Below are 57671 nucleotides of genomic sequence, written 5' to 3'. Positions count from 1 at the left end.
GGACAAACTCACTTCCGGGCTGCTGGTGGCGGCGAAGACACGCGAATCATACGTGGGGCTCGCCGCGGCGATCCGGGACCGAGAGGTGGAGCGTCGTTATCAGGCGGTGGTTTGGGGGGGGACGCCGGAGGAGGGGACCATCGAGGCTTCCCTCGGTCGGTCGAAAAAGGACCGGCGGAAGATCGCCGTGCTCGCCGAGGGGAAGAGGGCACTCTCTCGGTTTACAACGAGGGAGCGGTTCCGGTATGCCTCTTGGATCGAGGTGAGGCTGGAGACGGGCCGTACCCACCAGATCCGGGTGCACTTCGCCCACACCGGGCATCCGGTGTTCGGCGACCCGGTCTACGGAGGGAGGCGGAAGGCGCTCCGGGGAATCGCGTCGGATAGGCGGCGCTCGGCGGCGCGGGCGCTCGCCCGCATCGATCGGCAGGCGCTGCACGCCTGGCGCCTGCGTTTTCGACATCCGCGGACGGGCGAGGCGCTCTCTTTCACGGCCGAGCCGCCGGAGGACATGCGCGGGCTGTTGGCTTTTTTACGGGAGGACGACCGGGCTCCGGGGGGCGCCGGTGACCGGACCGGAAATGATTTCCTTACGAGCAGGAGGGAGAGCAAGTGAATCTGAAGCGACGCGAAGTGGGAGACGTGATCATACTCGAGCTGTCCGGCAAGCTGATGGGCGGGCCCGACGCGGCGCTCTTCCACGACACGATCAAGGATCTGTTGACGAGCGATAGGAAAAAGATCGTCGTGAACCTCAGTTCGCTGAACTGGATCAACTCCACCGGCCTCGGGATTCTGATCTCCGGCTATACGTCGGTGAAGAACGCCGGCGGGCAGCTGAAGCTGACCAGCGTGGCGGAGCGGGTGCAGTCGATTTTCATGATCACCAAGCTCGCGACGGTGTTCGAGAGCTATCCCAACGAGGACGAGGCGGTGGCCAGCTTCGGCGGCGAGTGATTCCATGGAGCAAACCGAATCTTCGGGGCGGGTGGACCTTTCCGTTCCGAGCCTGATGGACTATCTGTCCGTGATCGACGCGGTGTCCGAGGAGATCACGGGACGCCTGGGCTTGGACGAGGATGTTCGAAACGCCGTCAACAACTCGGTGATCGAGGCGGCCACCAACGCGATCGAGCATGGGAACCATCAGGACGTGCGGAAAAGGGTCCGGGTTCGGTTCCTCGCCTCATCGGAGAGGATCGAAGTCGACGTGAGCGACGAGGGCACCGGTTTCGATCCGGGCCTGCTCGAGGACCCGGTTCTACAGGAAAACCTGATGCGGGTTCGCGGGCGGGGCATCTTCATCATGAGGAGCTACATGGACGACGTGGCCTTCCGGTTCGAACCGGCCCGGGGCACGACCGTGCACATGATGAAGAAGCTGAGATAATCCCGCCCGGGAACCGAACGGTCCCGGGGCGCGTATTCCGCTCGGAAGGAGGCCCGGCCCCGATCGAGCCGCTCGGGCGGCACCCGATCGCCGCCGGCGCATGGACATGGACTGGACCCTTTTCGGCGCGACACTTTACCTCGCCTGCGGCGGCGCCGTCTTCCTGATCGGCGTCCTGATCCTTCATGAGAACGCCGGGAGCCGTCTCCACCGGATCTCGGCGGCGATGCTCTTCTTCGGCGGATTCGGCCCGGTCCTGCTGGGGCTCGGCCGGCTCCTCTCCCTCGGCGGCGCCTCCTCCATCGCCGCGCCGGACCTGATCGTCGCCTTCTCTTATATCTGGGAGCTCTTCTTCCCTTCCCTCCTCCTCTTCGCCCTCGTCTTTCCCAAGGAACGGGCGGTGCTCCGCCGGGTGAGAGGGCTCTGGTGGATGCTCTACATCCCCTATCTCTTTCACGTCGCCTTCGTGCTCCTCCTCGGCGGGACGGGCGCGGCGATCGCCGATTTCGATGTCAGAGCGCCGATGGGTTCCACCGGAGGGATCGGTTCACTCGTAAACCTCATCGCCGGTCTCTTCGGCGTCGCCGTGCGCCAACTGGCGCGCGTCCACATCCGCTTCTTCTCCTTCGTCGACCTGGTCACCATCTTCCTCGCCATCGCGCTACTCGCCGGCAGCGCCCGGCGCACGCGGGCGCCCAAGATCCGGCGCCAGCTCCGGGCGATCCTCTTCGGCCTCGGCTCCTGCGTCGGCATTTACGCCGTCGCCGTCCCGTTGCCGACGCTCTTCCGCGTCGACACTCCGGAGGCGCTCCGCGGGATCCTCCTCACCGCTTCTCTCGTTCTGGGCACCGGATCGATCGCCTGGGCGGTCGTCCGCACCAGCTTCCTCGACCTGGGCGCCGTCATCCGCCGGGCGATTCTCTTCTCCGGCACTTCGGGCGTGATGGTGCTCGTGTTCTTTCTCACCGCGCGCCAGATCGACGACAGCCTGATCCGGCAGACCGGCCGGGACGTGCCGATCTTCCAGACTCTCTTTCTTGTGCTGGCGGTCGTCTTTTTTCAACCGATCATGGGGAGGATCGAGCAGAGCGTGGACCACATCGTGTCGGGAGACCGGGCGGCGCACCGGGTGGTGCTCCGGCGGCTGGGGCGGGAACTGACCGCCATCCTCGATCTCGATCGCCTCGCCGAGACGGTCGGCCGGAGCATCCGCGACGCGCTCGCTTTGGAGAGCGTGCGGCTCCTCCTCCGGCAGCGGGGCGGGGGCTACACCGTCGCCGGCGGCGACGGAAACGGCGGCGGGGCGCTCGCCGACGATCATCCCCTCATGGATCGCATTTCCCGGCTTCACGAGCCGTCGCGCGCCGCCGACCTTCTCGGAGAGATCGGCGACGAGGACGCGCGGAGCGAGGCGGAGGAGGCGGTCCGTCGTCTCGGCGCTCGGCTGATCGTGCCGATCCAGCTTCCCGACGACGGCGGCTGTATCGGTTTTCTCGCGCTGGGGCCGAAGGTGACCGGCGGGCGTTTCAACGCCGAGGACGCGATGCTTCTCTCGATCCTCTCCACCCAGGTGGGGATCGCGGTGCGAAACGCGGCGATGCACGAGGAGGCGGTGGCGCGGCGGATCGTCGACGAGGAACTGGCGCTCGCGCGCTCCATCCAGGAATCGATCGTGCCGCGCCGCAGCTTGGCCGTTCCGGGCGTCGACGTAGCCGCCCTCAACCTGCCGAGCCGCCAGGTCGGCGGCGACTATTACGACCTGATCCCCATCGACGGCGGCGGGCTCGGAATCGCCGTCGGCGACGTCTCCGGCAAGGGGGTCCCGGCCGCGCTGTTGATGTCCATGCTCCACGCGGCCCTGCACGTGCAGATCAACGGCTCCTTCGAGACGGGAAGGCTGATGGAGAGGCTGAACCGGATCCTCTTCCAGTCCACATCGACGGAGCAGTTCGCCACCTTTTTCTTCGGCGTGTATGAACCGGCGGGGGGCGCTTTCCGTTACACCAATGGCGGGCATAACTACCCGGTGCTGCTGAAGGAGGACGGGCGAATCGTCTCCCTCCGCGAAGGGGGCTTGGTGCTCGGTTTCAGCGACGGGATCCGTTACGACCAGGCGCGTGTCGTTCTCGAACCGGGAGACCTGGCCGTGTTCTACTCGGACGGAGTGACCGAGCAGGAGGGAGAGGGGGAGGAGCAGTTCGGCGAGGAGCGGCTCTTCGAAACGGTGCGGCGCCATCGCCGCGAGAAGGCGGGCAGGATCGTGCAGGAGGTGGTGGACGGCGTGGCGCGTTTCGCCGGCACCGACCGTTTCGCCGACGACTTCACGCTGATCGTGCTCCGCGCGAGCGGGGAGGGAGGAGCGTGACGGCGGCGCTGGAATGGCGGGATGTCTCCAAGAGGTACGGTGCCGTCCGGGCGTTGGACCGTCTTTCGTTGGAGGTCCGGCCGGGCGAGGTTTTCGGTTTCCTCGGTCCGAACGGCGCGGGGAAGACGACGGCGATCCGGATCGCGGCGGGGCTGCTCCGTACGGACGAGGGAGAGGTCTTTCTCGGCGGCGCGCCGGCGGGTCGGCCCGAGAGCCGCCGGCGGGTCGGCTACCTGCCCGAGGACATTCGACTCCCCGCGCGGCATCGCCTCGGCGAGTGGCTCGCCTGTCAGCTCCGTCTCCGCGGCGTAGACGGGGCGCGGATCCCCGCCGTCGCCGAGAGGGTCGGCCTCGCCGGGAGGCTCGACACCGAGACGGGCGCCCTCTCCAAGGGGATGCGCCGCCGCGCCGGCCTGATGCTGATGATCGCCGTCGACCCCGCGCTCTGGCTCCTCGACGAGCCGACCGCCGACCTGGACGTGCCGGGCCGCGAGCTGGTGGAGAACGTGATTCTCGAGGCGCGTTCCCGCGGCGCGTCCTTCTTCCTCTCCTCTCACATCCTTTCCGAGGTGGAGCGGGTGTGCGACCGGGTCGGCTTGATCGAGAGGGGGCGACTGGCGCGGACCGCGGCGCCGGCGGAGCTTCTCCCCGCCCCCTTTCTGGTGGACGCCACTTTCCATGAAACGCCGCCGGAGCCGGAACGGCTCCTCGAGGGACGAACGTTCGTGGAGGACCGGGAAGCGCGGCGGATTCGCGTCTTCGTGCGGGACCGGGAGGATGGGGACCGGGTGCTCCGCCTCTTCGAGGAGGCGGGCTCCGTGGTGCGGCAGAGCACGTTCCGGAGCGCTTCGCTCCGCGACTCGATCCGGGGGCTTCTGTCGTGAGGGCGATGATCCGCGACACCTGGCTCACCTTCCGGCGCGGCGGCGGCTTCATCTTCACGATGCTCTTTTTTCTTTTCCTTTTGATGCTGATCGCCGGGGCGCTCTATCTGGGAGGAGATTTCTACGTCAACGGCCGCGCGGTGGCGCTGGACGAACGCGCGCGGGCCGGCTTCGCCGCCGCCGCGACGATGCGCTCGGCGAACCTCTTCGCCATGCTCCTCATCCTCTTCCACGGCGGCGGCCTGGTTCTTCGGGGCGTCGAGCGGGGGAGCGCCGCCTTCGACCTGACCGCTCCCCTCTCCAGGGAACGCTATCTCCTCGGCCGGCTCCTCGGCCTTCTGACGATCCTCGCGGCGATCCAGGGGGTGGCGGTCCTCCTCGTCGAGGCGGTGTGGGCTGCGAAGCTGGGAGAGGCGCGTCCCGCCCTCTTCGCCGGGCTCTTCCCGCTCCTCCTCGCCCAGGCGCTCTTCGCCGTCATGGTCATCCTCTTCCGGCTCGCGGCGGCGGGTGGTTGGGCGGGGATGGCCGCCCTCCTCGTCTACGCGGCCGGATGGTTCTTCTCACTCGATATCCTCGAGACTTATCTCTGGGACACCGGCGAGCCGGGCGCGGGCGGCGGTTGGTTGATCGGCGCGCTCGGTCCCTATCTGGTCGGGGAACCGGCGGGGTTCCGCGCGGCGCTCGCGCGGGCGGTGGTTCGCTTCTTCCCGCCGGCGGCGAACGCGGCGAGCGTGGGGATCGACGCGGCGCTCGGCCGCCCCGTCTACCCGCGGGGCGATTGGTGGTCCCTGCCGATCACCGCCGCCTGGACCGGGATCATCGGGTACGCGGCGCTCCGCGTCTTCCGGCGAAAGGATCTTTGACGTGGCGGTCGTGATCGGCATCGACCTGGGCGACCGGCGCGTGGGGGTCTCCGTCAGCGACCCGACGGGGACGATCGCTTTTCCCCTTCCGGTGCTGGACGGCTCCGACCGCCCCGCCCTTCTTCGCGCGATCGAGGATCTGGTGAAGGAGAGGGGGGCGGAGCGCGTGGTGATCGGCCTTCCCCGGAACATGAACGGCTCCCTCGGCGAGAGGGCGGAGATCACCCTCGCCTTCCGCGAGGAACTGGCGGCGCGGATCGACGTGCCGGTGGACACCTGGGACGAGAGGCTCTCCTCCGCGCAGGCGGAGAGGGTGATCCGCGCCGGTGAGGGACGGGAGACGGAGAAGGGGGGGCGACCCCGGCGGCACGGAGGGCGGCCGCGCCGCGGACAGGAGAAGGGTCGGATCGATCGGATCGCGGCGGTGCTCATCCTGCAGTCCTGGCTCGACCGGAACGCCTCCGGACCTTCGGAGTGGGACGAGGGGGGGACGCGATGAGCGCGCGCGCGTTTCTCTCCCGCGCGGCGATCGCCGTCGCGCTGGCGGCACTGGCCGCTCTGGGAGTGCTCGACTATCGTTTTTATCAGGGACCCGTCCCGGAGGGGGAATCGGTGCCCGTGCTCATCCCCCGGGGGGCCGGTTTCCGCGAGACGGCGCGTCTTCTCGAGCGCGAGGGGATCCTCGAGGACGCGCGCTGGTTCTATTGGGTCGGGAGGATCCGCGGCGAGGACAGGCGGATCCGCGCGGGCCGCTACCTTCTCGTTCCCGGAACGCCGGGAGGGAGGGTGCTTCACGCGCTCCGGCGCGGGACGAACGAGGTGATCCGGGTGACCGTGCCGGAGGGGCTTTGGGTGGAGGAAACGGTGCGGATTCTCGCCGACCGGCTCGGGTTGGACGAGGAGGAGATCGCCCGGGCGGCGCGGGATACCTCGCTCGTGAGGCGCTTCGGTGTCCCCGGCCCTACGATGGAGGGATACCTCTTCCCCGAAACCTACCTGTTCTTCTGGGACGAGACCGCGGAGACCGTGCTCGGCCGGATGACCGCCCGTTTCCGGGAAGTCTTCGGTGAAGAGGAGGAGGCGAGGGCGGCGGAAATGGGGCTCACGCCGCGGGAGGCGATCACCCTCGCTTCGATCGTCGAAGCGGAGGCGGTGGTGGACGAGGAACGCCCTCGAATCGCGGCGGTCTACCACAACCGCCTGGAAATCGGCTGGAAACTGCAGGCGGACCCCACGGTGCAGTACGCGCGGAAGAGTCGCGAGAGGCTCCTCCTGCGTGATTTGGAGACCGATTCTCCATACAACACATACCTTCACACGGGACTTCCTCCCGGTCCGATCTGTTCTCCGGGCGAGGCGTCGATTCGGGCGGTGCTCCGGCCGACCGAGGGGTCGAGGGAGCTTTTCTTCGTCGCCAACGGCGAAAACGGGCGGCACACCTTCTCGCGCGATCAGAATGGGCATATACGGGCGAAGCGGGAGGCGAAACGGCGTAGACAATCCCCTTGACAGAACGGTGTTTCGAGGGTTCAATCATGCGGGAACATCGAGTTTCCCGTGCCCCGAGCGGTGGGAGATCCATGGCGAAGCAGATTCCGAAACAGAAGAAAAGGGTTCGTCCGGGCCGGTCCGGCTCGAAGAGCGAGAACTCCCTCCCCTTCACGCGCAGGAACTACACGCTGTTCGGTGTGGGGATCGCGGTGATCCTGCTCGGCTTCCTTATGCTGAGCCGTAATTCGATCACCCTTGCCCCCATTCTACTCGTGGCCGGCTACTGCGTGTTGATCCCTCTGGCCATCGCCCTGAAGTAACGTCTTCGCGGCAGTCGAACGCGCCGGCCCTGCGGGCGGATAGCTCAGCTGGTCAGAGCGCCTGCCTTACAAGCAGGAGGTCACAGGTTCGAACCCTGTTTCGCCCAAGGACTCTGTTTTCAATGTGTTGCGCCTCCTTTGCCGTCCCGTTTTCCCCCCGATTCGTGCGGTTCGCGCCTCAGAGAGCTGTGTGGTCGGGAAATGGGCGGTTTCTCTCGATACCCCTTTGATTCAAGCAGTTAAGTGGACAAAACCGTTGACTTTTCCGCGGTTTTTTGGTAAAGTTCGATCAGGTTTCGTGACAATCCTGTTCATACGCCGAACCTTAATAATCTGGTGTGGTTTTCGGTTGACAGGACGATACGTGGTTTGGTATAGTCGGGAGCGCTGCCACTCTCGCGATTGAGTTCTCCCTTGCCTATACCCATCCGACACCGAAAGGAGGTGTGGGGAAGCTTCTGACTTGGAGAACGTGGGCTAGTGTATCTGTTTTGGTACCTAGATAACGGGAGTTGCTCTTCGGGTTCACCGAAGAAAAATCGGTCGCTGAAGCGCTAATCTGCAGGAGGTTTCCATGAAAAAAGGGTTGATGATCGGCCTGGCTCTCTTCGCGTTCGCTGGCACGGCTCTCGCCGGGCTGCCTTGCGCGGCCTACTCGACTTGCACGGTGATTCTGAACACGCCGACGGCCTGCGCCACCACGGATCTGGTTTGGTCGCCGAACGGCTCGATGGACACCATCGTTCTCGCCGTTACCGTTCTCGACTGCCTCGAGAATCCGGTCAGCAGCTGCGACGTCCGTCTCGAGATGAGCGGGCAGTTCGATCCGGCCAATGAGCTGGGAGCCTCCGGTAACAACGGTGCGATCTGCGGGACGCAGACGGTTACCCAGGCCACCGACGCCAACGGCGTGACCAGCTTCACCCTCACCGGCGGCGGCGCCGGTGCCATGATCCTCGACTACACCGTGACGGCCGAGTGCGCCGATCCCGAGGTCGAGCTTTGCGCCGGTTCCGACACGCTCTGCGTGAAGTCGGTGGACTTCAACGGCACGGGCAACGTGAACTTCTTCGACACGTTCAAGTACCTGCCCCAGCTGAACTCGACCACCGGGTACACGGGCGATATGGCCGCGTGCGCCGCCACCAACGTCGTGAACTTCTTCGACACGTTCAAGTACCTGCCGGCTTTGAACTCTGTCGCGGCGTGCCCCAGCGGTTCCTGGACGCTGACGCTGAACGACGGCGGCATCTACGAGTGCGACGACATCTACTAGTCGTTCACCTCATCGTCTGATCGATCGGCCCCTCCGCCCGAAAGGGCGGAGGGGCTTTCGTTTGCTGTGGATTCTCGGAGTATCGATCCCCTCTCCCGCCGCGTGGGGGAAAGAATCAGGGTGAGGGTGCCTTTCCTTCCCCCCGCGGCTTTTCCTTCGGGGCGCGGCGAGGAATCGGAAGGGGACGGGTTCTTTATCGACGCTCTTGCGGTTTCTCTCTCCAGCTCGCTGAAAAAGGGTCGGGATGAGGGCTCTGGAGGGAGAAGAAGCCCCATTCGACCCCGAGTCCCCCTCGGAAGGCTCTCGGGGTGGGAAAAACTTGGAATGTATTGAAAAAACTGCAATTATCCTAGATGGAGTCGTGGTGCCCCTTCTTGACATGCCCCCGGCGGTGTGGTATCATTCTGATGGAAATTCGAATGGAAGGAGGTGATGCGGGAGAACTCAGACAGCTACTAAATGCGGTAAGGTGTCGGCCTTGCCGCCGGGGCGGGTTAGGCGCCCGCCCCGGATGAAGGATTGAGTTCGTTTCCGATGGACCGGAGAAGGCATCCTGCCGACAAGCGGAACGGAGGGGTGCGGAAACCGGTAACGGAAGCATCGAACGGACTTTTTAGCAACGGGTACGCCCGATGAGCCGGTGGGAGGGTCGAGTCCGAAGATCGGCGAAAGAGACAACTTTCTCGTTGACAAGCGGATGCCTCCACTGGTAGAATTGGGTTGCTTTCGGAAACCGTGTGCGCTCGGCCGTGATGAGAAGTTGGGAAGCTATTCAGGGCGGTCGAGAGAAGCGGCCATGTGGGTTGGGTCCCCTGGTGGTTGCGGCATGCGAAATGTGAAGGCAAACATCCGTTGAGACTTCCGCAAAGGAAGAAAGGAGCAACAGGTAATGAAGAAGGCTCTCGTTTTGGCTGCGGCTTTGTTCGCGACCGCTTCGCTCGCCTTTGGCGCGGGAACCTGCGAGCTGGATCTGGACGCCGTCGTGGGTAACGGTCCAGACTTCATCATCGCTGAAGTCAGCGACTACATCGTCGTCGACATCTACATGATGGTTCCGGGCGTTGAGTACGGCCAGTCCATCGGCTGCATCGTCGGCAACTTCGACGGCTCCCTCGAGTACCAGGGCTGCGTGTACCACACGCCGCCGTCCTGGGCCGCCGTTCCGCCGGCCGTTGGTGAGGAAATCACCGTGCAGGCCACCTCCTGGGGCGGCACGGACCTCCTCAACTTCAACACCCCGATCTTAGTCGCTACCCTGACCTTCCACGCCGCCGCGGATTGCTCGGTCGACGACTTGGTCGTCATCTCGGGCGGTGTGTTCGACATGATGCTCGGCCAGGTGGACTTCGACGTCCTCATCGGCGGCACCGTGCAGATCGGCACGAGCGCGACCGAAGAGGCCAGCTGGGGCGCCGTTAAGGGGCTGTTCCGGTAGTTCTGCTTCGGCTAGATGCTACGAGAGAGGCGGTCTTCGGACCGCCTCTCTTTTTTTTCCCTGTTGGGCCTGGGCTTTTTCCAAATTCCCATTGACATCGATTCGGACGCTTATCTATAGTAGCCACGTACTGTTCCGAGGGAACGGGTGGATTGCGAAACCGTCGAGATGGGCGTTTTACGTGTTTAAAAAGGAGTGATTGTCATGCGCGTTTGGAAGGGATTCGGACTGCGGACCGCGATGGCCCTGGGCATCCTCTGCCTGGTCTCCGGTCTCTGCGTGGGTGTCGCCTGGGCGGATCGATTCGTCGGATTCGACGCGGACGAGAGCGGGACCTGCATCACCAACACGATCGATATGGGGCGTTGGCACGGTGCATCGGATGTGGGAACGGATTTCACGTTCGATGTTTATTTTGACGAGCTGGGGTCTACCATTCAGTCCTATGGGTGCGTTTTCTGTATCAAAGACACGACCCACTTGGCGAGCTGGAGCTGGGAATACGAAGTCTACGCGTCTTGGTCCACCGTCAACATCGTGTCCGAACACACGCCTTATGTAGCCATTCCCGTCAGTGCGAGCATCAGCTCTACGTATCCCAAGGCTCGTTGCTTCATGTTGCAGGCGACGGACTGGAGCCTGGGCAATCTTCTGAGTTCTCCAGTGACCTGTGGAACGTTTACGTATCAGGTGGCCGACGAGGGCTCGATACAGTTCATTATCGATGGAGCCAACACGTCGGTCTTCTATTGGCCGGCGGGTGTGAACGTCGTCTTTGATGAAGCCGGGCAGGCCTGTCCCGAGAACACCGGGACCGAGGCTCAGTCCTGGGGTTCCATCAAAAAGCTTTTCCGGTAGAGAGCCACGAAACGCCGACGCGCATGATGGTTGGATCGAGCGGCCCGCGTACCCGCGCGGGCCGCTTCTTTTCGCCCTGACGGGGGCGCTTGCCCGGCTTCCCGGGGCCGGGTTATACTCTCCTCATGATGAATATCCACCGATTTCCTCGCCTCATTTCCCTATCCCTTTTCCTCTCGTTTCTCGCCGCCGCCGTTCCCGCTTCGGGGCGGACGCTCCGCGTACCCGGCGACGCGCCGGATGTCGCGGGGGGGGTGAGCCTCGCCGCGGAGGGGGACACCGTCGCCGTCGCCGAGGGAGTGTATCGGGAGAACCTGATCATCGAGAAGAGCCTCGTTCTGACGGGCGGATGGGATCGTGATTTCAGCGGCCGGGACCCGGTGCGTCGGCCGACCGTGCTGGACGGATTGGGCGTGGAAAAATCGGTGGTGGTCGCGCGCGGCGAAGGGGTCTCCTTCGTGTTGGACGGCTTCACCGTGCGGAACGGCTGGGTGGACGGCAACGGCGGGGGCGTCTCCATTCACAACGGCGTGGAAGCGGTTCTTCGCGGAAACCGGATCGTGGATAACTACGCCCGATACCACGGCGGGGGCGTATGCGCCGCTAACAAATGTTCCTTGACGGCCGAAGCGAATATTTTCGAGAACAACTCGGTGGTCTTCCACGGGGGCGGGCTCTGTCTTCTCGACCGAACCCGGGGGACGGTACGGGGGAACCTGTTCCGCGGGAACCGGGTCATCTCCGATTCCGGCGGCGGCCTGGCGGTGCTGAGAAAATGCGCCGCGGAAGTCATCGGTAACCGTTTCGAGGAGAACCGGGCGATGAAGCGGGGGGGCGCGGTCTCCTTCCTGCAATCGAACGAGGCCCGTGTCCGCGGCAACCTGGCGATCGGGAACGACTGCGGCGACATGGGCGGCGCTCTCTACTCCTGGAAAAATGACGTCCTCTTCGAAAGGAACACGCTGGTCCGGAACTACGGTCCCCTCACCGGGGGGATCCGAATCGACAACCGAGGGAGCGCACGGCTCGTCCGAAACCTGCTCGTCCGCTCCGCGGGCGCCTGGTTGTTCGTCGACGGCGGGTCGGAGCCCGTATCGGAAGGGAACGTGCTCCACGCCTGCGGGCCCGCCGAAGGGGTGGAACCATGGGCCGGCGCCCGCCGGGAAGATCCTCTCCTCTGCGACGAAGCGACCGATCCGCGGCTCCGGCCCGCGTCTCCCGTCCGGGGAGAGGGTGCGGCGGGATGCTACACCGCGTTGTGCGGCGAAGAGCCCGCCGCGGATGAACCGCCCCTGTTCGGGGAGCGTCGATGACTCGCGGCGCCCGCTCACTCACGATCGGCGGTCTCTTCCTTCTGCTCCTCTTCTGGAGAGTCGCCTACCTGCGGGAGGCGGCGGATCATCCCCTCTTCCACCATCCGGTGGCGGACTCCAAGGTCTACCACGAGATCGCCGAACGGATCGCCGCAGGAGACGGCTATCCCTTCCCCGTCTTCGCGACCAATCCCGCCTATCCTTATCTACTCGGTTTTTTCTATCGCGTGTTCGGTCCCCGCCCGATGCCGGTGGCGGTCTTCCAGATCCTCGTAGGACTGGCGGGGCTGTGGCTCCTCTATCGGATCGCCTCCCGCCTCGGCGGAAGAACGGCGGGCGTTCTCGCCCTCCTGATCGGCGGGCTCTACCGCCCCACCCTCTTCTACGAGACCTTTCGCCTGCCGACGGCGATCGGGCTCTTCGTCAATCTGCTCCTTCTCGACCGCCTTCTCGCTCGGCGGCCCGGAGGTTCAGCGCGATCCCTTTTCTTCTGCGGGCTGCTTCTCGGACTCGGCACGCTGATTCAGGGGAACCTCCTGCTTCTGCTCCCTCTCCTGATCGTTTGGGTGATCGCGATCGAGAGGGGGTGGCGGAGAGGGATCGCCGCCGGAGCGCTTCTGCTGGGCACGGCCCTGGCGATCTTCCCGGTCACCCTCCGGAACGCCGTGCTGGGCGGCGATTTCGTTCCCGTCTCTTCTCACGGCGGGGTCAATTTCTTCATGGGGAACAACGAGGCCGCCCGGGGCGTCTTCTCTTTCCCCGAGGCGAGCGTTCCCACGCCGGAGAACATCAATATCCACGAATCGAAGAGGATCGCCGAGAGGGAAGAGGGGCGGCCGCTCCCTCCCTCGGCGGTGTCCCGTTATTGGATGACGAGAGGCCTCCGATGGATCGTCGCCCACCCCGCGGGTTATCTCCGTCTCCTCGGGCGCAAGGCCTTTCTCTTCTGGAACGACCTGGAGATACCGGACAACGTGGACATGGGTTTCTTCCAGGAGCGAACGGACATCCTCCGGCGCACGCCCCTTCTCTTCGGCGTGATCGCCCCGCTCGGCTTGGTCGGCGTGATTCTCCTCCTGGTCCGGCGGAGAGGGGCGCCGCTCCTTCTCTTCCTGTTCGCCCAGTTCGCGTCCGCGCTCCTCTTTTATATCCACTCCCGTTATCGGATCCCCTTCGCCGGTGTTTTCGCCGTTCCGGCGGCGCTCGGGCTCGCCTGGATCGCGGCGGGGTGGCGGCGGTGGCGCTGGTTCCAAACCGTCTGGACGTTGGCGATTTTGGCGCTCCTCTTCGTCCTGATCAACCGCCCGGTGGCCGGCGAGGGGAGGACGATCGCGCGAGCCTTCTCGCTGACCCAAATGGGGCAGGCTTACGAGGAGATGGGGCGGGTCGACGAGGCTCGGAAGGCGTACGACGAAGCTCTCGAATTGTTCCCGGGACATAGGACCGCGCTTTACAGCGCGGCGCGGCTCGATCAATCGCAGGGGCGCTTGTGGGAGGCGGCCGAAGGCTACCGGGCCGCGCTCCGGGTGGCCCCCGACTTCGCCGAGGCGCACCTCAACCTCGGCGTGGTCGAGCACGCCATGAACCGGAACGAAAGAGCGGTGGAGTCGTATCGTGAGGCTCTCCGTCTTCGGGGCGATTGGGGGGCGGCCTATTACAATCTGGGGAACGCCCTCTTCGATCTGGAGCGGTACGAGAAGGCCTCGGACGCGTACCGCCGGGCGCTGGCGGTCGAGCCGGAGAACGAAGACGCGTTCCGGAATCTGGTGAACAGCCGGGAGAAAGCGGGCGATTTCGACGGGGCGGAGGCGCTCGTCCGCGAGCGGATCGGTGATGCCGGAGAGGACGCGGATCTTCGCAACCGCCTGGGCGACCTGTTGGAAAAACAGGGCCGTGAGGAGGAAGCGCTCCGGGAGTATCGGAAGGCGGTGGAGTTGAACCCCCGCCACTCCGCGGCGCACTGCAATATCGGCCTGGTGCTTTTCCACCGAGGGGACAACGAGGGGGCGATCCGCGCTTGGGAAAAGATACTGGCGTACGATCCGGAGAGCCCGATCCGAAGCAACATCCGACTGGCCGAGGAGGCGATCGGCTCGGTCGCCGGGAGGGAGAATCCCGAGTGAGGAAGAGCCGGAAAATGCTCCGCCTCGCGTTGGTCGGCCTCACGGTTCTGGCGGCCGGATGCGGCGACGGGAACCGGGACGAAGGGCGGGGAGCGGCCGGCCGGTCCGGCGATTCGACCGGAGGCGCGGCGTCACGAGGCGGCCTTTCCCTCCTGCTGATCTCGATCGACACCTGCCGTCCCGACCATCTCGGATGCTATGGCTATGAAGAGATCGAGACGCCGCGGATCGACGATCTGGCCGCGGCGGGGACGCGCTTCGCGCGGGCCCTGGCGACGGCGCCCATCACCCTGCCGTCCCACGCTTCGCTTTTGACCGCCGAGTACCCCTACCACCACCGCGTCCGCAACAACGCCACCTACCGCCTGCCCGAAGGGGCCCTCACCCTGGCGGAATGGGTGAAACGGGAAGGGTACGTTACCGCCGCCTTCGTCGGTTCCTATCCGATGGAGTCCCGGTTCGGACTGGATCAGGGTTTCGACCTGTACGACGACCGCCTTCCGTACCTGCAGGGGATCGATCCCCACCTCGCGGAGATCCGGGCCGAGGAGGTGGCCGACCGGGCGGTCGCCTGGTTGGAGGAGAACGGAACGGGAGCGCCGTTTTTCCTCTTCGTGCACTTCTTCGACCCTCATTGGCGTTACGATCCGCCCGAGCCTTTCGCCTCGCTCTACAAGGAACGCCCCTACGACGGGGAGATCGCCTACGTCGACGGCGAGGTGGGCCGTCTGACCGACGCCCTGGACCGCCTCGGCCTGGCGGAGCGGACCGTGGTGGTCCTCACCGGAGATCACGGCGAGGGGCTCGGCGCCCACGGCGAGGAAACCCACGCCATTTTTCTTTACGACACGACGATTCGGATCCCGCTCATCATCCGCCCACCCGCGCGCGGGCCCCTTTCAAGCGCCGGCTGGCGCCCCGGAGGCGTGGTGGAGTCCCTGGCGCGGGAGGTGGATATCGCCCCGACCGTCCTCGATCTTCTCGGCCTTCCTCCCCTTCCCGACGCCGAGGGGCGCAGTCTCGCCCCGCTCCTCGTCGACCCGGAGGTTTCCCTCGAACTGGTACACTACGCCGAAACCTTCGCGCCCCGTGAAGACTACGGCTGGAGCGAAGCCCGCTCCATCGTGACCGATCGCTGGAAATACATTCTCCTCCCCCGAGAAGAACTCTACGATCTCGTCGCCGATCCCGGGGAGGAGAGGAACCTGATCGACCGGGAAACAAAGACGGCGGACCGGCTGCGGGCGCTCCTGGAGGAGAGAATACGATGCGATCGGGAGTGGGCGGGCGGGGAAGCGAGGCTGGAGATCTCCGAAGAGGAGCGCGCCCGGCTCGAAGCGCCCGGTTACATGACGCGGACCGATGAGGAGCGGGCCGCGGACCGCGTCGAAGAGCGACCGGACCCGAAAGACCGGATCGACATTCTCCGGGAGTATTTCACGGCCGTGGATCTGCTCGAGGAGGGAAAACCGGAAGCGGCCCTCCGCAAGCTGGAGCAGTTGTCCGAGACGGATCCGGGCAATCCGGATGTGCGCAAGTCGATCGGCGACTCTTTCGCGCTGATGGGGCAATGGGAGAGGGCGGACAGCGTCTACCGGACGATCCTCCCCCTCCGGCCCCATGATCTTTTTCTCTTGGGAAGCCGCGGAAACGCGCTTCTGCGTCTCGGCCGGATCGACGAGGCGGTCGAGGTGTTCCGTGAACTGCTCTCCCGCGATTCGGAGTACCCCGAGGGGCACGTCCGCCTCGGCGAATGCCGGCTTCTTCAAGACGATCCGGACGCGGCGGAGAGGGAATTCCGAGAAGAACTGCGCGTCCATCCCGATTCCCCTTCCGCCTACAGCGCCCTCGGCACGGTGCAACGCCTGCGTGGGGAGAGGGAGGAGGCGATCCGCTCTTTCCGCCGCGCGATCGAACTCCGGCCCGATTTCGCCCCGGCCTACCAGAACCTGGGGAACCTGTACGAAGAGACGGAGGAGTGGGAGAAGGTGATCGCGTATTACAAAAAAGCGATCGAGGCGGACCCCGATCTGGTCGAAGCGTATTACAATCTCGCCCTAGCCGCCAAGCGTCACGGCCGGAGGGACGCGGCTTGGGAGCTGTTGCACGATTCGGTGACGCGGAATCCCCGCTTCGCCAAGGGTTATTTCGGGTTGGGCAATCTTCTCCGGGAGGACGGCCGGCCCGCTCAAGCGATCGTTCAGTACGAGATCGCCTTGCGGTATGATCCGAAGGATTCGGATGTCTATTTGAACCTGGGCGCGGCCCATGCCGATCTCGGTATGGTCGACGAAGCGGTTCGGGCTTGGGAGGCGGCCGTCGACGCCGCCCCCCGATCGCCGAGCGCGCAGACCGCGCGAAAAAATATCGAAAGCGCGCGAACGCAGATGGGAGGGATGCGATGAAGGCCGACCGGAAAGCGACCGTACCGGCGATCGTCGGTTTATTGGCGATTCTGTTGTTTTCGTCTCTGGCGGGGGCCGCGGACGATCCGGTTCGTGAGGCGGTGGATCTCTTCTATATGGGGGAACGGGAACGGGCGCTGGCTCTTCTCGAACAAAGGATCGCCGAGGTCCCGAGCGACGTGGACGCCCACCTCGCCTATTGTGAGATGCGGATCCGCAGCGGCGAGAGGGAGAAGGTTCGCAAGGAGTACAACGATTGGGCGGAGCGGGAACCGGACAACCGCGCCGTCCGGCTGGTCCACATGGTCCTCTCCCGTCAATCGATGGTCAAGTACAGCATCATGGAGGACTTTCTCCGGAAGAACCCCGATTACGCGCGCGGATATGAGGAACTGGGCAAGGCCTATCTGGAAGGAACGAGGGTTTCTCAAGCACGGGCGGCGCTGGCCGAGGCGGTGCGGCTCGATCCGAACCGCGCCCTGGCCCGCCTGCATCTCGCCCTCGCCCATCGCGCCGCCGGGGAGCACGAGGAAGAGGAGAAGGAGTTGCGGCGGGCGATGGAGCTGGATCCGGAGATGGTGGTCATTCAGAAGGAACTGGGCGCCGCTCTTTACTTCCAAGGCGATGCGGCGGAGGCGGCCAAGATTCTGGAACCCCTTCGGAGCCGACTCGGAACCGACCGGGACTACCTCACCCTGCTCTCCCGTGTCCTGACCGATCTGGGGCGTCTCGATGAAGCGGAGGAGGCGCGCCGGGCCGCATTGGAGGGGACGACCGAGGAGTATTTGGGCGATCTGGTTTTTCGGGGACTCCGGCTCAGGAACGCCTGGCGGCTCGACGAGGGAGAGCAGCTCATGCTCGACGCGATTCACCTCGACTCGACTTTCCTAGAGGCGTACATGCAGCTCGGGATTCTCTACCGGATGCGGAAGGATCCGGAAAAGTCGATCGAGACCTACACGAAAGCGACCCGTTTCGGCTCGTTGAACCAACTCGCCTGGCGCAATCTGGGAATCAGCTACAGGGACCGGGGCGACCTCGAGATGGCGGAAACTTACTTCCGGAAGGCGGTGGAGGTGGATCCGGACTATCTCACCGGCTGGGTCGATCTGGCGCGCGTGCTCGGCCGTTTGGGTGATTTCGACGAGGCGATCGAAAACTGGAAGCGGGTGATCAGCATGGCTCCCTACGGATGGGAGGCGATGGAAGCTCGGGAAACCTTGTATTACCTGGAGAAGGGGGAGATCCCCCCCGAGCCGGAGGAGCAGTCCGGGTTGGTTTTCCCGAACCTGCCCACCCAACAGTAGGGCGCTTTTCACGGAAGGAAGCGCGAAGAAACGCGGGCGCGGCGGTTCCGAAGAGGGGTCGCCGCGCCCGCGCGTAAGGAGACTTCCCGGTCAGGGGACGAAGAAGAGGATCGTTTCCCCCGCGGAAGGGGCGTCGCCGCTCGGCCCGCCCGCGTCCGGAACGCCGAGGGCGATCTCCGGCCTTCCGTCGCCGTTCCAGTCGAGCACCGCTCCGCTGAAGGCGGCCTTGTCCCGCTCGTTCGATCCGACGACGGAAAAATCCGCCGCTTCATCGATGGAAATGCGCCCCCGGAGGGTTTCCCGCAACGGCCGGGAGGAGATGAAATAGGCTTCCCCCGCTTCGTGGCGCGCCAGCTCCCCGCCGGAGGATTTCTTGGCGACGGCGATCACCGCTTCGTTCCCTTCCTCGTCGATGACGCCGGTGATCAGCGGCCATCCCAGTTGCTCGTGGCTCTCTCCGCCGTGGATGCGGCAGTCGGCGTTCGTGCCGAGATCGAGGACGCCGACCATTCCGCGTTCCGGCCGCCCGTAGACGATGTAGAGCACGCCGTCCCGGCTTCCCTCCGTGTCCCGCGGGTCCACCGTTCCGAAATGCGCGCCGATCAACATGTCGTCCCGGCCGTCCCGATTCATGTCCGCGGCGGCCACGTCGCGGCCCGTGACGAAACCTTCCGCCTCACCGTAGATATGTAGGTCCGCGCCGTCGGTCAGATCCGTTTCGGAGGGGAATCGATCCCGGGGGCGCCCGTAGAGAACGTATACCTCGCCGGCGTTGATTCTCTCGTTGTCCGGTCCGTCGGCGTAGTAGGCGCCGCCGATGATATCCCCCTTCCCGTCGCCGTCCAGATCGCCTATGGCGAGGGCTCTTCCGAATGTGTCGGAAGCCTCGGCGCCGTAGATCCAGGGGAGGGTCGTTTCCGCCAGGTCGATCACCGGCGGCAGCGCCGATCGGGGGGCGCCGAAAAGCACATGAGCCTCACCGCAATGATGGCGGCCGTTTTCCGGCCCGTCCGCGTAAAAAGCGCCGAGGACCAAATCGTCCCTGCCGTCTCCGTCGAGATCGCCGGCGGCCATGTCTCCCGTGAGGTGGTCCTTCGCTTCCGCGCCGAAGATCGCGATGTCCGCCGGTTCCCGCGCCAGATCGATCACTCGCCGGCCCTCATGGCGGGGCCCGCCGTAGAACACGTAGGCGCCCCCGCAGTTCACCCGCTCTCCATCGGGGCCGTCCAGGAAAATGGAGCCGACGACCAGTTCGTCCCGTCCATCACCATCCAGATCGCCCGCGACGAGGCTGTAGCCGATTCCGTCTTTCTCCCCGCCGCCGAAGATCACCCAATCCGCCTCGCCGGTGCCGGTGTGCGCTTCGTCCGCCCGCCGCTCCGGACCGCCGAAATACACATCGATTCTCCCCGCGATTTTCCGATCCGGATCCGAGCGATCGGCGCCCGGCGTCGCCACGGCGAGATCGTCGATTCCGTCTCCGTCGAAATCGCCGGCCGCGACGGCGTTCCCCATGTTCCCGCTCCTCTGCTCGCCGTAGAGGATCGCCTTCTTCTCGAATTGGAGATCGTAACGCCGCCCCTCGGCGGACACGGCGGTGCTGAAGCAGAACAACAGAACCCAAAGCATTCGGTATCGCATGATCACCTCTCTTGCGTAATCTCTCTTTCCGGGATCGGTGGCGGATTCTAGCAGGGATCGCATCGATCGGTCAACGCCGACCGGGAAAGGCCGATCCGGTTTGACCGCCGGGCATGGTCTTTGCTATTTTCATTCACAGAGATGGGCCGAATGGCGTTCCCCGACGCTTCGCAGTCCGGAGCACCCCCGAGGACTGGTAACACATGAAAATAAAAAGAGTTGGAAAGGTTGTGGCGTTGCGGCTTCTTCCGGCCGCCGTCGCTTTCGCCGCATTCGTTCCCTTGGTTCGGGCCGGAGTGACCACTCGAGAGGACAAAGGGCTTCTCCTCACCGTCGAGCCGAACCGGTACGACATGGTCGAGGTGGAGTCGGAAGGGCGTTCTTTCCGGCGGATCGACATGTTCGGCGCTGGAAGGATCGGCGAGCCGGGCCGCCCCGACCTTCCCATTCAGGGTTATTGGATCGCCGTTCCCGAGGGGCACATCGCCCGCGCCCGTTTGGTCGGCGCCGAATACGACGATCTCCCCGGACCGACGGTCCTTCCCGCGCGGCGGGACACGACGGTCGGCTCTCCGGGGGTCGCCGTCGCGCTCCCCGCCTACGAAGAAGTGTTCTACCGGCGGACCGATTGGTATCCCGCCGAGCCGGTCACGGTGGGAGAGCCGGCCCGCTTCCGCCACCAACTCCTCGTACCGGTCCGCGTCGCGCCGATCCGCGTCGTTCCCTCCACGGGGCTGATCCGCGTCTATCGGAAGATGGAGGTGGAGGTGGAGTTCCTTCCCGATCCGGCGAAGAGGGGCGCCCCGGCGGCGCGGGAACCTGTCGGCGACGAGGGGCGCTGGGAAGAGATCTACCGCGGGCTCCTTTCGAACTATGACCAGGGCCGCGCCTTCCGCAGCCGTGTCGCCCGCGTCGCCCGCGACGGCGCGGGCGCGCGGAAAAGGGCCGCGCCTCTTTCGGAAGCCTATCGGATTCTCGTGCGGGAAACCGGTTTCTACCGGATCGCTTTCGAACGTTTCCAGGAGGACGGGCTCTCCTCGGGGATCCCCTTCTCCTCGCTCGAGATCGAGGGGCGCGGATACGACGACGGTCTTTTCGAATCGGGCGGCGATCCCTTCACCGTCCTCTCGATCCCCTTCCTCGAAGAGGACGACGACGGCGACGGTTTCTTCGAGTCCGGCGACGCCCTCTTGGTCTATCTCCCCGGCTTTCGCGACGATCGGATGAAGCGGGACTACGAGGACCGCTTCGCCGTGGACGCGGTCTACTTCCTCACCGTGGGAGGGGAGAGGGCGCCGATGGAGGAGCGCACGGCGCTCCACGCGTGGACCGGCCTCACGTCTCTTCGTTCCTTCCCCGATTCCATCCGCTGGGAATCGGACATCGAGTACAACATCAATACTCCTTCGGACACGGTGGACCTCTACTTCGCCATGGGCAGGAACGATGCGACCAAGACCACCGAGGTGACCCTTCCCGCGCCGGATCCGGAGGCGCCTTACGGCATCAAGGCGATGACGGTGAGCGTGTCTCCCATGGAAACCGCTACGGGCACCACCAAGACCAATCATCGCTACACGCTGACGAACTCGGCGAGCGGGGACACGGTTTTCGATCAAACCGTGATCGGCGAGATCCCCGGGCTGTTTCCGGCCGAGAAGACGAGGGACGCCTCGACGATAGCGGCGGGGATCAATCGTTTTCAGTACGGGGGGAGCCGGTGGACCCCATGGGAATTCGGTACCGGCGCCGGGGGCTATCTGGACTGGTACGAGGTGCACGCCCGTTTCCTCTACCGCGCCTACGAGGACTACCTTCTCTTCTCCAACGGCGAGGCGACCGGCCGCTACCGGATCGAGGTGGAGGGATTCTCCGATTCGGCGGTGGTGCTGTTCGACGTGACCGATCCCTACGCCCCGGTCCGGCTCGTCCAAGGGTCGATCGGTTTCGACGGAAGCGCCTACGTCTTCGCGCTGGAGGACTCCGCCGGCGCGACCCGGCGCTACGCCGCCGCCGTTCCCTCGGCGATGCGGACCCTCTCCTCTTCACGGATCGAGGCGGTTTCTCCGGCGGATCCCGCGGGCGAGGAGGGGACTTACCTGATCCTCGCCCACGAGGATTTCGTGGGGGGTCTGGGCGACCTCGTCTCCCATCGGGAGGCGCAGGGCTATTCGGTCCGCGTCGTTCCGGTCGGCGAGGTCTACGACGCCTTTAACGGCGGCGTGAAGGATCCGGTGGCGATCCGCCGCTTCCTCCGCTACGCCTTCGAACGTTGGTCCACTCCGCCGGGGTGGGTCCTCTTCGTCGGCGACGGGTACGAGGATTACAAGGGGACCGCCCGGAACTACGCCGCCAACCCGGACTACGACAACGAGATCGATTTCATCCCCGGCTATCCGATCTACCGGGCGCAGGTGGAATCGAGCGGCGATCACTGGGATACGAGCGACCAGTGGTACGTTCTCTTGGACGGCGATTCGGACCCGCTCCCGGACTTGCTGATCGGCCGCTTCCCCGTGGGGCGCGCCTCGGAGCTGGAGGAGATGGTGGAGAAAACCATCGCCTATGAGAGCTTCGACGCCGGCGATTCCTGGCGATCCCGCGTGATTTTCCTCGCCGACGACGGCTGGACTTTCACGAAGGGACCGACCGTCAATAGCGGACAAACGCAGTTCCGGGAGCACTCGGAGCGGTTCGCCCGCGAGCTGAAGGAGACCGCCGCCCGCGGGATCGACACGGTGGGCGTTTATCTCTCCTCCTACACGGATATCTTTCATCCCCTCTGCCCCTATCCATCCGATCCGGATAATCCGGACAAGGCGGACGTGGACTGCGTGATCGAGAAGTGCCGCGCAGACGTAATCCCCGCTCTTTTCGGGGAGCTGAACGGCGCCGGCGCCCTTCTGGTGAACTTTCAGGGGCACGGGAACCGGAACGTGCTCACCCACGAGGTGATTCTGCGGAACGGATGGGACTACCGGAACCACGCCTCCCGCGACATCCGTTCCTATTCGAAAAACCGGGGGCGGCCGTACATTTTCATGGGATACGGATGCTCCATCGCCGAGTTCGACCGATTCAGTTCCTTTGGATACGAATCGATTCCCGAGGAGATGGTGTTGAGCGACCGCGGCGGCGCGGTGGCCTCCTTCGGTTCCACCGCCATCGAATATCTGCAATCCAATCTCGTGTTGAACGATTCGGTCATCAAATATATGTTCCAGACCCCCGGCGTGATCCCCGGCGCCGACCCGGACTCTCTCCCCGCCTGGTACGGCGGAATCCCCCGCTGGACGCTGGGCGAGATCGTCGCCCTCGGCATGGCGGACTTCGTCGCCGGCGGTGGGAGCAGCGGGATCCCCCGCCGTTACGTCCTCTTCGGCGATCCGGCGCTACGGATCGACGCCCGCCCCCCGCACTTCGAGGTGACCGTGGACGGCGAGACGGCGGAGGACGGCGATCCGCTGACCGGGCGGGACGACGGCGGCCCGGTGTCGATCGTCGCCCGGGTGCACGACGAGGTGGCGATCGCCGCCGACTCGATCGGCGTCTTCGAAGCCGGGGAGGCGTTGGATCCCTCTCTCTACACCGTCGAGGCGGACAGCGCCCTCGCCGCCGACGGCCGCGCCTGGACGATCCGATACGACGCCGAGATCCGCTTCGGCGAGTACGAGGTCCTCTTCCGGGCGAAGGACGCCAACGGCCGTTCCGCGGAATTCCGCCTCCGGGTGCTCGTCGGCGTGAGCCTCACCTTCGACGGCGCTACGATCCGCGACGGCGACTACGTCGTCCGGGAGCCGCTCATCCGCGCGGAGATCGCGACGCCCGTCCCGGTGAACGAGGAGGATCTCGTCCTCGATCTGGACGGCGCGCCGGTGGAGCCGGATTCGCTCATCCCGCTGGACGGCTTCCATTGGCGGGCCGCCCTCCGCCCGCTCCTCGATCCGGGGGAGCACGTTCTCGCCGTCGGCGTCCAGGGGCTGCAAAAGAGCGTCCGATTCCGCGTGGAGGATCGCCTCCGCGTCGTGGATCTGTTGAACCACCCCAATCCCGTCGACGGAGAGACCGGCTTCTTCTACCATCTGACCGCTCCGGCGGACCGCGTGTTCCTCGAGGTGTATACCGTCGCGGGACGACGGATTCGCGTGATCGACGGACTCTCCGGCACGGTAGGCTATAACGAGAACCCGGGCGTTTGGGACGGCCGGGACGCCGACGGCGACCGGATCGCCGCCGGAGTATACGTGTACCGCCTCGTCGCGAGCGGCGGAGGGAACCGAGCCGAAGCGCTCGGCAAGGCGATCCTCAAACCGTAATCCGCCCTTCGTCCGAACCTCGCGGCCGATAGGCGGGCGCGTGTCCCCTATATAAAGCGGAAGATTTTTTCTCGGAGAGTCCGGAGCGCGCCGCGCCGGAGATCCTTCCGAGGCCGCCCTTCTCCTTTTGCTCTCTCTCCGTTACAATGCGCGCCCGAGGGGTGCCCCGCGCGTACCCCGGGGAGGCGTTTCCGTGCGATTGGAAGCGGTGGACTGGGCGATCGTCGCCGGCTATCTCGTCTTCTCCCTCGCCGCCGGCGTCGTGCTGGCGCGGCGGGCCGGCTCCGGCATGGAGTCTTTCTTTCTCTCCGGCCGCTCTCTTCCCTGGTGGCTCGCCGGCACGAGCATGGCCGCCACCAGCTTCGCCGCCGACACTCCCCTCGCCGTCACCGAGATGGTCCGCACGCACGGCGTCGCGGGGAACTGGCTCTGGTGGAGCTACGGAATCGGCGGCATGCTCTCGGTATTCCTCTTCGCCCGTTTCTGGAGGCGGGCGCGCGTGGTGACCGACGCGGAGGTGACGGAGCTGCGCTACTCGGGGCGGGGCGCGGCGGCGCTCCGCGCGTGGCGCGGTTTCTACAGCGCCGTGATCCGCAACTGCCTGGTGATGGGATGGGTGATCCTCGCCATGGCGACGCTCGTGGAGGGGGCTTTCCCCGGCGTGGGGAAGGGGACGGCGGTGGCGGTCTCCTGCGGCGTCGCGCTCGTTTACGCGGTCCTCTCCGGGTTCTGGGCGGTGGTGGTGACCGACCTGGTGCAGTTCGTCCTCGCGCTGACCGGCGCCGGCGCGGCCGCCTTCTTCGCCTTCCGTAAAATCGGCGGACTGGAGGGGCTCGCCGCCGCCTTCCCGGCGGAGCGTCTCGAGGGGCTCCTCCGCCCGCTCCCCGTCGCGGGGGAGAGCTGGCTCCCGACGGGCGCCTTCGCCATCTATCTCGGCATGCTCTGGTGGTGCACCGACAACGCCGACGGCGGGGGGATCATCATCCAGAGGATGTCCGCTTCCCGGAACGAGAAGGAGGCGGTGCGCGCCACCCTCTGGTTCCAGTTCGCCCACTACGGGATCCGGACATGGCCGTGGGTGCTGGTGGCGCTGGCGTCGCTCGTCCTCTTTCCGGAGATGACCGACCACAAGGCGGCGTACCCGGCCACCGCGTTTCTCGTTCTTCCGGCGGTTTGGCGGGGGATCCTGGCGGCGTCTCTGATGGCGGCGTTCATGTCCACCATCGACACGCACCTGAACTGGGGCGCTTCGTATCTCATCAACGATCTGTACAGGCGGTTCATCGATCCCGGGGCGACCGACCGGCGGCTGGTGCTGTTGTCGCGGGTCGCGACCATTCTGCTGATGGGGCTCGGCGCGCTCGCGGCGCTCCGCTATCGCACGATCACCGGCGCTTGGATCCTGACGATCTCTCTCGGCGCCGGCGCGGGGATCGTTTACATCTTGCGATGGTTTTGGTGGCGGATCAACGCCTGGAGCGAACTCTCGGCGATGCTCGCCTCCCTCGCCGCCAACGCGGCGCTCCGGGTTTGGGCGCCGGGGATCGCTTTCCCCTACACGCTCCCCTGGATCGTGGGGCTCTCGGCGGCGGTCTGGGTGCCCGTCACCTTCCTGACCGCGCCGGTCGAGGCGGAGAGGCTCCGGGGATTCTGCGCGCGCGTGCGGCCGCTCGGGGCGTGGGGGCCTTTCCGCGGCGACGAACCGCGCGATCCGGCGGGGCGTTGGTTGCTCCAGTGGGGGATCGGCACGATCGCGCTTTACGCCTTTCTCTTCGGCGGCGGCTCGCTTCTTCTCGGGAGCCCCGTTCGGGGGGCGGTTCTTCTCGGCGTCGCCGCGGCGGGCGGGGCGGCGCTTTTCCGTTTCGCGGCGCGGGAGAGGTGGAGCGAATGAAGAAGAACGTGACGCGCGTGATCGGCCTGAACTCGGGGACGTCGATGGACGGCGTGGACGCGGCGCTTGTCGAGATCCGCGGCGCCGGTCCCGGCCTAAGCGCGCGGGTCGTCGATTTCCGGCACGAAGCGATTCGCAAGGGGGACCGGGAGCGGCTCCTTCGGGCCGCGGGACGCGGGGCGAGGGAGGCGGAGGAGAGGGCGCGGCTGCACGCGCGGGTCGGAGAACTCTTCGCCCGAGCGGCGCTCCGCCTCGCCGAGAGGAACGGCGGTATCGGGACGATCGACCTGATCGGTAGCCACGGACAGACATTGCTCCACCTCCCCGCGCGGCGGGAGGGCGCTTCGGTGCAGATCGGAGACGGCGCGGTGATCGCCGCGCGGACCGGCACGGCGACGGTGTTCGACTTCCGCGCCGCCGACGTCGCCGCGGGCGGTGAGGGAGCGCCTCTCCTGCCGCTCACCGACTGGCTCCTCTTCCGTTCTCCCCGGCGGGACCGCGTGCTTCTGAATATCGGCGGCATCGCGAACTTCACGCTTCTCCCGGCGGGGTGCTCCCTGGAGGAGGTGGTCGCTTTCGACACAGGCCCGGGGAACGCACTGATCGACCGGATCGCGCGCCTCGCGTCGGGAGGAAAGAGGCGTTTCGACCCGGGCGGCGCCGGCGCGGCGCGCGGCATCGTGGATCGAGAGACGCTGGCCCGCCTCATGCGCCACCCTTTCCTCCGGCGGCGCCCCCCCAAGTCGACCGGGACGTCGGTCTTCGGCGACGCGATGGCGGGGGAGCTGTGGGAGGCGGGGAGGAAAAAGGGGCTCGGCGCGGAGGGCATTCTCGCCACGGCGACAGCCTTCACCGCCCGGAGCGCGGCGGAGGCGATCGCGGCGCGCGCCGCGCCGGACGCGGAGGTTTACGTATGCGGCGGCGGCGCGCGAAACCGCACACTCGCCGCCATGATCGCCGATGGGATCGCCCCGCGGCCGCTTCTCCCCTTCGAGAAACTGGGGGTCGACCCGGACGCGCGGGAGGCGGTCGGTTTCGCCCTGCTGGCGGGTGAGTTCGTCGCCGGAAACCGCTATGATCTCGGCGGCATCACGGGGTCCCGAGGCGCGCCCCTCCTCGGCGTCCTCGCCCCGGGATCGCGCCCCTTCCGAATAGTTTGGAGAAAGGAAAAGGACGCATGAAGTTTTTGCCCCGCCGCGCGCTCCGCGCCGCCGCTCTTCCGGCGATTCTCCTTCTGCTCTCCTGCGCCCCCCGCCCACCGGTTCAACCCGGAGCGGTTCCGGCGGAGAGGGGGCGGGGGCGGGCGCCGGGGCTGCCGGTGCCTCCCCTGCGGGTGGCGCTTCTCGTGGACGTTCCCTCTCTCGAGTTCGGCTCGGCGCGGGGAGGGACGCTCCGCTGGTCCGGCGGCGAGCGTCCGGTCGATCCGGGCGAGACCCTCCGCTTCGAGCCGGGCGCGTCGGGCGGCATCGTGCTCATGGAAGAGGCGGGGGGGATGTGGATCGAGGGGGCGGCCACCTTCATCCCCCATGGGGGGGAGCCTTTCCTCCTCGCGGGGAAGCCGTACGGCGGCACTCTCGTGGCGGTCCCTTCGCCGACCGGGATCTCGGCGGTGAACGGAATCGGCATGGAGGACTACCTGCGCGGAGTCGTCCCCTGGGAGATCGGTTGGCTTCCGGAGGAGAAGATCGAGGCGCTCAAGGCGCAGGCGGTGGCGGCGCGCACCTACGCGCTCTCGCGGTTGGGAAGGGAGGGGGAGCCCTGGGACCTGGTCGCCGACGAGGGGGACCAGGTGTATCGCGGACTGGAGAGGACCGACCCCGTGGTGGATCGCGCGATCCGCGAAACGGCGGGGGTGGTCGCCGTGTTCCGCGGCAAGCTGATCCGCGCCTACTACTCCTCCACCTGCGGCGGCCGCACGGCGCCGTTGGAAGAGGTCTGGTTCGACAGGGAGGGGGCGCCCTACCTGCGGGGCGCCGGAGACGGCCCCGGCGGTGGGATCGATCCCTCCCGTTCGTTCTGCCGCGAGTCGCCGCACTTCCGTTGGGTCGAGCATTGGTCCGGCTCCGAGGCGGTCGCCGGAATCATCCGCCGTCTCGCCGCGGAGAAGAAGCTCGACGCCGGGAGGCTCGGGCGGCTCCGGGACGTCCGTGTGGAAAAGAAGGGGCGATCGGGGCGTGTGCTCTCGGTTCTCTTCCGCGCCGAGGGAGAGGATGTGCGGGTCGGCGGCGACAGGGTCCGGTGGGTGCTCGGACGCCCGCAAGGAGGGGGCATTCTCCGGAGCACCTGGTTTGATCTGGAAGTGAAGCGGGAAGGGGGCCTCGTGACGGAGATCCGAGCCGAGGGGCGCGGCTTCGGCCACGGGATCGGCATGTGCCAGTGGGGAGCGATGGGGATGGCGGAGAAGGGCTACTCCTACGACCGGATCCTGACGCATTACTATCCGGGGATCGACCTTCGCCGGGCGACCCGCTCCCTCCTCTCGCGGGGACCGCGATGACCGACCGCTTTCTGGGACTCGCCGGTCGTTTGGTGATGGCCGCCCCCGCGGGGCGGTCTCTCCTTGTCAAGGAGGAGGCGATCCTCCGGCGGGGCGGAGTCGGCCACCTGATCCTCTTTCGACGAAATATGCGCGATCAGGAGGAAGTGGGGCGTTTGACGGCGCGGGCGGCGCGGCTCCTCCCCCGGCCGCCTCTGATCGCGACCGACCAGGAGGGGGGGCTGGTCTCGGAGGCGCGCGCCGTCGCCGGTGTTCCACCGGCGCCGATGCGGCTCGGCGCGGCGGGGGACGAGGGGGCGGCCGAGGCGTGGGCGAGGGAAAGCGCGGCCCGCCTCCGTGAGATCGGCGTGGGGATGGCGCTCGCGCCGGTACTGGACGTGGTCGGTCCCGGCGGGGGAGCGGTGATCGGGACGCGGGCGTACGGCGGACGGCCGGGGCTCGTCGCGCGGATGGGGGCGGCCGCGGTGCGCGGCGCGCTCCTCGGGGGCGTTCTCCCCGTGGGGAAGCACTTTCCCGGCCACGGGGGAGTGCGCGCCGACTCTCATACCGGCCTACCGGCGGACCGGCGGACTGGGGATCTCATCCGCCGCCGGGATCTGGTTCCCTTCCACGCCGCGATACGGGCCGGCCTCCCCGCGGTGATGATCGCCCACGTCGCCTACCCCGGCCTCGGGACGGGGCGGCGCCCCGCCACTCTTTCGGAAGAGGTGATCGGGGGGCTCCTCCGGCGGCAACTCGGCTTCCGGGGAATCGTGATGAGCGATGCGTTGGAGATGGCCGGTTTCCCCGGGATGGAGGGGGTGGTTCCCGCGTTCCGCGCCGGGATCGACCTCTTTTGCGCAGGCCGCTCCCTCGCCCAGGGGGAGAGGGTGGCCGGTCTTCTCGCCCGTGCGATGCGGGAGGGCCGGATCGATCCGGAGGAGGCGGGGGAGAGGGGGGAGAGGATCGAGCGTTTGCGGGATGGCCTCCCCGCCGCCTCCTCCCCTCCCCGGCGGCGCCCCCCCTTTCCGGAGGCGCGCGGGATCGTCCGGGCGCGCGGGCGCGGTCCCTTCCGCCCCTTCCCCGCGGAGGGGGGCATTCTCTTCCTGCCGAAACGCCTCGAGGGGCGGATCGGTCTGCCGGTCGATCCGGGGGAGGCCGTCCGGGGCGCCGGGGCGGTCCGTGTCGTCCGTTATCCCTTCGATCCGTCACCGGGAGAAGTCCGTGTTCTTCTCCGGGAGGCGGGGCGGGTCCCCGCGTCGGCGGTGGGCATCCTGGGAAGGGGGGAGCCCCCGGCGGGGCAGCTCCGTCTTCTCCGCGGGCTGGCTCCCCTTCCGGGGCGCCTCCTTCCGGTGGCCCTTCTCGACCCGGAGCCGCTCCTCCGCGCGTGGCCGGGGGAGGCGCTCCTCACCTTCGGTTTCGAGCCGGAGGCGCTGGTCGCCCTTCTCCGCGTCCTGTCCGGAAAATCGCGCCCCGCCGGGACTTCCCCGCTCGCAATTCGTTGACACAATCGGAGGGTTCTGCTACATTTCTGATGTTTCGCTCGACGGTGGGGTCGTGGTGCAGATTGGTTAGCACACCGGCCTGTCAAGCCGGAAGTCGCGGGTTCGAGCCCCGTCGGCCCCGCCACCCGAAAGCAGAGAGCCGCGCCGGAAGGGCGCGGCTTTTTTGTGTGCGAAAACAAGATATAGGTATTAACAATACGGCCTCCCCCTCGATCCGTCTTCTCGGAGGCTCTCCCCCACGGCGTCGAGCAAAGCGCCGCGGCCGGGGCGGATCGGGTCCGCCCCGGGGATGTCGGCGATTCGCCGCGACGCTTTTCCGAGGCCCCGCTCCTTTAGTGGCAATCCCAACAGCCCGTGTCGTAGACACGGATCATCACCACTCCGTGGCAGTCGGCGCAGCGGTCGTATCCTCGCGCGCTATGATAACTGTAGGGGGAGCGGCAGTGGTGGTCCGGCTCCAGGATATGCACGCTGCAGGCGATTCCCGCGAGGAGTGCGACGAGAAACGCGGCGGCGCAACGTCTTCTCTTCCGCATGGCTCTTTCCTCTCCGGATCGCGGGGGCGATCCCTTGCTCTCACTCCTCCGTGAATAAGTGATAACAAGAGCCGTGCCACCGCCCTGCCCTCGTTTCTATGTCCCGTCTCTCAAGCAACGCATTGATTCACAATGGTTTGTACGTCCGGCCCCGGCAAACTCGCGTTTCGCTGTGTGTCGGATCGACACATTGCAGGTTGGAATCACATAGCGGGCATCCTGCAGCGCATGAGCGCGAAGAGTCGGGCAAATCGAGAGGAGGTGGGGTCTTGCCATTCGTCTATCTGTTGGTATGGTCTTTACATAAGAGGATCAACCCCACTGCCGCCCTGAAACGCACCGGATGGCACATCACTTGCTCCCCTTAGGGTCGATTGAGTACTTGCGCGGGCCAAAATCTCGAAGAACGAAGCAAAAAGCGATCTCCCACGCAGTCGGCGGGTCCGATGGTCGCCTCTTACGAGATGGCCCGTTCCAACGCAGCGTCGCGTCCCGCCGCGGGCGTTTCGCGATCGACTGGAGGTATGACCATGCGATTCCGCACCGAGATGAGCGTTTGGGGGGTGCTTTTCCTTCTGCTGCCGGCGACGGCCGCTCTGGCGGTGACCCATCAGGTACCGACCACCTTCAACACGATCCAGGCCGCCGTGAACGCCGCTTCGAGCGGAGACGTGGTCGTGGTCGCCTCGGGCACCTACGCCGAGAATCTTTCCATCAAGAGCGGCGTCGAGGTGATCGGGGCGGGCCCCGACTTCACCATTCTGGACGGAGGCGCGCAGGCCTCGACCGTCTTTTTCCCGTACGGAGTGAACCAGAACACCCGTATCGAGGGGTTCACGATCCGGAACGGGAAGAACCAGAAGGGCGGGGGGATCATGATCAGCGCCGGCGCCTCGCCGACGATCACCAACTGCTTCATCCGGGACAATGTCGCGGACTTCCGCGGCGGCGGAATCTACATGGACGGCGGCGGCGAGCCGACGATCGAGTTCTGCACCCTTCAGGACAACTGGGCGGTGGAGGGCGCGGCCGTCTACGTTGCGGGAAGCAACGCGGAACTGCGCTGGAGCGTGATCTGCAGCAACTCGGCGGAGGTGAAGGGTGGGGGCGTCCATATCCAGAACAGCATGAACGCCGTGGTCGAGCACAACACCATCGCCATGAATCATCTGGAAGAGGATCACGATTTCGGGTGCGGTCTCTCGATCTACAGCTCCATCGCCACGGTGAGCCACAACATCATCGCGTGGAACACCGGCGGCGGCGGTTTCTGGGTCAACGGCTCTCTGATTAACGGTGTGTGCAACCTGGGGTGGGCGAACGACGAGACCGAGGGGGAGTGCTGCTTCGGCGATCCCGGTCCGATCGAGTTCGAGGTCGACCCTCTTTTCTGCGACGCGGAGAACTGCGATCTCCGCCTGAGCGGCTCCAGCCCGGCGCTGAATCCCGAGGGGTGCGGCCTGATCGGGGCGCTCACCATCGGCTGCGAGTTCACGCCCACCGAGAACACCTCCTGGGGCGATATCAAGAAGATGTATCGGTAAGCCGTATCCATAGATCTTTTATTCCCGCGGCGGCGGCCCCTCCGGCCGCCGCCTCCCGTTTTTTCGCGTTTCCTCCCTCTCCCGCAGGGCAAACCATAAAACAATTCCTTCCATATATCATAAGGAACCAAAATCAGAGCGATCTCTCCCCGTCTTGACAGGGCCCTGTGCCGGTGCTAATCTGCCGCTTCCCGTAGCCCCTCGCGGAGGTAAACAGGCGATGGCGGACGAAAAGTCCCCCGACATCCACACGTTCCGTTTTTTAGCCCTGATCGATTCCCTCAGACACGCGGCGACCCTTTTCATGGGGGAGGCGGAAGCGCCGGAAGGGGAGGGCGGGAGCGCTCCCGAACCGGAGAAGACCCGGGAGAGCCTGGAGAAAGCAAGGCACTATATCGATTTCCTGGCCACCCTTGAGGTCAAGACACGCGGAAACCTCTCGGATCCGGAGAAGCGGTATCTGGACGATCTCCTCGCGGCGCTCCGTCTGAAATTCGTGGACGCCGCGGAGAAGGCCGGAGAGGGCGCCGGTCGGACTTCCGGAGCGGATTCCGATCCCGCCCGGGAGCCGGAGGAGAGTGGGGAAGAGCCCGGGGAAGGCGAACGGTGAGGCGGAACCCCTGTTTTCTGGCCGCCCTCTTCGCGCTCCTCTTTCTCCCCCGGGCGGGTTTTCCCGCCGCCGTGGAGAAGGAACCCCGGAGCGCGCTTCCCGCGGGCATCCAGCTCGATCAGGTCCGCGACGCCGGGATTCTCTGGGGGGGCGGCTATTACCTGATGGTTCGGAGCGACGTCTACACCCGCCACGTCCCCGTGGCCGGCTTCCCCGTCTCCGACCGGAGCGAGACTCTCTCGGGCAGGCTTTTCTTCTCCTACGGGTTCCTGGGCGGTCGGGGGGACCTCTCCCTGGCGATCGACGCCTACGGCACCCGTTTCACCCCGGAGAGCGCGGAGGGGCGGGAAACGCCTCCCTCCGAATCGACGGGGGACGTGGGGGACAGCCGCCTCGGCGTCCGTTTCGCCCTTCCCACCCCGGCGGAAGCCCTTTCCGCGTCGATCGAGGGCTTTACCACCCTGGAAACCGGTAACCCGGACAAATCCTTCTCCACCCATTCCAACGACGGCGGCGTGATTCTGGCGCTCACGTGGCGTGGGGAGGGATTCCGGACCCATTTGCAGACCGGCTACCGCTGGAACAGGAACGAGGAGGAGGGAGCCCTCCTCTATCCCCTCTTCTATCCAGCCCTCGACGAGGGGGAGGGGGCGACCGCAAACGACGCGCTCCTCCTCCGCGGGGCGGTTGAGTTTTTGGGCGGCCCGGTCGATGTATTCATGGAGTTGTTCGCGGACCGCCATCCGTGGACCCGGCGCCTGGGGCCGTTCGAGGCGCCCCTCTTGCTCACGCCGGGAGTCCGGCTCCATCTCCGCCGCGGGCTTTTCCTCGCGGCGACGACGGAGATCGAGCTCGCGCGGGAGGACCGCGAGGCGGGCGATGTCTGGGATCCGGACACGCTCTTTCCGGATTGGCGGTTCGGCCTGGCCCTTCACTGGCTCGGCGTTACCGGCGGAGAGGATGCGGACGATGACGGCATCGAGGACGCATACGACCGCTGCCCGCGCGCGCCGGAGGATTACGACGGCTATCGCGACGACGATGGATGTCCCGATCCGGACAACGATCGAGACGGCGTGCCGGACGATTGGGACAAGGCGCCGTATGATCCGGAGGACTTCGACGGTTTCGAAGACGAGGACGGCGCGCCGGATCTGGACAACGACCAGGACGGCATACCGGACATGGAAGACTACTGCCCCGACGAACCGGAAGACATCGACGGCGATCGAGACGACGACGGATGTCCCGATGCGCCCGCCGCGGAGGGTCCGATCGAGGGTTTCGAGAGCGGTCGAAAAACGGAATAAGTGATTGCGCCATTTTTCTTGACACGTTTTAGCCCCGCTGATAGGTTGAGCGCGTTTTTAGCCGGACGACGAAAGGGACGGCGCATGAGCGAGAGCGGCGCGTGTGAGTCTTCGAAACCCGCTCGGGGAGCCCGGCTCCCGGTTCCGTCCGACGGGGTTCGGTGTTTGTTTTGAATCGCGGAGAAACGTCGATTTTGAAAAATAATTCTCAAACTTTTCTCAAATCGGCCGAAGGAAGGTTCGTGCGAAAGACGCAGACTTTTTTCGTTGACAACCCCTATAGTGCGTGTAATAGTGTCCGCGATTTTTCCAGAGGCAGTGTTTCGGAGGGAAAGACGATAGCGCGTAACGGTTTAGGACTGAACAGGCAATTGGACTGAAAGGGGAAATATCTTTCGGGTCTCAAGAGAGTGAGGGCTCGGAGGATCGTACCCATTTCTGTGTTTGCAATGCATGACAAAATGAGTGTGTTTTTACGTGTTTCATCAGGAGGATTTACGAGTGGAGAACGAGTCGAGAAGAAGCGTTTTACCGCTTTCCTATCGCAAGAGGAAACCTCATGGGGGCAGGGATGTCGCCCATCTAAAGGAGGGCTTGAGCATGCATAGTCGTGGGAAGGGACGTTCAATCCTGTTCTCCCTGGTGGGGGTAGTGTTGGTGGGCTTGTTGGCCGCCGGCGGTGCCTTCGCCCTTCCGCCGAAGGGCGGTCCCGCCATCATCGACGCGGCGTGGGACGGTACCTCCACGCTGAACGTGGTGTTTAGCGCCGACGTGAGCCACGCCAACTGGCAGCTCACGGACATCGCGTTCACCGACACGAACGTGGTCGCGAACGGTTCCGGAAGTGGTGACAACGACGAGTTCATCACCTTCGGATCCTTCGTGAGCGCCGTGCCGGACAGCGCGGACAGCATCTACATCGCCTGGATCGAGGCGATCGTGGATCACAACAAGGCCTTCCTGTCCAATGAATCGACCCCCATCGCGGTGAACCGCGGGCCGATCATCCGGACGGCCGTGTTGGCGACCAGCCTGAACGACGATCCGACCGACGATGTCCTGACTCTGGTCCTCTCCGAGGCGGCCACCGATCTGGACTCGACGGACTTCGTCTTCAGCGCGGACGTGGTGACCGAATCGCTGGTCGTGGCCGGCGCGGGCGCGAACTGGACGATCTCCAATTTCTATTGGGACGCCCCGACCGAGGCCCAGCGCGACACGGCTCTCCAGCTCCTTCCCTATATCACCACCATCGCCTGGGCGCCGACGACGGACGTGACCAACGCCGCCGGCGACACCGCCAACTCCTTTGTGGCGCATCAGATCACCAACGCCGAGGGTTGCTACATCCTGGACGCCGCCTATGATTCGGTCGGCACCCCCGGGCTCGGCGACGACACCCTCTACGTGATCTACAACATGCCGGTTCGTGACTCTCTGAACGGATCGGACGCCGCGTCGATCGACGTGGCGGACTACGCCATCGGCGGCACCGGAACGCTCGACCTGACCGGCGCGAACCCGATCGCTTCCACGCCGATCGCCTCCCCCTGGATGCCCTGGGTGGTGAAGTTCACCAACCCGGCTGCCGGTGCCGAGGCGGGCGACCTGATCGCCCACAGCGGCGCGGGCGTGTTGCAGAACGATTACTGGGATCTGACCACGGGGACCGCCAACCACGCCGTCTCCCTCGGTCCCATCATCGTCGCCGCCTACTACAAGGATGCGGCCACCGACTCGATCATCATCTACTTCAGCCAGAACGTGACGCAGGCGACGGTGACCGCCGCCAACATGATCCTTCGCGGATTCACCGTTCCCGCCGGCCAGTGGAACGGCTCCGGGCGCAGGTTCGCCCAGAGCGTGACCAACTGGACCGAGGGCGCGTCGATCGCGCTCACCTCGAGCGTCGTCGGCTCCGCCTCGGGCGAGGCGGCCTCCTCGGGGATCTTCCATCCGGTCCGCGACCTGAACGCGCCGCTCACCACGGACGTGATCCAGGTCCGCACCGACCTGGTGCGCGAGTTCTCCTGGTCCGACGGTATGCGCGACTCCTCGGTCGTCCGGATCGCCTGGCGCGAGGCGAGCGGCACCGACAAGACCAACTACTACCGGATCTTCACCCGGATCGGCGACGCCGTTTCGGATACCTTCGTGAATGAGAACTGGGCGAACGGCGTGCCGGTCTTCAACCCGACGCCGGGACGGGACAACCCGATCATCGCCTACATCAACATCTCGCCGGACAGCGTCGTCTCCAACGGCGACATCATCGAAGACGGCGACATCATTCACTTCGGTATCGTGGGCGCCGACTGGAACGGCAACTACGGCGTGATCAACTTCAGCGGTTACGAGCAGGCGATCGCGCTGCAGCAGACCTTCGTCGCCGGCCATCCGAACACGCCGCGCGACTGGATCCCGGCCGGCGATCCGACCTTCGCCCGCGATGACAACGTCATCCACATCATCGGGCACTGGAATGCCGCGGGCACCGCTTTCGACTCGATCTACGCCGACTCCGGCTGCGTCGAGGCGAACGCCAGCGTGGTGATTTACGGCGATTCCACCGCGTCGACCGACACCCTCGCCGTGGCGAACGCCAACGGCGCCGGCGCCTGGTCCCCGGTGGACATCGGCTTCGACCAGCACGACGGCCGCGGCTTCGTCTGGATCCGGGCCTTCGACTCCTGGGGGAACGGCACCGACTCGGTCCGGATCGTGAACGACGTGTTCTCGACCAAGATCGGGACGATGACCGACCCGAACAACGTCCATAAGATCTACGCCAACAGCGACTCCATCGAGGTGCGCCTCACCTTCGCGGGCGCGGGCGACACCACGACCACCAGCGGCGCGGGCGTTCCGGCCTACGACGCGCTGGGGATCTTCTTCAACTACTCGACGCGGAGCCGGATGTGGGCGGACTTCACCAACATCGACACCTACGCCGGCAACGACTCGATTCCCTTCGAGAACTGGGGCGTCGACCTCGTCGATAACGACGACGACTGGGACACCACCGCGGCCGCCGGCGACAGCTGGGATCCGGCCGACGACGTGATGAACTGGCCGGAGCCCTTCGTCGACGAGAACGGCAACGGCTCGTTCGACCTCGGCGAGGAGTTCTGGGATCGAGGACCGAGCACTAACCCGGCCGACTCGAGCTACACCGCCAAGGTGTACGACATCGGCGACGGCAACCTGGACTATCGCGACACCGACGAGTTGGTCTTCCGGGCCGTGCTCGACACGATCCGCGCCTCCACGTCGGTCACCGACGAGTCCCTCCTTCCGAAGGTGGAAACCGGCTTCGCGGTCATCAAGGACCTGCCGGTCGTCATCAACACGAAGGACAACAACGAGAACACGGCGACCGACTCGATGCTGATCGACCTGGATCAGGTCGCGCCCGAGGTGGTTTACGCCTCGCGCATCGAGCAGCAGGATTCTTGGGGCGACGCGGACGAGGAGGCCAACCTCCAGACGCCGGGTAACCCGCTCTTCAAGATCGGCGAGTGGCTCGACATGACCTTCGAGACTCCGTCCGACTCCCTGGTCGACTACCTGGTCGTCCAGATCAAGAAGAACGGCGGCGACTGGTACGACATGGCCTTCGACCCGCACGGCGACTGGGCGGCCGACGGCGGCTATCCGGGCGTCGACGGCGTGGACGATGACGGCGACGGCGACGCGGACTCCGCGGACGCCGAGGTTCTGGCCGCGTACAACACGCCTCTCACCGACGGCGTCGACAACAACAACGACGGCCAGATCGACAACAACGCGGACACTCTCTACGCCGAGTACTGGGCTTGGGACGACGACGAGGACGGCATGATCGACGGGACCACGATCGCCACGGGCGATACGGATGGTCTCGGCAACGCCGGTACCGGTCTCGACTATCTGCCCTTCATGCTCGACGTGGCCGGTCATTACGCCTCCGCCGGCGATTCGCTGGCCCGTTTGGCCGCGACTCCGGGCGGAGCGGTCGGCGATCAGTCCGTGAGCGCCGCCGACTCGGCGTTCCACTGGTTCGCCCTGAACGGCTTCAACATCAACATGCAGTTGGTGGCCAATCTGTACGACATCGCCGACGGCGACACCTTCGAGATCCGCGGCGTGGCGTACGACTGGGTCGGCCAGTCGATCGGGCAGAAGCTCGGTTACAACAACGACTCGGTCGCGGTGGGCCACTGGTACATCCCGGCGGCCACGACTTACATCGGCTACGCCGCGGCGAACCGGACCGGGAACTTCAACCCGGACAACTCCACCGCCGAACGGTTCCAGCTGAACCTCGAGGCGCCGGATTCCTACATCGACACCACCGCCTTCATGGCCTACGACATCAAGGCGGCCGCCGGCATCCAGGTGTTCGACTCCTTCGATTCGACCCAGAACGTGCCGGCCGATCCGGCGACTTATCAGATGGTCGCCGTGATTCCGGGCGCCGAGGACGTGGACTCCGTCGCCTTCGATATGTGGAACGCGACGACCATGACCTGGAACCAGGTCGGCATCGACGGCGCTCCGCCGTACACCTACGATTGGACGGCGAGCATTCTGGGCAACAGCCCGCCCGACAGCACCTGGACGGTTTACTTCCGTACCCGTGCGCGGGACAGCTTCGGCAACTGGGAGGCTCCGGACGACACGCTGGTCACCTACGACCTGGTCTTCACGGTCGTGGACGGCGTGATTCCGATCTCCAACATCACCAGCTGCGAGGTGATCGGCGGCAATATCGACGCCGACCTCTCCAACGGCTGCGAGGTGCCGAAGGACTCGGCGGTCGTCTTCCGGATCGCCGACGGCTCGCTGAGCGACCGTGACCTGACCAACTTCACCGACGTTCCGTTCGTGAAGTTCGAATACCGGAAGGTGATTCAGGGCAAGGAAGAGGCTACGGGTACGTGGAAGCTGATGACGACCGTCACCGGCACTATCGACGAGGGGGACACCCTCGCCGACCTCTACCCGCCGGTCGCCGTGACCTGGAACACCACCCTCCTGGACGCGGGCGATTACGAGATCCGCGCCTGGGCGGCGGACGTGGAAGGCAACGACAACAAGCTGACCACGTTCATCTTCACCGCCAAGGTGGTGGAAACTCCGCTCCGGGCCTACATCGATCCGCCGGCCCGTCTGGACGACAGCACCTACGCGCTGTACGCGAAGGTGTTCATCCACGACGTCGAGGTCGACCACGTGGACTTCCAGTTCTACGAGGATCTCGACGGCAACGGATTGGCGGACGACGCCGGATCCTGGTTCACCATCGGAACGGACGACAACGACGACACGATGTCGGTCGATCCGGGTGGTGACATCATCCTCCGCGAGGGCGTCGGCACGCTCCGCATGGTGGATAGCCTGAACGCGGTCGCGTCCGTCTTCATCGATTTCGCCTCCGACAAGGGGTACATCGACTACGACGGCGACGGCTACTCGCCGCGCGACCCGGTCGTCCGTGACAACGGCGACATGATCTGGGACGGCGGTGTACTGGATCAGCTGATCATCGGCGATCCGCCGGCGGCCGGCTACACCACCGTCAGTAACTTCGACGCCATCGAGTTCTTCGCCGACGTGGACGGTTCCACCGGCCTTTCGTCCGGAGACTGGATCTTCCGCCAGAACATGGGCGGATTCCTGATGGACGGCGCGAACGACAGCCTCCAGGTCTGGAAGCAGACTTGGAACGTCGCCGGCCTCGGCGCGGCCTACCTGGTCCGCTCCGTGGCGACCAGCGAGCTCGGCATCATGGACGCCGACTCCATCGGCGGCGGCATCCCGACCCGGGCGCTCGCGCTCGACACCGAGGCTCCGGCCGCCGAAATCTCGGCGATCGCCCTCGGCAACGGCGGGATGAAGTACGTCGGCGCCGCGAAGATCAACAACGCGATCTTCGCGGGCGACAATTCGTTCCTCAAGATCTGGGCTTCCTCCGCGGACGACGACGTCGCGGGCGTGATCTTCGAATACTCGCTCGACGGCGGCGCGACCTGGGACAGCCTGGACGTGAACAATGACAACGACTTCTACGTGAACCTGGACGACACGATCGGGTTCACCTCGAAGGACGCGATCGTCCACGACGTCTATGCGGACGACACGACCTTCACCGTCACGGCCACCGACATCCTCCTGAAGAACGGGATCGCCCCCGCGCTGGACGACATGCTCGGGATGCGGATCTACCCGTTGATCGCGGAGGACACGGTGGGCGGCGGCGACGCCGACGGGGACGGCTCCGACGGCGACGACGTGATCGACACGATGGACGAGATCGCCCCGTGGTGCGTCTATCTGGACATCGACGCGATGACCATGATGGGCGCCTTCCACACCGACACCGAGGTGTTGGTGCGGGCCCGCGCGAAGGACTTGGTGGGGAACACGGATGCGTTCCCGCACTACGTCTCCTTCGCGATTCAGGAGAACATCCCGCCGGAGGCGGACGTGATCTACGCCCTCTCCAACGGCGACACCGTGGATGTTCTGGGTCCGATCAGCGATGGTGACGAGGGCGTGCAGCTCGCGGCCGTGGACACCGTCCTCAACCTGATGGTGACCGCCGAGGACACCACGACCATCGATTCGGTCTATCTCTGGTACCGCCTCGATCCGTGCTACTACTGGCTCGAGGGTTACCTGAATATCTTCAACAACCCGTGGATGCGCGCGGGCGTCCCGGCGGACGCGGTTTATCCGTACAACTTCGCCTGGGATGTGTCGGGCCTGAAGGACGGCCGGTATCAGTTCGTCGTCATCGGTAAGGACGAGGAGCTGAACGAGACCTGGCCGCCGCTTAACCCGTACGAGTTCGGCCGTCTGACCGCCGAAGCCGTCATCGACACCGCCGGCAAGCCGCTCGGCAAGGTGGCGGCCGCGACCGGCCATTACACCGATCAGATCCTCGACGAGGTTCAGGTCGGCGCCGAGCTTTGGCTGCGGGCGAAGGTGGAGAGCGAGTCCGCCGTCAACGACACGGACAAGCTCGCCCAGAAGGTCTACTTCTACTACGCGCATCGCGTGCTCGACGAGATGCTGACGGTCCAGAACTTCTATCCGTACCTCTCCGAGGATCTGGAAGCGGCCGGCGGCGTTCTCGGCGACGAGACGAGCTATCCGTACAGCGTGGAACTCGTGATCGCGGGCGCCGGCGGCGATGTGATCGCGGACTACTACACGAACGACGCGTTCGAGGCTCTCGTGAGCCCGACCAAGTACGACTACACGATCCGCGGCGGCGACCAGATCGAGTTCGGCGCGCAGCTGGCGTCGACCGACACCGCCTATGTGAGCTACAACTGCGGCACCGCCTGGATCGAGATCGAGGATTCTCCGGACAACGACGTGGACGAGAACGGTTGGTTCACCGCGGCGTGGGATCCGATGAGCCCGGTGCCGGCGCCCCAGTCGACCTGGGCCGGCGTGACCGACGCCTACGATCTGATCGCGGTTCTCGCCTACGACTACCAAGGCGAGTGCGGCACGGCTCTGCGCGAGGCGCAGCTTTCGGAGCACAAGATCGTGCTCCTGAAGCAGATCGACGGGCCGGAAGTCACCATCCACGGTCTCTTCTGGGACGAGGATTCGCCCTTCACCCGGTACAACGCGCCGGGCAACCCGATGAACTGGATCTTCGGCGCCACGTCCTACGAGCACAAGAAGACCAAGCTGTGCGGCGTGGAGTACGAAGTCTTCGTGACCGTCGATTCGACGGATCATCTCGAAGATTCGGTGAAGGTGATGTTCGACGGCGACGGGACCTACTACGACATGGTCCACTACGTCCCCGGCGACACCATCACCCTAACGATCACCATGAACGAGGAGGACTTCTTCCTCGACTCCTTGGCGATCTTCCCGGATTCGATCGAGAACGCCCGTGTGGTCTGGGATTACATGAGCGACGGGGCGATGCCCTACGACCTGTACGATGACGGGCTGCACAACGACGGCGCCGCCGACGACGGTTGGTGGGGGACGCAGATCCGCATTCCGGTTCTCGGTGCGGACGTACATTACGTGTACAAGTTCGACATCGACATGAGCGGCGATCAGCACACCTATGCGTTCGATCCGCGGAACGGCAAGGGTGTCGGGAACGACACCTCCGAAGTGGTGATCCCGGCGGACTTCTGGTTCCGTGCCTTCACGGACGAGGAGATCACGCAGGGCGTCCACACGGCCGTCGCCACCGCCTGGAAGGGTGAGGCTTACGGCACGAACCTGACCAGCCCGCAGGGTCCGGTCTACTACATCATCGATTGCACCGCGCCCGTGATCGAGGACTTCTACGTCAGCCCGACGTTGATCTCCTCCACGAGCCCCTGCGATTCGCTGGAGCTGACCGCGATCCTGATGGACAGCGGCGAGGAGATCTACGACATCCTCGAGGGTTGGCAGCTTCACTTCCAGTTCGCCACCGACGACAGCAAGACGCGGTGGGTGAATTTGGATTCGAGCGCCATCGGTTGGGACTACGCCGTCCTCGCCCACAACGGGTGGACCTGGAAGGGCACTTGGCCCAACATGTATCTCCCGGATCGGGACCACATCGACAACGACATGGACGGGTTGACCGATGAGGAGGACGAGGGCGACTACACCTTCAGCCTCCGCGTGGTCGCTTGGGACGACGTTTGGAATCTGGTGATCCACGAGGAAGGCCAGGTCCGCGTCGACCTGATCAGCCCGCACATCGTTCTGACTTCGCCGGAGCAGGGGACCGTGGTCGCCTGGGGCGAGACCCTCACGGTTTGCGCCGAGCCGCTGACCGCGACGGACGCCGCCGGTCTCGACCACTACATCTTCTACTACGCCGAGTCTTCGGGTAATTGGAACCCGATCGATCCGACGCCGATCGACAACTACGATCTGCCGCACGTCGCGGCGGATGGGGAGAATCCGGTCTGCGTCGACTTCGTCACCACCTGGCTCAGCGAGGAGAGGGACCAGTACGTTCAGTTCATGGCCGTCGCCATCGATTCGGCCTGCAACGAGTGTGACATGTCCGAACTCGAGCCGATCGTTGTGGCGGTGAACGACATCACCGGTCCGAGCGCCTGCATCACCGGGTTCGAGACGGATTGCATGGACTGGCACGCCGCCGATCCTCACCTGGCGGTGAGCGAATCGACTGTCGTCGAAGGCCAGGTCTTCGACTGGCAGGATGTCTCCATCGTGGAGCTCTGGGTGCAGGTCGTGGGCGGCACCGCCCCGACCCAGCCGGTGGATGTGACCAACGATGTGACTAGCTCCGGGGTCTCCTTCACCCACGACTTCAGCATCTACTGCGACGAGGGTGAGACCGAGCAGGTGGATGTCTGGATGGTGGCGCGGGACGCGGATCAGAATCCCGACCCGAATCCGTTCAAGGTGCGCCTGACCGTGGACCGCGACGCTCCGGCGGTGGTGTACGGCCTCGTGCCCTTCGTGGAGAATCTCGCCTGGTATCACGATGACGACGAAGACCCCTCCACGGTGGACTCCACCCTGGTGGTCGCGCCCGATCCGTATACCGGCGATCTGACCTTCCGGATCCTGACCACCGACGATGATCTCTACGGCATGGCTCTGCAGTACATGCCGACCAACTCGCTGATGACTCAGTACGACCACGGTGATTGGGATGTTCTCTCTACGTTGGACTTCGAGCCGCAGAAGGACACCCTGATCGGCTCGCAGACCTACTACTTCTGGTGGTTGAACATCGACGCCGACTCTCTCGCCAACGTGGGCCTCGTGGACACGATCTACGACTGGCGTGCCGTGGCCATCGACTGGGCGTGCAACACCAACCGCCTGGACGAGACCGTCGTCACCGCCGCCTGGGACACCACTTCGCCGACCTGTGAGTTCTTCGGGGACTTCGGGATGGGCGACGGGGAGTTCACCCAGATCGCGGCCGGGGAAGACGTTCGACTCCGCTACGTCGGTAAAGACGTGATGACCGATATCTCCCACGCCGTCTTCTGGTACGTCGAGCCCGGTTCGGGCGACACGGTGGTGATCGGTTCGGCCGACGCGGTGCCCGAGTCGCTGGACTGCTGGTGCAACAGCTGGACGGCCGAGATCGACTGGACGACCCCGGGTCCGCTCTGTCAGGACACGGAAGTCGACGTCTATGTCTGGGCCTACGATACTCCGGGCAACCGGAAGGAGTGCTCGCACTCCATCATGGTCGAGGACAAGGATCCGCCGACCGGCACCAAGCTGGTCGACGTGGATGCCGACGCCGATTGCCAGCTCGTCCCGCGTGAGATCACCGAGACGGTGCTGAACAACCAGACGATCACGTTCTCCGGAACGGTGGAACTCTGGGCGCAGACCGTGGGCTGCGACGACGGGATCGCTACGGTCTACTTCGACGCGATCAACGCCGCCGGCGACACGCTCCGCATCGGGGCGGTCGACTACGGTGAGACCGTCGTGAAGATCGGCATCAGCCGCAGCTACATGCTCGAATGGAACACTCTGGATCTCGACGAATACGGCGCGCTCCGGTTCCCGGACGGCGCCTACACGGTGTTCGTCCACGCGGTGGACCTCGAGGACAACTGGGAGACGGCGATCTACACGTACTCCTTCGTCGTCGACAACACCGCGCCGTACGTCAAGATGAAGAGCCCGGCCGTCGCCGGCGCGACCGTGGACGTGGAGCGCGGCTCCGAGGTGCCGATCACCTCCGCCACCTTCACCTCCTACACGGGCGTGGAGACGACGAACGAGGACGTCAAGGTGACCTGGTACATCCGCGATCACAACGACGCGGACTGCATCGAGAATTGCCCGGACTGCTGGGTCGCCATGACCGATGGGAACGGTTACTTCGGCTTCGACAGCACCGACGTTCGCCCGGACTCGACCCGTCCCTACAGTTGGGAGTGGGCGACCTGGAACAACACGGTTCCGCTCGAGGTCGGCAACCAGTACGACATCGTGGCGATCGGCGAGGACCTGGTGTGCAACACCGGGGACATCTGCGAGGCTTGGGCGGCGGGCGCCGGAATCACGATCAACGTGATCGATGAGACCGCGCCGTGCGCGACCATCACGCACCTCCTGCGCTACGGTTGTGGCTATCTGTCCGGTCCCGTCGAGCAGCCGGAGAGGGAGCGCGTCCGCGGCTTCGCGTCGCTGACCGCCACCATCCTCCGGGGCGACACGGACACCGAGGGGGTCCGCTTCGAGTACTCCGTCGACGGCGGAGAGACCTGGATCCTCACCGATATGGATCTGATCGAATACTCGAACTTCACCTGGACGCTCAACAACTGGGATTCGGACCAGTTGGCCGAGGGTGAGGTTCTCTTCCGCGCCGTCGCTTGGGACGATGTCGGCAACGTCTGCGAGGACCCGGCGACCATCACCCTTATCGTGGATCGGACCGCTCCGACCCTCGAGGTGATCGAGCCGACCGAGCAGATCTGTCCGTTCATCTACGCCGAGAACGGCCACCACATCGTGCCGCTCATCGTGAAGCAGACCGGCGACGATCACGACATCTTCTTCCTCCAGCCCGGCTGGTTCTACGAGTGGAAGAAGTCGGTGGACGACACCACCCATTGGTCGACGACCGGTATGCTGGAGTTCATCTACGACGCCGGGACCGGCTACTACACCGGATCCTGGGACGTGGACGCCGCCAGCACCCCGAGCGGCAAGTACGACTTCCGTGTGACTTGCCACGACAGCGCCTGCAACGAGACCGTGATGATCATGGCGGAGGAGGTCGTCATCGACGTCGCCTCCCCGTACGCCCGGATCACGCGGGCCGTCGTTGAGCGCGTCAACGGCACCGAAACCACCACTCTGGTGACTCCGGTCAACCAGGGTGTGATTCTCGACATCACCAAGGGCGAGCCCGTGACCTTCTACGCCAGCGTCTTCGACGACGAGCAGGACATTCCCGGCTCTCTCGAGACCGGCGTCGATTCGGTCTTCTTCCAGGTCTCGTCGGATTCGAACGGCACCTGGTACCACATCGACGTGGGCCACAAGGACGAGGGCGAGGTCGACCCGCTCTACTGGGCGAAGTGGAACACCTCGGCGCTCTATCCGGGTGACTACTGGGTCCGCGCCTATGCGGTGGACGAGTGCGGCAACATCGACTTCTCCGACCTGGTGAAGGTGCATGTGATCGACAACGTCCCGCCGCGCGCCGCGGTGATCTGTTGGGAACCGGACATCAAGAACGACATCAACGTGACCACCCAGGTGCGGATCTACGCGACCAGGTGGTGCACGCAGGACGTGGACGAGGTGATGTTCCAGTATCGTCGGAACGACGGGGAAGTCGGCGACGGTGGCGGGGACGAGTTCCCGGGTAAGGCCACTCTCAGCGAGTGGGTTACCTTCGACATCGCCGGCAACTCGCCGTACGACGACTCCCTCTGGGCCGCCGATCTCGAGATCGGGCCCGAGACGATGTGGAGCATCGGCGACGTGATGGACCTCCGGGCCGTGGCGATCACGCACACGCCGGGATCCAGCCAGGACGACCACGAAATCCTGTTCATCGATCCGAATCCGCCGATCACCACGGCGAAGGTCGTGGCGAACCGGTTCGGACGGGATCTCGAGCCGGTCCATCCGGACGAGGTGCCCTGGCTCAGCATCACCAAGGCCGAGCTGCTGCCGCCGACGGAGTCGAACTTCCTGGTGGAAGTCACCATCGACAGCGGCGTCGATCCGACCTGGATCGGTATCGCGAAGCCTTGGGTCCTGGTGACGGCCGATCGCATGCGCGATGAGGGCACGGGCATCACGAACAACTTCGAGGAACTGGTCGAGATGGATCCCAAGTGGGCCGGTAGTGAGCTGGATCCCTACCTCTGGGGCGGCTACACCTACATGGGCCTGCTGGATTCGATCGGATGCGGTGGGTACGTTTACATCAACGGTGCGGTGGTCGAGGATAGCGGCGCGACGGATCATGAGATCCACGTCGACGTGGTCCGCAAGACGATCGCCGTGCACGAGGTGAACAACGGCCGCGGCACCAACGGTCCGGTCGCCATTCCGGGCGATCCGAATCTGACCGTGGATATCCCGGCGGGTAATGGTCTCACCGGCGCCATCCTGATGACGCCGACCATGACGCCGGTCTTCCCGGATTGGGAGGAGCCGCGCTTCTTCACGCAGCCGGTCGGCCAGGCGTACAAGATCCACTGGCTCGAGTGCCAGGGTGAGAGCTGCGACGAGTTCGAGTACGGGTACTGGGCGAAGATCATCATCGGTTACGACGAGGAAGACCTCTGGGTGACCGACGATCTCGGCCGGTACGTGAAGGTGGACGAGGAGACCGGTCTCCTCGCCGGCTTCTGGTATGACGGGTACTGGAGCAACGAAGGCATCTCCGGTCTCAGCGTGGACACGCTGAACAACAAGGTGACCTTCTACGTCGAAGAGCTCTGCGACTACGACGTGTGGAGCCTCGTCGGAATCACCGGCGGGCACCAGGTGAACTTCTACCCGTGGTGCGACGGCTACACCAACCAGGCGCCGAAGATCACCGCGACGATCAGCAGCTTCCTCACGGAAGGTGACGACACCGACTACCTCGAGAACGAGGACACCCAGATCTGGATCGACGACATGCTCGTCGCCTCCGGCAACGAGGACGATCCGGATCGGGACGATTTCGAGGACTACGAAGGTTACGCGATCGGGAACGGATACTTCTCGATCGAGCATATGGACAACTCGGAGGTCTCTCAGACGATCGTGTACCACCACTCGACGCTGCCCGAGCACCGTCTGTCCGGTGGGAAGCACACGCTGTACATCCGGTACCGGGACGACTATCAGGAGTACTGGTACAACATTAAGCGTGACTTCTACGTGGACGTGGTGCCGGTCATGGCCGATTGGCACGGTGGCTTCCTCAACGGGCCGTGCGTGAGCGCCAGCGACTGCTACGTCGGCGGCGACGATCACATGATCCAGGTGGACCTCTGGGACTACGAGTCCGGCGTGATCACTCAGGAGGCCCGGATCCAGGCGACGCTGAACCTGATCTACGGTTCGCTCACCGAGTTCCTGGGCGGAATCCTGGGTGGTGGTGCGTTCTCCGTCGAGATGTTCGAAGGTGATTCGCTTACGACGATCTCCTTCAACGACACGACCATCATCCCGCTTCAGGACATGGGCCTGAAGATGGACGTCTGGCTCGTGGACGAGAACGAGGACGATCAGCACGATATCGACGAGTACATGGAGCGGAACCTGATCCAGACGGCCACGCCGGCCATGCTGGTCTTCGATCCGCCGATGTGCGAGTACTCTTCGATGGATATGTGCGACACGTCGGATGTCTATGATCCGAAAGACAAGCTGACCGTTCAGCTGCCTCTGACCGCGGACCTGGCCAGCTACGATGGGCACGAGATCGAGGTGGTGCTCTACTCCTCGAAGATCGAGCACATCGGGTGGGATTCGAACCTGGGTCAGATCATCGGTATCGGCGGCGGCGGCGGATCCGGCGACGATGACGACGAAGAGTTCACGAAGTACATCTTCGGTCCCTTCGATTGCGTGGGCAACGTCGGGACGCAGTTCATCGCCCGCCGGTACATCATCGACGCCATGGCGCCGAAGGTCGTCTTCTCGACGCCGGTCATGGGCTCGGTCGTCGCTCCCGGGTCGGAGATTCCGGTGATCGCGGTGATCGTCGATTCCAACGGCGCGGGGAACGGCATGGGCTCCGGTCTGAATACCGACATGCTGAACCTCATGCTGACCGGTCCGGAAGGAAGGATCTTCGAGTTCAACCCGGCCACCTTCGATCCGGCTGATACGAACAGCACGGACGAAGAGGTCGCGGAGAACGCCAAGGCGGTCGTGAAGCACACGAAGGACGTGGACGTGGCCTACGACAAGGTCTCCATGACCATGATGGAGATCGACAAGGTCGGTCTGTACACCCTCACCCTCGAGGGCGAGGACGAGATCGGCAACAAGTTCACCGCGGCCCACTCCTTCAGCACCGGCAGCACGGTGCTGCAGATCACGGACTCTCATGTTTATCCGAACCCGTTCGATAACACGAACGAAGAGGCTCGGATCAAGTTCAACCTCGGCGGCATGAATCCGGCGCGGGTGACCGTGAAGATCTTCGACTTCGCCGGCAAGCTGGTGAACGACAAGATCATGCTGGACTGGAAGCCGTCCGATGGTGCGGTCGTCGAAATTCCGTGGCGCGGTACGACGAACGACGGAACGCTCGTGGCGAACGGCGGTTACCTCGCCCACATCATGGTGGACGACGGCTCCGGCGTGAAGACCACGAACGTGAAGATCGCTGTCCGCAAGGAGTAAGCGAAACGGCCCGGGGGGGAGGGTTCTCCTCCCCTCCGGCCGTCCCCGTATTCGAGGGCCCTTTCGGCTCTCGAGTACGGGGAGGGCGCCCCGGGATTTCGGGGTCGGCCTTCTTCAGATAGGACAAGCGCAAGAAAGACGTTCGGTCGAAAAAATGGAATCGGAAAGGAAACAAGCGGTGTTCAGGAAAGGGATTGACTTCGAGCAGTCTGATGAGGGCGGCGCGAAGACCATCAAAGATCCCTGTGAGAGGAGGATCAGAACAATGCGGTTTCTAGGCAAAGGTGTACCGTATCTCGCGGTCGTCGGGTCCATCGCTCTCCTGATGGGATGTGTGGGCTTCGCCTTCGCCGACAACAACCATGCTGTTCCTTACAGCAGGATCGGTGTCGGCGCTCGGGCCCTCGGCATGGGTGGAGCGTTCGTGGCCGTGGCCGACGATCCGACGGCTACCGTGTGGAACCCGGCCGGTTTGGCTCGCGTTGAAAAGCTCGCCTTCACGTTCATGTACACGGGGAGCTACGACTACGATCGGAGCCATAACTTCTTCGGTTACGCCCAGAACTTCGGTGTCGCGTCGATCGGCGTCGGCTGGACGAACTCGGGATGGGACAAGTTCAAGGGCTACAGTTCGGCCGGAGACCCGACCGGGGATTTCGACATCTCCGACAATCTGGTCATGCTCGGACTCGCCCGCCAGTTCGGACATTTCGGATTCGGTATCGCGGGGCGTCTGTATGACCAGAAGATCGACGATGAATCCGAATCGGGCGGCGGAATCGACTTCGGCGCCTACTTCGAGGCGCACCGCCGCTTGAACTTCGGCTTGGCGATCCAGGACATCGAGTCCAAGGTCGGCGACGACGATGTTCCCTTCGCCGTGCGCGGCGGTTTCGCCCTGAATCCGATCGGCGACCTGCTGATCGCGGGCGACATGGTGCACGAGGAGGACGACGAGACCGTTTATAACGTAGGCGCCGAGATGTGGTTCGAGTACCACCCCGGCTACCTGATGGCGGTCCGCGCCGGCATGAACGAGATCGGCCGCGACGCCCAGGACAACGCCTACGCCGTCGGCCTCGGTTTCAAGGTTCCGCGCTTCTATGGTCTCGGTTTGGATTACGCCTATGTCCACGAAATGGAAGAGACCTTCGGCGAGAACCACCGGATCAGCTTGAACCTCGCTTTCGGCGAGCGTGAGCGCGACCGGGACGGCGATGGTATTTCCGACTACATGGACGAGTGCCCGAACGCCGCCGAGGACTTCGACGGCTTCGAGGACGAAGACGGCTGCCCGGATCTGGATAACGACGGCGACGGGATCATCGACGAGCTGGATTCCTGCCCGGATGAGCCGGAAGATTTCGACGGCATCGACGACTCCGACGGCTGCCCGGAAGAGGACGACCAGGACAAGGACGGCATTCTCGACATCTACGACAACTGCATCCATGAGCCGGAAGACTTCGATGGTTTCGAGGACAAAGACGGTTGCCCCGATCCGGACAACGATCAGGACGGGATTCCGGATGACAAGGACCGCTGCATGAACAACGCCGAGACCTTCAACGGCTATCAGGACGAGGACGGCTGCCCGGACATCGCTCCGCGCACCGTGCTGAACGGCGTGAACTTCGAGTTCAACAGCGCCGCCCTGAAGGCCGGCTCGGAGAAGGTGTTGGACGAAGTGGTGCGCGCTCTCGAAGCGAACCCCGACGTGAGCGTCGAGATTCAGGGACACACCGACAATGTCGGGTCCAACGCGTACAACAAGCAGCTTTCCGACAAGAGAGCCAAGTCGGTCATGCAGTACCTGATCGACAAGGGGATCAACCCCGCCCGCCTGAAGGCGGTCGGCTATGGCGAGGACAAGCCGATTGCGAAGAACGACACCGAGGCGGGTCGCCTGCAGAACCGTCGTGTGGAGATGTACCGACTGAACTAAGTCGTTACGAGACAAGAGAATAAAAGAGAACGAGGGGGCGCCGGCGGCGTTCCCTCGTTCTTGTTTCCCCGCGGAGACGGCTTAGCGCTTTCCCTGTTTCCGGAGGAATAGGAGAATCGCCCTGGAGGGCTTCTTCTCCTTCGATTCGTCCGTGAACACTCCGAGGGAGGGGAAAATCGATCCTGGGCCGCCTCTGGACGGCTGGAGGGGATTCATGTCGAAGGAAAGTAAGCGATGCCCGCACTGCGGAGGAGAGGTGGAGCGTTACCGGAATCCCTTTCCGACGGTGGACTTGATTCTGATGGATCAAAACGAGACGGGCCTCTGGTTGGTCGAGAGGAGAAACCCGCCGAAGGGGTGGGCGTTACCGGGGGGGTTCGTGGATTATGGAGAGGATTTGCCGGAAGCCGCCGCGCGGGAGGGGCGGGAGGAGACCAACCTGGAGGTCGAAATCCTCGGACAGTTCCGTGCTTACGGCGATCCGGGCAGGGATCCCCGTTTTCACACGGTGACGGTGGTTTACGCCGCCCATGGGAGGGGGGAGGCGAAGGGGGGGGATGACGCGCTCCGGGCGCGCTTCTTCCTCTGGGGAGCGCTCCCGGAGACGATGGCCTTCGATCACCGGGAAATCATCGCCGACTGGTTGGCTGAGCGGGGCTAGTCGTTCGCGTAACACCAAATCGCTATCGCTATCGGGATCGCTATCGGGATCGGGATCGAGCACCGGAACGTGCACGCGGCCGGGTCCTGTCGGCTATCCGCCCGCGAAGGGCGCTGGCCATTCGCGCCTTCGCACCCGGTGGCCGCGCCCTTCGCGGGCACCCGTGGCCGCCACCCCGCCGCGGGAGGGGGAGATCTCGGTCCCTGATACTCTTTTCGCGAGCGGAGCGTGTGAAAAGGTGGATGTGCTATTTGATAAGGAGTTCTGGAAATGTTAGCTATGTAAAGGGGGAGAGAGGTACAATCTAGGAGAGAACTGACTAGTAAGAACGGCGGTCTATTTACTCTCCTCCCAGTACTTGTCCAGCACTTCCAGCGGCGGGGGATCGTCGGGATCGATTCTCTTCTCGATCTTTTGAAAGCGCTCCCGGAATTTATCGATGGTGCGGATGAGCGCCGCTTCGGGGTCGATCTCCATGCGCCGGGCGAGGTTCACCACCGTGAAGAGGAGATCGCCGATCTCCTCCTCCACGCGGTCCGCATCCTCTTCCGCGAGCGCCTCCTTCACCTCCCGCACCTCCTCGTCGATTTTCTCGACGATCGGCGCGGTCTCCTTCCAGTCGAAACCGATGTTCGCCGCCTTCTGCTGCACCCGCCTCGCCCGGAGAAGCGCCGGCATCGACGCGGGGACACCGTCCAGGATCGACTCCCTCTCCCGCTTCCCCTTCTCCGCCCTCTTCGCCTCCTCCCAGGAGAGGAGCACCTCGCTCTCGTTTCTCTCTCCGGCGCCGCCGTACACGTGCGGGTGCCGGCGGCGCATCTTCTCCAGGATCGTCCGGATCGAGTCGGCGATGTCGAACTCCCCGCGCTCCTCGGCGAGGTGGACGAGAAAGACGGTGAGGAAGAGGGTGTCCCCCACCTCCTCACGGAAGCCGTCGAAATCCCCCCGGATGAGCGCTTCCGCCGCTTCGTGCGCTTCCTCGAGGAAGTGAGGGCGGATCGATTCGATCGTCTGCCGTTGGTCCCAGGGGCATCCCTCCGGGCCGCGGAGGTGCGCCGCCATCTCCACCAGCTCGTCGAACAGATCCCCCGGGCTCCTCGGCTCCGACATGAGCGCTCCTTTCTTTCCGCGTTTTCGGGAGCGTAACACACCGGCGCGGCCCGGTCACGCCGCGCCCTTCCCGCCCTCCGCGCGCCCGTCTTGACCGTTCGCGCGGCGAGGGTTTATGCTCGCTGCGGGGAGCGATCTACGGCTCTCCGGGACGGTTGCGACATTACGCGGATGCCTCCGGTGTCCACTCCGAACGCCGGGTCCGACCCGACCCGCCGGAGACCGCCTCGTCGCGCCCTCGCCGAATAGAAAAGGACGCACCGGGGAACCCGGCATCCCCCGGAAGATCGATCCGCATCGCGCGCCGCGGCACGAGCGCCGCGCCCGTATGGTCCGGGTATCCGGCCGCCCACCGGGACGCCCCGTGGAGCCGGCGGGAACCCCGAGGCGTATCGGGAAAGGAGAGACCACAGGTGGCCACCAGACGCATCGACCCGAACATCGCTCCCCGGGCGTGCATGCCCCGAGGAATGGATCTGCTCCGGGACGGAAACCTGAACAAGGGGACCGCCTTCACCGACAAGGAGAGGGACGAGTACGGTCTCCGCGGGCTCCTCCCCCCCCATGTGAACACGCAGGACGAGCAGGTCATGCGGATCATGGGGAACTACCAGAAGAAACCGACCGACCTGGAGCGCTTCATCCACCTGATGTCCCTGGAGCGGCGGAACCGGCGCCTCTTCTACCGCGTGATCATGGATCACATCGACGAGCTGATGCCGATCATCTACACGCCGGTGGTGGGCCAGGCGTGCCAGGAATACGGGCACATCTTCCGCAACCCGCGGGGATTGTTCCTTTCCGCCAACGACAAGGGATTCATGGCGGACGTGCTTCGCAACTGGCCCGAGCCGGACGTGCGGATCATCGTGGTGACCGACGGCGAGCGGATCCTCGGTCTCGGCGATCAGGGCGCCAACGGGATGGGAATCCCGGTGGGCAAGCTCGCCCTCTACACCGCCTGCGCCGGCGTCGATCCGACCCGGGCGCTCCCCATCACCCTCGACGTGGGAACGAACAACGAGGCCCTGCTGAACGACCCGCTCTACATCGGGATCAAGCGGCCGCGCATCCGCGGCGCCGAGTACGACGAGTTGGTGGACGAGTTCGTGAATGCGGTGCAAGAGGTGTTCCCCAAGGCGCTTCTCCAGTTCGAGGATTTCGGCAACACGAACGCTTTCCGGCTCTTGGACAAGTACCGAGACAAGTTCTGCACCTTCAACGACGACATCCAGGGGACCGGGGGCGTGGCGCTGGCGGGTCTCTATTCGGCGCTGAAGATCACCGGCGGCAAGCTGAGCGAGCAGAGGATCCTCTTCCTCGGCGCCGGCGAGGCGGGCGTGGGGATCGCCGACCTGATCGTCTCCGGCATGTTGGAGGAGGGGATCTCCCTCGAGGATGCGCGCAAGCTCTGCTGGCTCGTGGACAGCAAGGGGCTGGTGGTGAAGAGCCGGGACGGCTTGGCGGACCACAAGCTCCGTTTCGCCCACGACGTCCCCTTCGTCCCCGATCTGTTCTCGGCGGTGAAGGCGATGAAACCGAACGTGCTGATCGGCGTTTCGGGGCAGCCCGGAACATTCACACCGGAAGTGTTAAAGGCGATGGCCGAGTTCAACGAGCGCCCCATCGTGTTCGCCATGTCCAACCCGACCTCCAAATCGGAGTGCACCGCCGAACAGGCCTACCGGAACACGGAGTGCCGGGCCATCTATGCCAGCGGCAGCCCCTTCGATCCGGTGGACATCGACGGCCGCCGCATGGTTCCCGGGCAGGGGAACAACGCCTATATCTTCCCCGGCGTGGGGCTCGGCGTGATCGCCGCGCAGGCGACGCGCGTGACCGACGAGATGTTCCTGGTGGGCGCCAAAACGCTCGCGGAGCAGGTGTCCGACGAGGACCGGAAGAAGGGCCTCATCTTCCCGCCCCTCCCCAAGATCCGGGAGGTGTCGGCGTACATCGCCACCGCGGTGGCGGAGGTCGTCTACAGCAGGGGTTTCGCCGGAAAGCCGCGGCCCGAGGACATGTTCCGCTCGATCCAGGGCGAGATGTACGATCCGTACTATTAGACATTCCGCGTCCGCGCGGGGGCCGGGGACGCGTTCCCCGGCCCTTTTTTCGTTCGCGGCGGAGGGCTCGACAGGAAGGAGGGAAGCATGGGGGAGACGGAGTTTCGGGGAAAGGGAGCGCTCGTGACCGGCGGGGGCCGGGGAATCGGCCGGGCGGTCGCCAGGCTCTTCTCGGAGCGGGGGGGACGGGTGGCTCTGCACTACCGGGCGAACCGCGGCGAGGCGGAGAGAACCTTCGCGTCTCTCGCCGAGGAGGGACATCTCCTCGTGCAGGGGGACGTGGGGGAAGCGGAGGAAGCCCGGCGGATCGTGGAGGAAGCGGCTCGAGGGCTGGGCGGACTGGACGTACTGGTGAACAACGCCGGCGTCTTCGAGGAACATCGAATCGACGAGGCGGATTGGGAGGAGTGGCGGAGGGCGTGGGAGAGAACGGTCGCGGTGAACCTGATGGGGCCGGCCCATCTTTGTTTCTGGGCGGCGCGGCGGATGATGGAAAAGGGGGGAGGGAGAATCGTGAACGTGAGTTCCCGAGGCGCCTTCCGGGGGGAACCCTTCGCGCCCGCTTATGGTGCGAGCAAGGCGGGGCTGAACGCCCTCACCGGCAGCTTGGCGAAGGCGCTCGCGCCGCGGGGCGTGTTCGTCGCCTGCGTGGCGCCGGGGTTCGTGGAGACGGATATGGCGGAACCGTTTCTGCACGGGCCGGAAGGGGACGCGGTTCGGGCGCAGAGCCCGCTCGGGCGGCCCGCGTCGCCGGAGGAGATCGCGGAGTTGATCCTCTTTCTCGCTTCGGGGCGGTGCGACTTCGCCACGGGCGCGGTGGTGGACGCGAACGGGGCGTCCTACCTGCGCTGAAGCGCTCGGGGAGCGCGCGGAAAAGGCGGGCGGCCCGTTGGCGGCCGCGTCCCCTTTTGTTATGCTCCGGGCGGGAGGCTTTTGGAATGGATCACTATCCGGTGTGGGCCGAGGTGGACCTGGACGCCGTCGCCCACAACTGCGCCGAGGTTCGCAAAATCATCGGCCCCCAAAGGACCATCCTGATGGTGGTCAAGGCGGACGGCTACGGGCTGGGCGCGATCGCGGTCAGCCACGAGGCGGCGCGGAACGGCGTCGGCTACCTCGGCGTCGCCACGCTCGACGAGGCGGTGGAGTTGCGCGAGGCGGGAATCGACCTGCCGATCCTGATGTTCAACCCGCCCCTTCTCGGCGAGGCGGAGAGGACGGTCCGCTACGAGATAGAGCCTTCCATCGTGAGCCGCGAATTCGCCGACGAGTACAGCCGGTTCTGCCTGCAGGCGGGCGTGGTCGGCCGTTATCAGGTCGAGGTGGACACCGGCATGGGGCGGTGGGGGGTTTTCGCGCGCGACGCCGTCCCCTTCCTGAAGGAACTCGCCGGCCTCCCCGGCATCGAGCTGTCCGGCGTATACACGCACTTTCCGGCGACCCGCCGGGAGAACCTCGCCTTCTCGGAGGAGCAGGTGCGCCTCTTCGACCGGCTCCTCATCGCGCTCCGCGCCGAAGGGATCGACCCGCCGATGGTGCACGGCGCGAATTCCGCCTGCCTTTACTGGGGGCTGGAGGGGAGCTTCTGGGACGCGGTCCGTCCGGGCATTTTCCTTTACGGTTACGTGGATCCTGCGCGCGTCCCCGGGGGGATTTCGCTCCGGTCGGCGCTCTCCTTCAAGTCCCGCGTGGTGGAGACGCGCAGGTACGAAGGGGGAGAGAACATCAGCTACGGCCTCCTCTACACCGTCCCGGCGCCGACTCGGATCGCCACCGTGCCGGTCGGCTACGGGCACGGCTACGACCACCGTCTCTCCAACGGGGGGGAGGTGCTGGTGCGCGGCCGCCGCGCGCCGATCGTCGGCGAGGTGACCATGGACGCGCTCATGATCGACGTGGGGCACCTGCCCGCGGTGGAGCCGGGTGACGAGGTCGTTCTGATCGGCCGGCAGGGTGAGGAGGAGATCTCCGTCGCCGAACTCGCGCGCCGCACCGAACGGATCCCCTACGAGATCACCCTCGCCATCGGCCGGCGCGTCCCCCGGGTCTACACCCGCTCCCGCCGCCCCCTCTGGGCGCGCACCATGCTCGGCAGCCTCACCTTCGGCGATTCGTGAGCCGCGACGCTTTTCCCCGCCCGAGATAAAAGCATCTCTTACAAGACGTGAAGTGAGCCGGGACGGAAAGAAGAGAGAAAGAGAGATTTTCCCTCCCGCGTGCGGGAGCCGGTGGGGGTGAGGGTGCCTTTCCTTCCCCCACCGGTCTCCCTTCGGGGCACGGTGTGGGGAGCCGGACGGACGGGTAATCCCTCTCGGAGTCCGGGGCGTGCCGCCCCCGGGTGGGTTCGTGATCGCCACGGAGTTCCCACAAGGGTGCGACCTAGCGCGGCCGCTTCTCACGCACCTCGAGAGGTGGGGCCCCGTCCCACCCATCCTCCTCGAAGGATCACGCCGTCCGTCCGGGGAGGAGGCGGAGGGGATGGCGGGAGCGGGTTAGGGTGAGGGTGCCTTTATCGCGATCGCTATCGCTATCGGTATCGATTTATTCCCTTCCCCCACCGGTCTCCCTTCGGGGCACGGTCCGGATGCTCTGCATCCTCCCTCTTCGCGCTCGCCGACCCACCTCCGCCCGCCCCGATAAGCTCGACAGATTCATTTCTCCCCTCGACGGAGGCGGGCTCCGGTGGGTGCCCGG

33 protein-coding genes and 2 tRNA genes (1 of these 35 running past the window's edge) are annotated in these 57671 nt (G+C 65.2%); 32 read left to right on the top strand and 3 right to left on the bottom strand.

The window, feature by feature from the left end:
* The 17 genes from JW958_12015 to JW958_11935 all read left to right on the top strand — a co-directional run.
* On the top strand, positions 1-616 hold the 3' portion of the coding sequence (locus JW958_12015; GenBank protein ID MBN1826979.1) for an RluA family pseudouridine synthase. 431 nt of this gene lie to the left of the window's left edge; the window shows 616 of its 1047 coding nt (coding positions 432-1047); its start codon lies off the left edge, out of view; its stop codon occupies positions 614-616.
* Entirely contained in the window at positions 613-957 is a 345-nt protein-coding gene (locus JW958_12010; GenBank protein ID MBN1826978.1) for an STAS domain-containing protein, read from the top strand. The genes JW958_12015 and JW958_12010 overlap by 4 nt, the downstream gene beginning before the upstream one ends.
* Before the next feature lie 4 nt (positions 958-961).
* On the top strand, positions 962-1390 hold the full coding sequence (locus JW958_12005) for an ATP-binding protein (protein ID MBN1826977.1): 429 nt from the start codon (positions 962-964) through the stop codon (positions 1388-1390).
* A 106-nt stretch (positions 1391-1496) separates the two neighbouring features.
* A complete protein-coding gene (locus tag JW958_12000; GenBank protein ID MBN1826976.1) occupies positions 1497-3755 on the top strand; it encodes a SpoIIE family protein phosphatase in 2259 nt (752 codons plus the stop codon).
* Positions 3752-4639 (top strand): ABC transporter ATP-binding protein, encoded by an 888-nt coding sequence (locus JW958_11995; GenBank protein MBN1826975.1) that lies wholly within the window; start codon positions 3752-3754, stop codon positions 4637-4639. The genes JW958_12000 and JW958_11995 overlap by 4 nt, the downstream gene beginning before the upstream one ends.
* The gene (locus JW958_11990) at positions 4636-5502 is read left to right on the top strand and encodes a hypothetical protein (protein MBN1826974.1); all 867 of its coding nucleotides are present in this window, start codon (positions 4636-4638) and stop codon (positions 5500-5502) included. The genes JW958_11995 and JW958_11990 overlap by 4 nt, the downstream gene beginning before the upstream one ends.
* 1 nt (position 5503) lies before the next feature.
* A complete protein-coding gene (gene ruvX / locus JW958_11985) occupies positions 5504-6001 on the top strand; it encodes a Holliday junction resolvase RuvX (protein MBN1826973.1) in 498 nt (165 codons plus the stop codon).
* Positions 5998-7011 (top strand): endolytic transglycosylase MltG, encoded by a 1014-nt coding sequence (mltG, locus tag JW958_11980; GenBank protein ID MBN1826972.1) that lies wholly within the window; start codon positions 5998-6000, stop codon positions 7009-7011. Before ruvX ends, mltG begins: the two co-directional genes overlap by 4 nt.
* A 71-nt stretch (positions 7012-7082) precedes the next feature.
* Entirely contained in the window at positions 7083-7313 is a 231-nt protein-coding gene (locus tag JW958_11975) for a hypothetical protein (protein ID MBN1826971.1), read from the top strand.
* 33 nt (positions 7314-7346) lie between these two features.
* Positions 7347-7420 (top strand) — tRNA-Val (locus JW958_11970).
* 467 nt (positions 7421-7887) lie between these two features.
* Positions 7888-8589: a hypothetical protein gene (locus JW958_11965; GenBank protein MBN1826970.1), complete on the top strand. Its 702-nt coding sequence runs from the start codon at positions 7888-7890 to the stop codon at positions 8587-8589.
* Positions 8590-9478: 889 nt separating this feature from the next.
* Positions 9479-10024, top strand: a complete 546-nt coding sequence (locus tag JW958_11960; protein MBN1826969.1) for a hypothetical protein — start codon at positions 9479-9481, stop codon at positions 10022-10024.
* Positions 10025-10228: 204 nt separating this feature from the next.
* A complete protein-coding gene (locus tag JW958_11955; protein MBN1826968.1) occupies positions 10229-10882 on the top strand; it encodes a hypothetical protein in 654 nt (217 codons plus the stop codon).
* A gap of 254 nt (positions 10883-11136) precedes the next feature.
* The gene (locus tag JW958_11950) at positions 11137-12195 is read left to right on the top strand and encodes a right-handed parallel beta-helix repeat-containing protein (protein MBN1826967.1); all 1059 of its coding nucleotides are present in this window, start codon (positions 11137-11139) and stop codon (positions 12193-12195) included.
* A complete protein-coding gene (locus tag JW958_11945) occupies positions 12192-14318 on the top strand; it encodes a tetratricopeptide repeat protein (protein MBN1826966.1) in 2127 nt (708 codons plus the stop codon). Before JW958_11950 ends, JW958_11945 begins: the two co-directional genes overlap by 4 nt.
* Positions 14315-16723: a sulfatase-like hydrolase/transferase gene (locus JW958_11940; protein ID MBN1826965.1), complete on the top strand. Its 2409-nt coding sequence runs from the start codon at positions 14315-14317 to the stop codon at positions 16721-16723. The genes JW958_11945 and JW958_11940 overlap by 4 nt, the downstream gene beginning before the upstream one ends.
* Positions 16720-18030, top strand: a complete 1311-nt coding sequence (locus tag JW958_11935; GenBank protein MBN1826964.1) for a tetratricopeptide repeat protein — start codon at positions 16720-16722, stop codon at positions 18028-18030. The genes JW958_11940 and JW958_11935 overlap by 4 nt, the downstream gene beginning before the upstream one ends.
* A 90-nt stretch (positions 18031-18120) precedes the next feature.
* Here JW958_11935 and JW958_11930 read toward each other — a convergent pair whose 3' ends face one another.
* Positions 18121-19671 (bottom strand): FG-GAP repeat protein, encoded by a 1551-nt coding sequence (locus JW958_11930; protein MBN1826963.1) that lies wholly within the window; start codon positions 19669-19671, stop codon positions 18121-18123.
* A 236-nt stretch (positions 19672-19907) separates the two neighbouring features.
* Here JW958_11930 and JW958_11925 point away from each other — a divergent pair, with 236 nt between their 5' ends.
* The 6 genes from JW958_11925 (at position 19908) to JW958_11900 (ending at position 29983) form a co-directional block, all read left to right on the top strand.
* On the top strand, positions 19908-23987 hold the full coding sequence (locus JW958_11925; protein ID MBN1826962.1) for a hypothetical protein: 4080 nt from the start codon (positions 19908-19910) through the stop codon (positions 23985-23987).
* A 193-nt stretch (positions 23988-24180) separates the two neighbouring features.
* On the top strand, positions 24181-25878 hold the full coding sequence (locus tag JW958_11920; GenBank protein MBN1826961.1) for a Na+:solute symporter: 1698 nt from the start codon (positions 24181-24183) through the stop codon (positions 25876-25878).
* The gene (locus JW958_11915) at positions 25875-27059 is read left to right on the top strand and encodes an anhydro-N-acetylmuramic acid kinase (GenBank protein MBN1826960.1); all 1185 of its coding nucleotides are present in this window, start codon (positions 25875-25877) and stop codon (positions 27057-27059) included. The genes JW958_11920 and JW958_11915 overlap by 4 nt, the downstream gene beginning before the upstream one ends.
* Positions 27056-28375, top strand: a complete 1320-nt coding sequence (locus JW958_11910; GenBank protein ID MBN1826959.1) for a SpoIID/LytB domain-containing protein — start codon at positions 27056-27058, stop codon at positions 28373-28375. The genes JW958_11915 and JW958_11910 overlap by 4 nt, the downstream gene beginning before the upstream one ends.
* Positions 28372-29859 (top strand): glycoside hydrolase family 3 protein, encoded by a 1488-nt coding sequence (locus tag JW958_11905; protein ID MBN1826958.1) that lies wholly within the window; start codon positions 28372-28374, stop codon positions 29857-29859. The genes JW958_11910 and JW958_11905 overlap by 4 nt, the downstream gene beginning before the upstream one ends.
* Positions 29860-29905: 46 nt before the next feature.
* Positions 29906-29983, top strand: a tRNA-Asp gene (locus tag JW958_11900).
* A 208-nt stretch (positions 29984-30191) separates the two neighbouring features.
* On the opposite strand, the gene JW958_11895 is transcribed toward JW958_11900, so the two are convergent.
* Positions 30192-30395, bottom strand: a complete 204-nt coding sequence (locus JW958_11895) for a hypothetical protein (protein ID MBN1826957.1) — start codon at positions 30393-30395, stop codon at positions 30192-30194.
* Between the two features lie 530 nt (positions 30396-30925).
* On the opposite strand from JW958_11895, the gene JW958_11890 reads away from it, so the two are divergent.
* The 6 genes from JW958_11890 to JW958_11865 all read left to right on the top strand — a co-directional run bounded on the left by JW958_11890 (position 30926) and on the right by JW958_11865 (position 51801).
* Positions 30926-31939, top strand: a complete 1014-nt coding sequence (locus tag JW958_11890) for a right-handed parallel beta-helix repeat-containing protein (protein ID MBN1826956.1) — start codon at positions 30926-30928, stop codon at positions 31937-31939.
* Positions 31940-32159: 220 nt separating this feature from the next.
* Complete coding sequence (locus tag JW958_11885) at positions 32160-32549, top strand: DUF1844 domain-containing protein (GenBank protein ID MBN1826955.1); 390 nt, start codon at positions 32160-32162, stop codon at positions 32547-32549.
* Positions 32546-33859 (top strand): hypothetical protein, encoded by a 1314-nt coding sequence (locus tag JW958_11880; protein MBN1826954.1) that lies wholly within the window; start codon positions 32546-32548, stop codon positions 33857-33859. The genes JW958_11885 and JW958_11880 overlap by 4 nt, the downstream gene beginning before the upstream one ends.
* A 600-nt stretch (positions 33860-34459) precedes the next feature.
* Positions 34460-49195 (top strand): hypothetical protein, encoded by a 14736-nt coding sequence (locus JW958_11875; protein MBN1826953.1) that lies wholly within the window; start codon positions 34460-34462, stop codon positions 49193-49195.
* Between the two features lie 265 nt (positions 49196-49460).
* Entirely contained in the window at positions 49461-51140 is a 1680-nt protein-coding gene (locus JW958_11870) for a PorV/PorQ family protein (protein MBN1826952.1), read from the top strand.
* 214 nt (positions 51141-51354) lie between these two features.
* On the top strand, positions 51355-51801 hold the full coding sequence (locus JW958_11865; protein ID MBN1826951.1) for an NUDIX hydrolase: 447 nt from the start codon (positions 51355-51357) through the stop codon (positions 51799-51801).
* Positions 51802-52137: 336 nt separating this feature from the next.
* On the opposite strand, the gene mazG is transcribed toward JW958_11865, so the two are convergent.
* Positions 52138-52911, bottom strand: a complete 774-nt coding sequence (mazG, locus tag JW958_11860; GenBank protein MBN1826950.1) for a nucleoside triphosphate pyrophosphohydrolase — start codon at positions 52909-52911, stop codon at positions 52138-52140.
* A gap of 470 nt (positions 52912-53381) precedes the next feature.
* Between mazG and JW958_11855 the strand changes: the two genes are divergently transcribed.
* The 3 genes from JW958_11855 (at position 53382) to alr (ending at position 57094) form a co-directional block, all read left to right on the top strand.
* On the top strand, positions 53382-54977 hold the full coding sequence (locus tag JW958_11855; GenBank protein MBN1826949.1) for an NAD-dependent malic enzyme: 1596 nt from the start codon (positions 53382-53384) through the stop codon (positions 54975-54977).
* 87 nt (positions 54978-55064) lie between these two features.
* Positions 55065-55829, top strand: a complete 765-nt coding sequence (locus tag JW958_11850; protein ID MBN1826948.1) for an SDR family oxidoreductase — start codon at positions 55065-55067, stop codon at positions 55827-55829.
* A gap of 86 nt (positions 55830-55915) precedes the next feature.
* A complete protein-coding gene (alr, locus tag JW958_11845; GenBank protein ID MBN1826947.1) occupies positions 55916-57094 on the top strand; it encodes an alanine racemase in 1179 nt (392 codons plus the stop codon).
* Positions 57095-57671: the final 577 nt, after the last annotated feature.

The sequence above is a fragment of the Candidatus Eisenbacteria bacterium genome (assembly GCA_016930695.1).
Classification (GTDB): Bacteria; Orphanbacterota; Orphanbacteria; order Orphanbacterales; family Orphanbacteraceae; genus JAFGGD01.
This window is presented reverse-complemented; position numbering and strand designations above follow the sequence as displayed.

Excerpts from the sequence above, each read along its gene's own strand:
- JW958_11915 (MBN1826960.1), top strand. The coding sequence starts at position 25,875 with ATGAAGAAGAACGTGACGCGCGTGATCGGCCTGAACTCGGGGACGTCG.
- JW958_11895 (MBN1826957.1), bottom strand. The coding sequence starts at position 30,395 with ATGCGGAAGAGAAGACGTTGCGCCGCCGCGTTTCTCGTCGCACTCCTC.
- JW958_11850 (MBN1826948.1), top strand. The coding sequence starts at position 55,065 with ATGGGGGAGACGGAGTTTCGGGGAAAGGGAGCGCTCGTGACCGGCGGG.
- JW958_11890 (MBN1826956.1), top strand. The coding sequence starts at position 30,926 with ATGCGATTCCGCACCGAGATGAGCGTTTGGGGGGTGCTTTTCCTTCTG.
- JW958_12000 (MBN1826976.1), top strand. The coding sequence starts at position 1,497 with ATGGACTGGACCCTTTTCGGCGCGACACTTTACCTCGCCTGCGGCGGC.
- JW958_11930 (MBN1826963.1), bottom strand. The coding sequence starts at position 19,671 with ATGCGATACCGAATGCTTTGGGTTCTGTTGTTCTGCTTCAGCACCGCC.
- JW958_11960 (MBN1826969.1), top strand. The coding sequence starts at position 9,479 with ATGAAGAAGGCTCTCGTTTTGGCTGCGGCTTTGTTCGCGACCGCTTCG.
- mazG (MBN1826950.1), bottom strand. The coding sequence starts at position 52,911 with ATGTCGGAGCCGAGGAGCCCGGGGGATCTGTTCGACGAGCTGGTGGAG.
- JW958_11855 (MBN1826949.1), top strand. The coding sequence starts at position 53,382 with ATGGATCTGCTCCGGGACGGAAACCTGAACAAGGGGACCGCCTTCACC.
- JW958_11945 (MBN1826966.1), top strand. The coding sequence starts at position 12,192 with ATGACTCGCGGCGCCCGCTCACTCACGATCGGCGGTCTCTTCCTTCTG.
- JW958_11975 (MBN1826971.1), top strand. The coding sequence starts at position 7,083 with ATGGCGAAGCAGATTCCGAAACAGAAGAAAAGGGTTCGTCCGGGCCGG.
- JW958_11875 (MBN1826953.1), top strand. The coding sequence starts at position 34,460 with ATGCATAGTCGTGGGAAGGGACGTTCAATCCTGTTCTCCCTGGTGGGG.
- JW958_11865 (MBN1826951.1), top strand. The coding sequence starts at position 51,355 with ATGTCGAAGGAAAGTAAGCGATGCCCGCACTGCGGAGGAGAGGTGGAG.
- JW958_11885 (MBN1826955.1), top strand. The coding sequence starts at position 32,160 with ATGGCGGACGAAAAGTCCCCCGACATCCACACGTTCCGTTTTTTAGCC.
- JW958_11870 (MBN1826952.1), top strand. The coding sequence starts at position 49,461 with ATGCGGTTTCTAGGCAAAGGTGTACCGTATCTCGCGGTCGTCGGGTCC.
- JW958_11910 (MBN1826959.1), top strand. The coding sequence starts at position 27,056 with ATGAAGTTTTTGCCCCGCCGCGCGCTCCGCGCCGCCGCTCTTCCGGCG.
- JW958_11905 (MBN1826958.1), top strand. The coding sequence starts at position 28,372 with ATGACCGACCGCTTTCTGGGACTCGCCGGTCGTTTGGTGATGGCCGCC.
- JW958_12005 (MBN1826977.1), top strand. The coding sequence starts at position 962 with ATGGAGCAAACCGAATCTTCGGGGCGGGTGGACCTTTCCGTTCCGAGC.
- alr (MBN1826947.1), top strand. The coding sequence starts at position 55,916 with ATGGATCACTATCCGGTGTGGGCCGAGGTGGACCTGGACGCCGTCGCC.
- mltG (MBN1826972.1), top strand. The coding sequence starts at position 5,998 with ATGAGCGCGCGCGCGTTTCTCTCCCGCGCGGCGATCGCCGTCGCGCTG.
- JW958_11965 (MBN1826970.1), top strand. The coding sequence starts at position 7,888 with ATGAAAAAAGGGTTGATGATCGGCCTGGCTCTCTTCGCGTTCGCTGGC.
- JW958_11935 (MBN1826964.1), top strand. The coding sequence starts at position 16,720 with ATGAAGGCCGACCGGAAAGCGACCGTACCGGCGATCGTCGGTTTATTG.
- JW958_11955 (MBN1826968.1), top strand. The coding sequence starts at position 10,229 with ATGCGCGTTTGGAAGGGATTCGGACTGCGGACCGCGATGGCCCTGGGC.